The organism is Frankia sp. AgB1.9 (genome assembly GCF_016786355.1).
In the GTDB taxonomy this organism is placed as follows: Bacteria; Actinomycetota; Actinomycetes; order Frankiales; family Frankiaceae; genus Pseudofrankia.
Genome location: NZ_JADWYX010000040.1, coordinates 31,791 through 78,633 on the forward strand (window position 1 = coordinate 31,791; position 46,843 = coordinate 78,633).

Consider the following 46,843-nt stretch of genomic DNA (forward strand, 5'->3'; position numbering starts at 1 on the left):
GGGGTGGGGGGGGGGGGGGGGGGCGGGGCGGGGGCCCCCCCCGCGCCGCGGGGGGGGGGGGGGGGGGGCCCGGCGGCGTTCCACCCGGGGTCACTTCGGGATCTGCGACGCCGACTTGGGCGCCAACAGCGGCCCGATCTTGGACAGCAGCGGTCCGAGCGTGCTCGACAGCGGCGCGAGCTTGGACAGCAGCGCCGGGCCGAGCGTGTCGAGCCCCGGCCCGCCTCCGGCGGAGCCGGCCATCGAGTTCAGCATCGGCTGGAAGATCGGGCCGAGCGCGGGCTTGACGACGTCGAGCAGGCTGACCCCTACGTCCGCGCCGGGCCACTCGGCGGCTCCCGGGTCGAGCAGGCCGAGCCAGGGGTCGTTCGCCGCGTAGGTGACCAGCGGCGGCAGCACATTTGGCCACATCGCATGGATGATCAGTGCGAGCTGGGCCGCGCTCAGGCCGGTGAAGAGGCCGCGCACGGCGGTGCGTGGGGCCAGCGCGGCCGGGACGTGCGCGGTCACCTCCACGGCGCCGAACCACGGGAAGACCGCGATCCGGTACTGCGGCCTGGAGTACAGCAGGGCGGGGGTGCCCGGAGGGATGACCTCCCAGGAGCCGTCCCCGGGGACCAGGTGCCCGACGCCCGGCAGGTATGGCGCCAGCTCGTACGTCGGCCCCACATGGGCGATCTCGGCGATCGCGGTCCGGATGTTCACCTGGCCGTCGAGGGTGTGGATTCCGTACGCCTGCAGCCGTCCGACCGTGTAGAGCTCCCCCGGTCCGGCGGGCACCTGGTCGAGCGCGGCTTCGAGCGGCCCGGTGGTCAGGAAGCCGGGAACTTGGAGCGTCCCCAGCGGGATGGTCTCCCGTTCCAGCCCGATCGGCCCGAACGGCGGCAGCCGCCCCGCGTCCGACGCCACCGGCACCGGCACCGGCACCCCGGACGGCAGCGTCACCACTGGGGTTGACGCCGACGCGGGCGGGCCGACGAATCCGGCCACCCCGACGCATCCGGCGGCGACCAGCGTCACCGCGAGGGAACGGATGACCCCAAGCCGACCACGGTGACTACTCACAGTAACCATCGAAGGCAGGCTAGCGGTCCCGCGTCGGCTGGCTCCGGTACCACACCCCGGCGTGGCGCGCCCGTGGACCATCCCGGCCGGCGGACGCGCCCGCGCTCTCGTCAGATCGGGAGCGGGAATCAGCTGGCCTCACCCCGGCGCCGTCACCGCCGGCGAGGCTCCCGGCGGGGAAGGACCGGCGCGTCACGGCCGGTGCCGACCGGCCGGCCACCGGACTTCTTCTCCTCGTGGTATTCCTCCTCGACGTTGACGGTCCAGACGTCGTGACGGGTGCCGTCGAGAATGTTTTCGACGGTCAGCATCGCGGTCAGCATCGAGTGGTCGGCGTTGTTGTAACGGTGCATGCCGTTGCGGCCGACGGGGTGAACGTTGGGGACGTTCTCAGCGAGCCATTCACGCATGATCTCGACGTTGCGCCGGTAGAACTGGTCGTAGGTCGGGTACGCCTTCGGCACCCGGACGACATAACCCCGTTCCACCGCCCCCGGGCGCACGAGACTAAGCCGCTCAAGTTCGCCGGTGGCGAGCGCGATCAGGTCGTCATCCTGCTTCGACCACATGTCGTCGCCCTCGAAGACGAAGAACTCCAGCCCGAGGCAGGTCCGCCCCTCCTTCACCAGGTAGGGCGACCAGGAGCCGTAGTTCTGAATGCGGCCGACCTTCACGCCCGGGTCGTGGATGTAGATCCAGTTGTCCGGGAAGCTGAACTCGGCGGGCACGACCAGGGCGACGGTCAGGTAGTCGCGGTAGCGCAGGTCCTTCGCCGCCTCGACGACCTCGGGCGGCGCCGGTGGGTCCATGCCCAGCACCAGCGCCGACAGCGGCGTCGAGGAGATCACGTGGTCGGCCGGCACGCGAGTCGGCCCGCCGGCGCCCGAGCGGACGGTGACGGCCACGGCCCGTCCGTCCGCGTGGTGGATCGCGGTGACGGCGGTGTTCAGCGTGACCGTGCCGCCCATCTTCTCGACCTTGTCGCGGCAGGTCTCCCACATCATGCCGGGGCCGTACTTCGGATAGTGGAACTCCTCGATCAGGCTGGTGATGTCCTTCTGGTTCCGCCTCGGCAACACGGCGTTGACGATCGCGGACGACAGCGAGAGGTTCTTGACCCGCTGCGCCGCCCAGTCCGCCGGCATCTCGCTGACCGGGATTCCCCAGAGCTTCTCCGTATACGTCTTGAAGAACGTCCGATAGAGGCGCCATCCGAAGCGCGCGACCAGCCAGGACTCGTAGTTGCTCTGGTCCCGGGGCGGGCGCAGCCTGGCGCGAGCGTAGGACCCGATGGCGAGCGCCGCCTGCCCAGGCCCGAGATTGCGCAGCGCGTTCATGGCCCGCAGCGGGTAGTCGTAGAGCTTTCCCTGGTAGTAGATCCGGCTCATCCGCGGCCGGAGCAGGAAATCCTCGGCGGGCAGGATCTCGTGCCACAGCGCGTCGACGGCGGCGACCTTGGTGAAGAACCGGTGCCCGCCGATGTCGAACCGCCAGCCGTCACGCTCGACGGTCCGGCTGATGCCACCGACCACGTCGTCGGCCTCGAACACCGTCACGGCCGCGTCGCGGGCCGCCAGTTGGAAGGCGGCGGTCAGGCCGGCGGGCCCGGCGCCGATGACCACCGTGTGCGGAACCTGCGGGGAAGTCACGTCTCCCTCTCCTTGGTCGACAACCTGGGACGCCCTGGCGAGACGCATCTGTCTATAAATCTAGACGGTGATGTCCAAACTTCTGGGCGCATGAGTCCAGGAGGGTAGCCTGTGCCAGTGGCCACGGACGCGGCGGGTGCCGTCACGACGCCGGCCCGCGGCCGACAGGCGAAACGCGACGCGATCATGAGGGCCGCGTTCGAGGTCTTCGCGCGGCAGGGTTACGCCGCGACCAGCCTCGACGACATCGCGTCCGCCACCCCCGTCTCCCGCCAGACGGTCTACAACCACTTCGGCGACAAGGAGACCCTGTTCCTCGCCGTCGTGGACGAGCGGATCTCGGCGAACCTCGAGGCGCTGCGCGGCACGACGCACGCCTTCCCCGACCGGCTCGGCGGCGTGGACGATGCGGCCCGCTACCTCACCGAGGTGGCCCGGCGGATCACCGAGGTCTACGCGAGCCCGGACACCGCGTCGCTACGGCTGCTCGTCCAGACCGAGGCTCCCCGCCACCCGAAGCTGCTGGCGCTCTGGCAGAAGCGGGTGGCGACGCCCGTCTGGCCCGCGCTCATCGGCTGCCTGGCCCGCCTCGCCCACGCCGGCGCGCTGTCCATCGACGACCCGGCCCGCGCGGCCGGCCAGTTCGTCACCCTGGTCACCGGAGCCTCGTGGCAGATGACCGAGCTCGGCACCTTCGCCCTCGCCGCACCCCCACCCTTCGACTCCCCGGAGCTCGACGCGGCGATCCAAGCCAACGTGAACCTCTTCGTCCGCGCCTACACCCCCTCCGGCTGACCGAACCCGCGGCCAACGTCGAGGTGCCTGCTCTCGCCACGAGCACCTGCCACTCTCGCCCCCTTTGTCCCGCCGCGCAGAGGCACGCTACGGTAGTGACTGAGCCGATAGTGTCGGCTCAATAAGTGCCTGAGCCATCGGAGATCACCGCTCGTTCGGGAGGCACCGCATGACAGGGAGCACGCCAGTCGTTCAGCGGCGCCTCGCCAATCAGATGACGCTTCGCTGGCCTCGCTGGCAGAATGCAGTCATGGTCGTGGCACTCACCATCCGCAACGTCCCCGAGGAAATCCGCGACGAGCTCGCCGCACGCGCGGCTCGCAGCGGCCGCTCCCTGCAGGAGTATGTGCTCCGCCAGCTCATCGACTTCGCGTCCCAGCCGACGGCTGAGGACGTCATCGCCCGCGCGAGGGCACGCGTCCAGGCCACCGGCACCCGGCTCGATCCCGAACGGATCATCACTGACCGCGACGCGGACCGCCGATGACGGCGCAGCTCTCGTCCCCGGTGGTGCTGGACGCCTCCGCGGCTGTGGCGCTGCTGACCGACGACGGACCGGCGGGCGCCTGGGTGGCGAAGGTGGTCGATGGCGCGGCATTGTTCGCCCCGGAGCTGATGCCCTTCGAGGCCGCGAACATCCTGCGTCGCCACCTCCTCGCCGGAATCCTCGACCCCAGCGAAGCCACGCTCGCGCACGCGGACCTTCTCGCGATGCCCGTCAGACGACTCGCGTATGCGAGCCTCGCTGATCGCGCCTGGGACCTGCGCGCCAACCTCACCGCCTACGACGCCGCGTACGTCGCGCTCGCCGAGGCGCTGCCAGCACCGCTGGTCACGCTCGACGCCCGGCTGGGCCGTGCGCCGGGCCCGCGCTGTGAGGTGCTCGTCTGTCCTGGAGTCGCCTGACCAGGCAGCCTCACGACGGACGCCCCGCGGCGGCACGCCAGGGTGCGCCGATCTCGCCGGCGCTACGGGTGCTGGCTGCTGACGGAGACGACCTCGCCGGTCAGGTAGGTCGAGTAGTCGCTGGCCAGGAAGGCGATGACGGTCGCTACCTCCCAGGGCTCGGCTGGGCGGCCGAACGCCTCCCGGCTGGCGAGCTCGGCGAGGAAGTCCGCATCGCTGACCTTCGCCAGGAAGGGGTGCATGGCCAGGCTCGGCGCCACGGCGTTCACCCGGACCCCGTACGGCGCCGCCTCCATGGCGGCGCAGCGGGTCAGCGCCATCACGCCGGCCTTGGCGGCGGCGTAGTGGGCCTGGCCGGCCTGCGCCCGCCAGCCGACGACGGAGGCGTTGTTGACGATCACGCCTGCGCCGGCCGGCAGCATCCGGCGCAGCGCGGCCCGGGTCGCCCGCATGGTGCCGGTCAGCGTCACGTCCAGGACGGTCGCCCACTGCTCGTCGGTCATGTCGGTGAGCCGCACGTCGCCGCCGAGGCCCGCGTTGTTGACCAGGACGTCGAGCCGGCCATGGGTCGCGTAGACGGCCTCGAACAGCGCGCCGACCTGCTCCTCGCTGCGCACGTCGCACGCCACCGCGAGCGGCTCTTCGCCGGCGATCTCCTTTAGCCTGGCCACGGCCTCGCCGAGGCGGCGGACGTGATGGTCGGAGACGACGACCGTCGCCCCCTCCAGCGCCGCCCGCCGGGCGGTCGCGAACCCGATGCCGGTGCCGGCGGCGGCCGTGACCAGCACGATCTTGCCGCGCAGCAGGTCTCGCCCGGGCGGCGGCTCGGGCGCGGCCAGCACGGCCGGCGGCGGGACAGGGCTCCTGGTCAGCTTCGGGTCAGGCACGCGGCAGCCCCAGCGTTCGCTCGGCGATGATGTTGCGCTGGATCTCACTCGACCCGGCGTAGATCGTGTCGGCCCGGCTGAACAGGAAGAGCGACTGCTCGGGCCGCAGCTCGTAGGGCTCGCCCTCGACGAGCAGGCCGTCGGCGCCGAGCACGTCCATCGCCAGTTCGCCGAGCTGCTGGTGCCAGGTGGACCAGTACAGCTTGCCGATCGACGACGCCGGGCCGGGCGGGGTGTCGGCCGCGGAGTCGGCCAGGGTGCGCAACGCGGTGAACCGCATGATCTCGACCCCGATCCAGGCCCGGACCAGCCGGTCGCGCAGGTCGGGCCGGTCCCAGCCGCCGTTGCGCTTGGCCAGCGCGATGACCCGCTCCAGCTCGCGCTTGAAGCCGATCTGCTGGCCGACGGTGAAGGTGCCGCGCTCGAAGCCGAGGGTGGCCATCCCGATCTTCCAGCCGTCCCCCTCGGCCCCGACCAGGTTCGCGGCCGGGGTGCGCGCGTCGTCGAAGAAGACCTCGTTGAACTCCGAGGTCCCCGTCATCGAGACGATCGGGCGGATGTCGACGCCGGGCTGGCGCATCGGCACGAGCAGGTAGGACAGGCCCTTGTGCCGCTGGGAGCCCGGCTCGGTGCGGACCAGCGCGAAGCCCCAGTCGGACTGGTGGGCCAGCGAGGACCAGACCTTCTGGCCGTTGATCACGAAGTCGTCGCCGTCGCGGTGCGCGCGGGTCGTGAGCGCCGCGAGGTCCGAGCCGGCGCCGGGCTCGGAGTAGAGCTGGCACCACAGGGCCTCGCCGGCGCGAATCGGCGGCAGGAAGCGGCTGCGCTGGTCCTCGGTGCCGAACGCGATCAGCGTCGGGCCCACCATGCCGTCACCGATCAGCCCGACCCGGGCCGGCGCGTCGGCTCGGGCGTACTCCTCGTGGAAGACCACCTGGTCGGCCAGCGACAGCGCACGACCCCCGTAGGCCTCCGGCCAGCTCAGACAGGTCCAGCCGGCCGCGGCGAGGTGGCGTTCCCAGGCTGCCCGCAGCTTGAAGGCCTCGTGCTCACGCCCCGGTCCGCCCAGCCCACGGGCCGCCCCGAACTCGCCGGTCAGCGCGTCGGCGAGCCAGCCGCGCACCTCCGCCCGGAACCCAGCCGACTCACCGGCTTCACCCCGACCGTCGGCCTCGCCCGGGGCCGCAGCCTCATCCCGGCCGGCAGCTGTGCTGGCGGCCGCGGGCCGCGCCGTCGACACCACGAGGGTCAGGCTAGCGCCTCACCCAAGCTAGCGCTTGGTTTAGCTCCCGATCAGCCCAGGACGTCCGTGTCCGCCGCCGCGCGACCAAAGATCGCCGTTTTCGCCCTCCGGCGGTCGTGAATCGGCTCGAATCGCAACCACTTGACGGCTGAAGCAGCGATCAAGGCCCGATGGTGCGCCGGGCCGCCGGAGGCGGGCTATACCGGGCGGACGCGGATGCCGTCGAAGACCGTCGCGAGGAAGTGCTCGGCCAGCTCGTCCGGGGCCAGCCGTCCGTCGGGGCGGTACCAGTGCACCGACACCCAGATCGCGTCCCGCAGGAACCGGTGGGTCAGCTTCGGGTCGAGGTCGGCGCGCAGCTCGCCGACGGCGATGCCGGCCCGCAGCGCGTCCAGCCACAGCCGCTGGCTGGCCTCCTCCGAGGTGCGCAGGTAGCCGAACCGCGGCAGCGTCGCGAGGTAGCCACGCTCGTTCTGGAAGACGGTGACGGCGGCCCGGTGCCGCGCGATCGCCGCGAACGCCGACCGGACCAGGGCGGCAATCGTGTCGGTCGGACGCGCGGGAACGGCCGCGATCGCGGCGTACTCGGCCTGCAGCTCGGTGAGGAAGCTCGACAGCAGCTCGTCGATGATCGACTCCTTGGAGTCGAAATGGTGGTACAGGCTGCCCGAAAGCATGCCGGCGGCGTCGGCGATCTCGCGGACCGTCGTGGCCCGGTACCCGCGCTGCGCGAACAGCCCGGCCGCGATCTCGACAATGGCCGCCCGCCGTTCCGACTCCCCAGCGGCGGCCGGCCGCCCGGAACGACCGGCCCGGCCCGGCCCGCCGGCCCGCGCGCCGCCACCGGCCCGCGCCGCCGGGGCGGACCCCGTCCCAGCGGCGGCGTCTGGTGGCTGAACGGCGCCCGCGCCGTCAGCGGTTCGGCTGGCGGCGCCGCCACGGGTCGATGAGGTGTCCACCAGCAAAGTATCGCCCGTCAACCAAGCGCTTGGTCGGTCGGCTTACCGGGCCGCGAACCAGGGCCCAGCCTAGGGACGGGAGAGCGCGAAGCGTGCCCGAGCAGGTGCGCGGCGTTCGCCACACCACGGAGCGGTCAGGACTCGACGCGCCGTGACGACCCCACCCCTCGCATAGAGGTCGCCCCGGTCCGTATGGTCGTGGGCGTGGTATCCGATGCCGACGCAAACGCGGACGATGCCGGTGACGACCGACTTGGTGGGACCGGCCTGCTGGACGAGGCCCGCACCGAGGCCGGCGCCTACGGCGCTGACGACCTCGAAGACCACGCCGGCGCGATGACCGGGGTGGAGCTGGCCGTCGGGACCGGGCGCGGCCGGCGCCGGTCACCGGGGTCCCTGGAGGCGGAGATCCTCACGGTGCTGCACACAGCGCACCGCGAGCTCTCGCCCGCCCAGGTACGGGAGCGGCTCAACGGCGGCCCCGCCCTGTCCTACAGCGCTGTCGTGACGACGCTGACCCGGCTGCACGGCAAGGGCGTCGTGACCCGCCGGCGCGCGGGCCGCGCGTTCCTCTACGTGGCGAAGTCCGACGCCGCGAGCCTCGTCGCCTGGCGGATGAACCGGCTGCTCGACGAGCAGGCCGACCACCGCCCGGCGCTGACCCACTTCGTCGCCGCTCTCTCGCCCGGCGACGAGGCGCTGATCCGACAGCTGCTCGCTGAGGGCTCCGCCGCGCACGGTGGCGGCGCGGAACGCGGCTGGGACGGGTCGGCCCAGCCTCCTGACGCCCGAGACGGGCGGCGCGGGCACGGTTCTGGCTCCGGCGGCATACCGGCCGGACGCTAAATGGTCCGCGAGCTGGTCCTGTGCGCGCTCGTCGCGCCGCTGCTGGGCACGCTCGTGATGCGGCTGCTCGCCGACCGGGTCGCCGCCGGGGTCGCCGTCGTGGCGTTCACCATCTCCGCCTGCCTTCTGGCGACTGCCACGGCACTGGTGCTGTTCGCCAGCGGCATCCACACGACGACGGCGATCGTGAAGACCGGCAGGCGCGGCTGGACCACTGAGGCCTGGGCGGATGCCGGCCGGGACGCGTGGCTGTCCGGCCCGTTCGCCATCGTCGCGATCGTGGCGGCGGTCTCGGCGATCCGAGCCTTCCGCCGGCAGCGGGCGGCCGTGCGGGCCGCCGGCGACGAGGCCGCGGCGCTGCCCGGTGAGGACCTCGTCGTGATGGTGCCCGGCACGCAGCCGGACGCGTTCACGCTGCCCGGCTCGCGCGGCCGGATCGTGGTCACCGAGGCGCTGCGTGACGCGTTGAGCGCCGACGAGCTCAGCGTCGTGCTGGCCCACGAACGGGCTCACCTCGACTGCCACCATCACCGCTACGTCGACGCGACCCGGCTCGCGGCCGCCGGCCAGCCGCTGCTGCGCCCGGTCGCCCGACTGGTCGAGTACGGCGTCGAACGCTGGGCCGACGAGCGGGCCGCGCTCGAGATCGGCGACCGGGCCCTGGTCGCGCGGACCATCGGAGCCGTCGCGCTGGCCACCGCCGCCGCGGGCCCGGCCCGGTCGGCGTCCGCGGCACGGTCCTCTGGGAAGCCGGCCCGGATCCGGCGGCTGCCGGCCAGGGCGACCGCGGCCGCGCCCGGTGCCGCCAGGTGCGCGACCCACCAGTCCGGCCATCACCCGGTCGAACCGAACGCCCTGCGGATCACCTCGCCCGCCTGGCTGACCGACCGCCCAAGGCGCTCCCCCAGCAGGTGGCAGAACCCTTACGCCCGACTGCGCCCGGCCGCCCAGCCAGGCCCGGTCCCCCGCCGCGTGAGCGCGCTGCTGCGGCCGCTGCCCAGCAGCAGCCACCGGATGCTGGTCACGATCCCCGCGATCCTGTCGCTGAGCTCCTGCCTGTGGGCCGGCACCATCGTCTACGACGTCCACACCCCGTTGCGGGTCGCCCTGACCGTCGAGGACCAGTTCGGGCCTTGAACCGCACGGGTCGGCCTGAACCGGACGGCTAGTCGGCGACGGCCCGCTCGGCCAGGACGCTGGTCGGGGTGAGGCGCACCAGGAGCTCGCCGGGCACGCCGTTGCGGCGGCCGAACTCCTCGGCCCGGTCCGCGCCCATGTAGCGGCCACCGATCGCCGCCGCCCACCGGCGCACCTCGGCGAGATCCTCCGACACCGTCACGGTGCCGTTGACGATCACGAACGAGTAGGGCGGCGTCTCGTCGTCGACGCACAGGCTCGCCCGGCCGTCCCGGCGCAGGTTGCGCCCCTTGACCGTCTCGGCGCCGGTGTTGAACAGAATGTCGTCGCCATCAAGGACGAACCAGATCGGGGCGAGATGCGGCCGGCCGTCCGCCCGCACCGTCGCCAGCTTCCCGGTCCGCGTCCCGGCCCCGGCGAACGCCTGCCACTCCCCCGCGCCCATCGCCACCATGTCCCCACCTTGCCACGGCCACGTCGCCAGCCGACCACACGACGGTGCCGCCGGGACCCCTGGTCCAGGTGATGAACGGGGTCGCGCAGTCAGCCAGGGCAGTGCACACCTACTTCCGCGTCCGCGATTGGACCACTACTCTTCGCGTCCGCAGGGAGATCGAAATGCCCGCCTGTCACCACTTCGGAGCAGCATCCGCTGCGGGGGTCGCATGTCCAGTTCGGCGTCAAGGGAGAGCACGTTCGGGTCCGGCCTGTTCGCCCGGCTGCTGACCGAGACGGGCATCTCTGACACCCGGTTCGCGCGTCAGGTCAACCTGCGTGCCCGTCGCGAGCACCACATGGAACTCGGGCTGGCGCGAACCACGGTCGGGCACTGGCGGCGGGGGATGCGCCCGCGTGATCCTCTGGTCGCGGACCTGGCCGCGGCAGAGATCTCGGCCGCCGTGGGCTACCCGGTCACTCCGGCCGACTTTGGCTGGCGAGGCGCCAATGACTCGGTTCGGGATCTCGGTCTGGTCATCGCCAACTCGCCTGAAGCGACGTTCGGCACACTCACCGGACTGTCGTGGCGGGACGTGCGACGCGTCGACGCGGCACCCGACGGGTCCGTCTTCAGGACGAACGCTTTCGCCGAGCCAGCACTGGCCAGCCTCACCGGCATCATCCCCCGCGCCGCGGGCGGACGACCGTCACCCACGCGGGGCCGCGCGGTCGCGAGAGGTCACGACGCCCCGGTCGACGGGGCCAACGCGACCATGATCAGAGACACGGTGGCGGCGCTGCGCAGGCTGGATGCCCGGTTCGGAGCCCGGGACATCCGCCACCAGGCCGTGGCCCTCCTGCACGACCAGCTTCGGGTGGCGTCCGCTGGCTCGGCGGACACCGAACTGTGTAGCGCGCTCGCGGAACTCGCCCAGTTCGCGGGCTGGTTGGCGCAGGAATGCGGGAGGCAGGCGCTGGCCCAGCGCTACTACATTCAGGCGCTCGGCCTCGCCGAGCATGCCTGCGACGCCATGCTCGCGGCGCGGGTGCTCTCCGCGATGAGCGAGCAGATGATCCGGCTCGGCCATCGGCGACAGAGCCTCGCGCTGGCGGGAGCGGCGCTCGACCGTGCCGGACACGGGGCGGCACCGTTGGTGCGGGCGATGCTGCACGACCGGCAGGCGTGGGCACTGGCAGGCTCCGGCGACGAAGCCGGCTGCACGTCCGCGCTCAGGGCGTTGGAGCAGGCCGTAAGCCGCGCCGAGCCTGAGGAGGGCCCGGCCTGGGCCGGTCACTATAACGCCGGCGACGTCGCGGAATGTACGGGTCACTGTCTGCGGCTGCTCGGACGCGCCCTGCCGGCTGAACGCCAGTTGGTCGAGTCCAGGACCCTGCAGGACAGCGGTCGCGTCCGTAGCCGCAGTTTCGCGGAGGCAGATCTGGCGTTGTCCTACCTCCAACGGCCGGTCGCCGAGGTGGACGGCGCGCTGGAGGCCGCTTACGCAGCGATCAGGCTGGGGGCGGGGCTCTCCTCCCTCCGTGTCACCGAGAAGCTCCGGGAGCTTGACCGTGAGTTCGCCGAACACCCGACCGTGGCGGTCCAGAAATGGCGACGAACAGCCGCGGTTCGGCCGGACGGCGTTGGCAGAAGCGTCGTCCAGCCGAGAAGTCTGGACGACCAGAAATCCGGAAGGTGGTGACCGGACATTCGCAGGCGACCAGCGAGACGCACGGACGGCGACGCGAGCGATTTGCGGCATACCATCGCAGCGGCACGGCGCGGCGACGAGGAGGCGTTTCGGCATCTTTACCGCGCCGTCCAGCCGCGATTGATCCATTCCCTCCGGCAACTCAGCGGCGACGAAGATGACGAGACCGAGGCGGCAAAGGCAGCGGCCCGGCTGTGGCCACGGATCGCCGGTTCCCTCGATGAGTTTCGCGTGGATCTGCTCGCGGTCGCGGCCAAGGCGGAACAAGGGAAAGATCTCGCCGGTGAGGAGGCCGCGGTAGCCGCATTCCGGCGGTCATCCGTAGCGTCCGTCCATCCGTTGCCCAGGATCACGTCGACCGGTGCCGCGCTGGCCAGCACGGCACTGGCGACCAGGCGCCGGGCGACGCGGGCCCTGGCAGCCGCCGTCACCGCGGTCGCGGTCGCCGGTGCCGGCGGAGTCGCAATGGCCACCGACTCCCTTCCCGTCCCGTTCAGCGGCTCCCCATCCCACCGTGCCAGTACCCCACCGACCTCCGGGGCTGACCTCATGACCACCGCCGGTACGCGGCGTGGGCCGCAGTCGATCGGTCCGGCCACTCCGGAACCCGCGCCAGCCGCGCATGATCCTCTCTGTGCCTCCTACTCGAGCAAGAAGCCCCCGACGCCCGGCAAGCCGATGGACGGCCTCGATTCACCCCGGTTGATCACCGGCGACCTGGGGACGACGGCCACGGACTGTGGCACGCCGCCCGCCACCGCGGCGCCGACGGCTGCCCCGGCCAGACAGAACGGCAACGGCAACGGCAACGGCCAGGGTAGCCAGAGCAGCAACGCCAACAGGAACGGAAACGGGAACGGGAACGGCCAAAACGGCAATGGCAATGGCAATGGCCAGAGCAGCCAGAGCAGCCAGAGCAGCCAGAGCAGCAACGCCAACGCCAACGCCAACGCCAACGGAAACAGCCAAAACACCACTGCCACCAGCCAAAACACCAACGGCAACGGCAACAGTCAGGGCAGGCAGAGCGACAACGCCAACGCGAGCGGGAACGGAAACGGGAACGGGAACGGGAATGGGAATGGCCAAAATGGCAGGGGCAACGGCGGTACCCTAGTCACCGCCGCGCCAAGTGCAACACCAACGAACGCCATCCCGACCGGATTCTCCGAACCGGCTCGGTACCCCCAACCGGCCGGCGGGCGGCACCACCCCTCGGCTTGACCAGCCCCCGACGCGCCGAACGGCGCCGACGGCAATGATCATGGTCACCGGATGCGCGGTCCGGGTCGGTGACGCGCCCCGGCGCGGCCGCTCGACGCCGCGCCGGCCCAGCCGCGACTCGTCGTCGTCGAGCGGCTCACCGGCTGCCAAGCGGCCGGCGCACCCCGACCATCGGGGCCGTCGCCCACGTGAGTCTTCCCGCACGCGATGAGGACAGATGTTCCCGGGCCGCGGGGCCGCCCAGGCCGACGGCAGGCTCAGGTCGGCGGGTGCTCGCGGTCGAACAGGATGCGGGCGAGCCAGAAGCGCAGGAACGCGGCCAGCGAGTACCGCACGAACAGCGCGGCACCGACCACGGTCACCGAGATGCCGACCGTGCCGAGGACGATCGCGTCCCGCTGCTGCAACGGGTTCGTCGTCGAGTGCGACAGGAAGTAGGCGATGATCCCGAGCACGGGCCCGAGCACGAGCAGCAGGGCGCCGGCACGCAGCAACAGACCGTCGAGGCGGCCGCGTGGGTCCCGGATGCGCAGTGTCGCCATCTCCGCGCGGAACGCGTCGGCCCGGCTGACCGGACCGGGGCCGGCACCGCCGGTGGCGTTGGCGCCGGCGGCCTGGCCGGCCTCGCCCCCGTCGCCGGGCGCGCCGGCCACGGCGGTCGGGGTGCTGGTGGTCTCGATCGTCACGATCTCACCTCGTCGATCGTCGTGGCGTCGGGCGGGAGCTGGCCGCCCAGGTAGGCGCCGGACAGGCGGCCCGCGATCTCGTCGGGCGGCCCGGCCGCCGCGATCCGTCCCTCGACCAGCACCGCGGCGGTGTCGGCGACGGCCAGCACCGTCGCGGCGAACTGCTCGACGACGATGATCGTCACGTTCTCCTCGGCGATCGCCCGCACGGTCGCGTACAGCTCGGCGACGACGCGGGGCGCGAGGCCCATCGACAGCTCGTCGAGCATCAGCACCGCCGGCTCGGCCACGATCGCCCGGGCCAGGGCGAGCATCTGCTGCTCGCCGCCGCTCATCGTGCCGGCCGGCTGGTGCAGCCGCTGGCCGAGCCGCGGGAACCGCGCGATCGCGCGCTCCTCCACGTCGGCGACCGACATCCCGGCCCGCCGATGGGTCATCATCCGCAGGTTCTCCCGGACGGTGAGGCTCGGGAACACGCCCCGCCCCTCCGGGATCAGGCACAGCCCGCGGCGGGCCAGGTCGACCGGGTCCGCCCCGGTGACCCGCCGCCCGCCGAGCACGACCTCGCCCCCACCTGTCGGGTGCAGGCCGGCCAGCACCCGCAACAGCGTCGACTTGCCGGCCCCGTTCGGGCCGAGGACCGCCAGCACCTGCCCGGCCGCGACGGACAGGTCCACGCCGTGCAGCACCTCGACCCGGCCATAGCTGGCCCGCAGCCCACGGACCTCGACCAAGGGCGCTTCAGCGACAGCGGCCGGCGTCCGGTCGAGCGCCGTGGCGACGGACCGCCGCTGGCGCAGCCCCGCGATCATCGCTGCTCCACGATGTGCCCGGCGGGTGTCAACGCGTCGGGTGGGTCGTCCTGCTCGGGAACGGTGCCGAGGTAGGCCTCGCGCACCCGCGGGTCGGCCCGCACGCTGGCCGGGCCGCCCTCGGCCATCAGGCTGCCGAAGTCCAGGACGTACAGGTGCGCGCACACTCCCATGACCAGCGTCATGTCGTGCTCGACGAGCAGGATCGCCAGGCCCTCGGCGGCGAGCTCGCCGAGCAGGTCGCCGAAAGCGGCCGTCTCCGCCTCGTCCTGCCCGCTCGCGGGCTCGTCGAGCAGCAGCACCCTGGGCCGGACGGCCAGCGCCCGGGCGAGCTCGAGGCGCCGGCCCTGACCGGTCGGCAGCGTGTCGGCCCGCCGGTCGGCCACCGCGCCCAGACCGACCCGGTCGAGCAGGGCACGCGGGTCGAGGGAGTCGGGACCCCCTGGCCACGCGGTGCCGGCCCTGGAGTGGCGGCCCGGCGAGCGGCGGCGCAGCCGGGCGGCGAGCTGCACGTTCTCCAGCACGGTGAGCTGGCCGAACAGCTCCAGGATCTGGAAGGTCCTGGCCATGCCGCGCCGGGCCCGCCGGTAGGGAGCGAGGCGCGTGACGTCCTCGCCGTCGAGCAGCACCTGCCCGGAGCTGGGGGCGAGCAGGCCGGTCAGGACGTTGAACAGCGTGGTCTTCCCCGCGCCGTTCGGGCCGATCAGCCCGGTCACCCGGCCGGCCTCGACGCCGAGGCTGACCCCGTTCAACGCCACGTGCCCGCCGTAGCGGACCGTCACGTCGCGGATCTCAAGCAACACCAACGCGGACCTCCCGTGGCGGACCGGGGTCGACGGTGTCCAGCGCGAGCCGGGCGTCGAGCACCTCGAGGTCGGCCCGGCTGACCGGCGCGTCGAAGCCGAGCCATTCCAGTGGGCCCGACAGCCCGGCGTCCGGCCCTTCGACCGACGCCAGGGCGCCGGCGGCGGACGGTGCCGGGTTCACCGTGACGGCGGCGGAGGAGCCGACGAAGGCCCGGGCGGCCAGCGGCACCGCGACGGCGACCACCACGACGAGCACGAGGAACAGCCCGCCGCTGATGACGTTGGCCAGCTCCAGGGCCCAGCACAGGGCCACGACGCCGACGGCCCCGCCGAGCACGACGGGTGCCCGGCGCACCGGCTCGTACAGCGGCCGCAGCACCGACGGGATCAGGCCGTTCGGGTTGGCGGCGAGCGCGAGCGCGGCCAGTCCGGTGACGGTCGCGGTGACCCTCCCGGCCGAGTCTCCGGCGGCGCTGCTGACGGCGGCGCTGCCCAGCAGCACGCCGGCGGCCAGGCCGCTGCCGATGGAGCTCACCCCGCCGACCACGACGAGCAGCAGCAGCGTCAGGCCGGTGAAGAAGCTGAACGCGTCCGCGGTGGTCGAGCGCACCGCCGAGGCGTAGACGCCGCCGCCGAGCCCGGCGATCGCGGCCGAGACGGTGAACACGACCAGCGTCGTCAGCCGCACGTTCATCCCCAGGGTGGCCGACGCCGCCGGGCTCTCCTTGACCGCGATCAGCCGCTGGCCGAGCTCGCTGCGCCGCACCGCGATGACGACGAGCGCCGCGACGACGAACAGCACCGCGCCGGCGAAGAAGAACGCCTTCGAGGAGTCGGTGTGCAGCGGGCCGAGCCGCAGCCGGTCTGCGGACAGCGTGCCGCCCTCGAAGACGTCGAAGTGGTGGCCGGCGACGGTGAACGCCGGCAGCTGGAAGATCCAGTTGTCCAGCGTGACGGCGAACGCGCCGGTCAGCAGTGCCAGGTAGATCCCGGACAGCCGCAGGGCCGGCAGCGAGACGACCGCGCCGACGACGGCCGCGACGGCGGCGGCCAGCAGCAGGGCCGCCGGGTTGCCGCCGTGCCCGGCGTGCGCGACGACCGCGCCGCCGATCCCGGCGAAGCTCAGCTGGCACAGCGAGATCCGGCCCGCATAGCCGACCAGCGGCACCATCGACAGGCCGACGATCGCGAGCCCCCACATCGAGGTGGAGGCGAACAGGTCCGCCGGGCGCATCGTCGTCGCGGCGATCAGCGCGGCGAACAGGACAGCGGTGCAGAACCAGAGCCCGCCGGTCCAGGTCGGCGTCGGGGTGATCTCCCGGACGGCGAGCGACGGCCGGCCGCGCAGCCGCGACGCCCGCAGCGCCAGCAGCGCGACCAGCAGGACCAGGACCGGCACCACCGGCAGCACGCCCCGCAGGTACTGCTGGCCATAGCTGATCTTCGGCAGGTAGCCGACGGCGTAGTCGGACAGCAGCCCGACGACGAGCGCGCCGGCGAACGTCATCGGCAGGCTGCGCAGCCTGCCGATGACGGCGGCCGCGTAGGCGTTGACGATGAGCAGGGTGAGCGGGATGGCCGACATGGTCAGCTTGGGGGCGATCAGGATGCCGGCGAGAGCCGCGAGCGCGGTGCCGATCATCCAGGCCAGCCGCGCGGACGACCGCGGCCTGGCGCCGTTGAGCGTCGCGAGGGCCGGGTCGTCGACCCGGGCCCGCATCGCGATGCCGGCCCGGCTGCGGTGCAGCAGCAGCCACAGGGCGCCGGCGACGGCGGCCGCGACCAGCAGGACGATCAGGTCGTTGTAGGGCACCTGGATGCCGCCGAAATGGACGCCCTTGCCGGCGAACAGCTCCCGCGAGCTGCGGAACTCGCTCGGGTCCCAGATCCACTGGTCGACCGAGACGAGGACGACGAGCACCGCCACGGTGACGACCAGCCTGGTCGTCTCGGGGGCGCCGGCGAGCCGGCGCATCACCACCCGTTCCAGCAGCAGCCCGAACAGCGGGGCGGCGACGAACACGCACAGCACCAGTGCCACTGGTGTCGGCCAGCCCCAGCCGTAGCGCAGCTGCCAGTAGAGGAAGGCCGCGAGCATGCCGGTCGCGCCGTGGGCGATGTTGAACACGCCGGTGGTGACGTAGGTGAGGGTCAGCCCGGATGCGCTGATCGCGTAGATCCCGGCCGTCGTCAGGCCACTGATCGTGAAGACCAGGAACTCGTGCACGCGCCGACCTCCCGTCTCCCCTGTCGGCCACGCCTCGGCCCGCTCCGACGACCCCGGACGGCCCCCACGGCGATCATTGTGGCCTACACCACAGCCTCGCGTGAAGACATAGAACACGTTCTCAATCGATCATGCAACGATTTCCGGGCGACTCCGCTAGAACCTGTTCCTGTTCTGCGGTAGAAACAGAACACGTTCTCGTCGCGACTCGTCCGTCGACACGTTCATCCGTCGCTCCCCCGCCCGGCCGGCGCGTGCCCCGGGCGGACGCGATGCCAGGAGGCAGCCTTGCCCGTGTCAGCTGGGGCATCCGAGGTCGAAAGCCCTGAGACCCCCGGGGCGGCGACCGTGCCCAGGATCGTCACCAACACCGTCGAGTTCCCCTACCGCCGCAGCCTCGGCCCGGTGGTCGGCTGCTACTTCACCGCGCTCGCCGCCGGTCGGATCACCGGTGTCCGCAGCGGCGCCCGGGTGCTCTGCCCGCCGTTGGAGTACGACCCGGACACCGGCGCGGCCACCTCCGGCGAACTGATCGACGTCGGCCCGGCCGGCACGGTCCGGAGCTGGACCTGGGTGCCGGTCCCGGACGCGCGCCACCCGCTGGACCGGCCGTTCGCCTTCGCGCTGATCCAGCTCGACGGCGCCGATACCAGCCTGATGCACGTCGTCGACGCCCCCGAGAGCACGCTGCGCAGCGGGCTGCGGGTGGTCGCCCGGTTCCGGGCCGAGCCGAAGGGCCGCCCGGACGACCTCGCGTACTTCATCCCCGAGGAGACCGCCGGTTCGACCGACGCCGTCCCCGGGATCGTCGACGCCGCCACCGCCGCGGCCCGGGCCGGGGCCGAACCAGCCGAGCCGGTGGCCACGATGGAGTTCTGGTCGTCGCTGACCTATAAGGAGGCGCTCGCCCCGGCCGGCGAGCGGTACGCCCGCTCGATGATGGCCGGCAAGCTGATCGGCCAGCGCTGTCCGACCTGCGCGAAGGTCTACGCGCCGCCCCGCGACTTCTGCCCGGTCGACGGGATCCCGCTCGACGAGAGCCAGGACCTGGTGCTGCCCGACCGGGGCGTCGTCACGAACTTCACGATCGTCACCCCGGTGGCGTATCCGGGTCAGAAGGAGACCGAGCCGTTCGTGCGGGTCTCGGTGCTGCTCGACGAGGTCGAGGCGCTGCTGGGCCTGCAACCCGTCGTCGACGTCGCCAACGCGGACGTCCGGCCGGGCATGCGGGTCGAGGCGGTCTGGCTGCCCGAGGCCGAACGCAGCGCCGAGGAGTTCGGCAACCGGGGCTGGGGCGCCACCACCGGCGCGATCTCCGGCTGGCGCCCGACCGGCGAGCCGGACATGCCCGTCGACAGCTACCAGGACCGGGTCTTCTAGGCCCGGCCTCGACGCCACCGTCGTAGCGAGCCCTGTGAACGCAGAGGTGCATAGATGACAGACAACGAACGGGTGTTCGGCGAGCCGGTCGCGATCGTCGGCTACGCCCTGTCGCCGATGAGCGAGTTCGCCGAGGCGACCGAGGTGCAGCTGTGCCTGGACGTCGTCACCCGGGCCCTGGTCAGCGCGGGGCTGGAACGCAAGGAGATCGACTTCACCTGCTCCGGCAGCGCCGACTACCTGTCCGGTGGCACCTTCACCTTCGTCGCGAACCTCGACGCGGTCGGCGCCTGGCCTCCGATCCGCGAGTCGCACGTCGAGATGGACGGCGCCTGGGCGCTGCACGAGGCCTGGGTGCGGCTGCTGATCGGCGACGAGCGCACGGCGCTGGTCTTCGGCTCGGGCAAGTCCTCGACCGGCGACCTCACCCGGGTGCTGAACCTGCAGACCGATCCGTACTACCTGGCGCCGCTCGGGGTCGACCCGCTGTCGCTGGCGGCGTTGCAGGCACGGGCGCTGCTGGACACCGGGAAGGCGACCGAGCGCGACCTGGCCGCCGTCGCCGCGCGAGCCCGGCAGGCCGCCGCGGCCAACCCCCACGCGGTCCCGGCGGGCGCGGCGGCCGGCCGCGGTCTGACCGCGAGCCCGGCCGCGCCGTCGGACGCCGAGATCGACGCGCTGCTGGCCGGCGAGTACGTCCGCTCCCCGCTGCGGGAGCACGACGCGCCGCCGGTGACGGACGGGGCGTGCGCGCTCGTGCTCGCGACGGCGTCCGTGGCGAACCGGCTGGCCGCCGAGCACGGGATCAGCCCGGTGTGGATCACCGGCCTGGAGCACTTCGTCGAGCCGCACCAGCCCGGCATGCGGGACCTGACCGACTCGGTGTCGACCCGGAAGGCCGCGCAGGCCGCCGGCCTCGGCGCCGGCGGGCCGGTGGAGGTCGCGGAGCTGTCCGCCACCTACAGCCACGAAGAGATCATCCTGCGGGACGCGCTCGGCCTGCCGGCGGACTGCGTCGTCAACCCGTCGGGTGGCGCGCTGGCCGCGAACCCGGTGATGGCGACCGGGCTCGTCCGGGTCGTCGAGGCCGCCCGGGCGATCCGCGAGCAGGGCCGCGGCCGGGCGTTGGCACATGCCACCTCCGGTCCGTGCCTGCAGCAGAACCTCGTCTGTCTGCTCAGCCGCGAACCGGGTGAGCGCGAGCCGCAAGGAGAGACGCGATGAGCGGCGAGCCGTGCGCGATCATCGGGATCGGCCAGACGCATCACAAGAGCAAGCGCCTCGACGTCTCGCTCGCGGGCCTGGTCCGCGAGGCGGCGAGCCGCGCCCTGGAGGACGCGGGCCTCGACTGGCCCGACATCGACGCCGTCGTGCTCGGCAAGGCGCCGGACGCCTTCGAGGGCGTCATGATGCCCGAGCTGTACCTGGCCGATGCGCTGGGCGCGGCCGGAAAGTCGATCATGCGGGTGCACACGGCCGGCAGCGTCGGTGGCTCGACCGCCATCGTCGCGTCCCACCTGATCCACGCCCGCCGGCACCGCCGAGTCCTCGCGGTCGCGTTCGAGAAGCAGTCCGAGGGCAACGCCCAGTGGGGGCTGTCCGGTGGGAAGTCGGGCTCGATGGGCGCGGGCGGGATCTTCGCGCCCTGGATCCGCTCCTACATCCGCCGTTCCGGCGCGCCGGAGCACATCGGCTGGCAGGTCGCGGTCAAGGACCGGCGCAACGCCCTGAAGAACCCCTACGCGCACCTCAAGATCGCCGACATCTCGATGGAGAAGGTCCGCGACTCGTTCGTGCTGTGGGACCCGCTGCACTTCCTGGAGTCCTGCCCGTCCTCCGACGGCGCGTGCGCGCTGGTGCTGACCGATGAGGCCGGCGGCCGCGACGCCGCGGCCCGCGGGAACCCGCCAGCCTGGGTCGCGGCGACCGCGATGCGCAGCGAGCCGACCTCGTTCCCGAGCCGGGACCCGGTCCGCCCGCAGGCGGGGGTCGACTGCGCCCACGACCTGTACCGGGCCGCCGGGATCACCAACCCGCTCACCGACATCGACGTCGCCGAGCTTTACGTCCCGTTCAGCTGGTACGAGCCGATGTGGCTGGAGGGCCACGACATCACCGGCCCCGGTGACGGATGGAAGCTGGTCGAGGCCGGCGAGACGGAGATCGGCGGGTCGTTCCCGGTCAACCCGTCCGGTGGTGTCCTGTCGTCGAACCCGATCGGCGCGTCCGGGATGCTGCGGTTCGCCGAGGCGGCGCTGCAGGTGCGCGGCCGGGCCGGGGAGCACCAGGTCGACGGCGCCCGCACCGCGTTGGGTCACGCCTACGGCGGCGGCGCCCAGTACTTCGCGATGTGGATCGTCCGATCCTCGTTGTGACCCCGAACCGAGGAGATCGCCGGTGCCGTTGCCCGAGGAGTTCCACGCGCTCGCGAGGAAGGTCAACAACTGGGGCCGCTGGGGATCCGACGACGAGCGCGGCACGCTGAACCTGCTGACCGACGAGGCGGTCCGCCGGGGTGTGGCCGCCGCGCGGACCGGCAGGCGCTTCTCGCTCGCGCTCCCGCTTTCCCAGAACGGCCCCCAGCTCGGGTTCATCCCCGGCCGGATCAACCCGATCCGCACGATGATCTCGTTGAACGAGCCGCTGACCGGCGACGCCACGCAGGTCTGCTTCTCCGACGACATGGTCGTCATGGGGGTGCAGGCGGCGACGCACTGGGACGCGCTGGCGCACGCGTCCTACGACGGGCGGATCTACAACGGCTTCGGCGCGGCCACGGTCACCGCGGCCGGGGCCGTCCGCTGCGGCATCGACAAGGCGGGGCCGATCCTCGGGCGCGGCGTGCTGCTCGACGTCGCCCGGGCCCGAGGCGTCGAGCGGCTGGACTCGGGCTACGCGATCAGCAGTGACGACCTGTCCGCCGCCGCCGACCTCGCCGGGGTCGCCGTCGAGCCCGGCGACCTGGTGCTCGTCCGTACCGGCCAGATGCGGCTGCTGCACGCCGGGGACAAGATGGGCTACCTGGCGCCGGTGGCCGGGCTGTCGCTGCGTTCGGTCGAGTGGATGCGCGAGCACGACGTCGCCGCGGCCGCCACCGACACGGTCGTCTTCGAGGTCTTTCCCTGGGAGCGGGACGACGCGCCGCTGCCGGTGCACCTGCTGCACCTGGTCGAGATGGGCCTGACCCAGGGCCAGAACTTCGACCTGGAGGCACTCGCGGCCGACTGCGCCGACGACGGGATCTACACCTTCTTCCTGTCTGCGACCCCGGAACCGTTGGCCAACGGACTCGGCGGAATGGTGGCCCCGGTCGCGATCAAATAGGTCTGGTTCGCCGTCTTCTTGGCCCCACCATCGGGCAGGCAGGTCTGCCACGGATTGCAACGGGGTTCTACACCCAGGCATATCCGGTCGGTGGTTGCACGATCAAATAACTACGTTCGTCACACGGACGACCGCGCAGCGCGGCCAATCAAGATGCGGCGTTCGGCGCCGAACGACCCCCTCACCCGGTGTGTGCTAGCAACGAGTTAGACGTATTGCACTCTTGGGGGGAAGAAAGTGACCGTAGCTGCTCAGCTGGCGCACGAGCATGGCAGTGACGACATCGTGTTCGTGATCACTTCCGTCATCTTCGCGCTGGTCGGCTCGTTCGCCGCGCTGGTCAGCGCCGTCCGGATCCCGTCGGCGCACGGCGCGGCACGGTTCCGGTGGATTGCGGCCTCGGCGATCTCGCTGGGCGGCGGGGCCATTTGGTCCATGCACTTCATTGGAATGCTCGGCTACCACGTCGACAACCGCGAGATCGTCTACAACCTGCCCCTGACCGCGCTTTCGCTGCTCATCGCCGTCGGCGTTTCGGCGATCGGTCTCGCGATCGTCGGCGCCAATCCGCGGAACAAGGCCCGGCTGTTGTTCGCCGGCATCCTCACCGGCGCCGGCGTCGGCGCGATGCACTACACCGGCATGGCGGCCATGCGGGTCGGCAGCTCCATCAAGTACGACCCGAAGCTGGTGGCCGCGTCCCTCGCGATCGCCGTGGTGGCCGCGCTGGCCGCCCTCTGGATCGCCTTCCGGGTCAGGACCATCCAGCACATCATCGCGGCGAGCGCCGTCATGGCGGCCGCGGTCTGCGGGATGCACTACACCGGTATGGCGGCCACCACCGTCGCGGTCACGAAGACCCCGCGGCAGGATCCAGGGACGGACCCGATCTCGCTCACCTTCCTGGTCTGCGTGATCGCCTTCACCGTGCTCATCCTGGTGATCTTCGCCGCGTTCAACACGATCAACGAGAACCACGCGGATCTCGCCCCCGGCCGGGCGACCGGCCGGCACTCGACCGCGCCCGTGCCCGTACCCACGGGCCGGCCGACCGAGCAGACGGCGGAGCGCGGCACCGACCCGGGCGGCTCGGATCTGTTCGCCGGGCGGCGGTGACCCGGGCGGACTAGCCGGTCCACGCCTCGCCGGTCAGGCGGCGCCACCGCGGCCGGGCGGAGTAACACAGCTGGTCTGAGTATCACAGCTGCGCTGAAGGGCCGGAAGCGCTATCGCTTCCGGCCCTTCAGTCGTTCTCCGCATACGACAGGGGGCGGCGCGCTCGGCGCCGCCGGGTCACGGGAACCGGGATCCGATGGACTCGTCACGCGGCCTGGACGTGCGCAGACCGTAATCCGAATCCCTGGTGTCAGGCCCGACGAGCCAGGACAGAAGGCCGCCAGCCACGAGCAGACCGACGACCACGGCAGCGGTCAGGGCGGCGGTCACCGCGCGCCGCCGACGGTGCGGGCCGTCGCGGGCGGCGCGGAGGGTGCCCAAGCCCGTCGACCGAAAGCGGATGACGGGGACTTGTCGATAGCGCTATCATATCCTCTCATGAAATATAGTAGCACCGGCCGCACCGACACCGCTGGCCGTACCGACACCGGCAGTGTCGAGAAGGTCGCCGATGAGCTGCGCGCGCTGGCGGACGCCCGCGCGGTGGGGGCCCGGCTTCCCAGCACCCGTGAGCTGCAGCAGCGCCTCGGCGTCGGGCCGGTCACCGTGCAGCGCGCGCTCGCCCGGCTGGTGACCGAGGGGGTGCTGGTCACCCGGCCAGGCGCCGGCACGTTCGTCGCGGCCCGCCGCACCCCCCGCGTCGGGGACACCGACTGGCAGCAGGTGGCGCTGGGCGCGAGCCCCGTCGCCGGGTCCGGCGGGGTCGAGCTGGTGCTGGGCCGCGCGAGCGCCCACGGGTTCGAGCTGGGTTCCGGCTACCTTGACGCGTCGCTGCGGGCCGACAGCAGGCTCGCGGCCGCGGCGACGCGCGCGGTGCGCCGCCCGGATGCCTGGGCCGCTCCCCCGGCGATGGGGGTCGCCGAGCTGCGCAGCTGGTTCGGCCGGCAGATCGGCGCCGACCCCAGCGAGGTTCTGATCACCCCGGCCGCTCAGGGCGCGCTCTCGGCCGCGTTCCGCGCGCTCCTGCCGGCCGGCAGCCCGCTGCTGTTCGCGGTCCCGACCTACCACGGCGCGCTGGCCGTCGCGCGCAGCGCGGGCCTCGTCCCCGTGCCGGTGCCTACCGACGCGGACGGGGTGCGCCCGGAGCTGCTGGAGCGGGCGTTCGCGGCCACCTCGGCCCGGCTGCTGTTCCTGCAGCCCACGTACGCGAACCCGACCGGCGCCGTGCTAGCGCATGACCGCCGGCGCGCCGTCCTCGACATCTGCGAGAAGGCCGGCGCCTTCGTCGTCGAGGACGACTTCTCCCGTTGGCTCGGTCATGGCCAGCTCGCGCCGCCGCCGCTGTGGCGCGATGACGACGCGGGGCACGTCATCACCATCTGCTCACTGACGAAGATCCTCGCACCGAGCCTGCGGGTCGGCGCTCTGGTGGCACGCGGGCCGGTGATGAACCGGCTGGCCGCGATGCGCCAGGTCGACGACTTCTTCGTGCCGACGCCGTTGCAGCACACCGCCATCGAGATGGTGACCGGCCCCGGCTGGGCGGCCCAGGTGCGGGCCGTCTCGACGGCGCTGCGGGTGCGGATGGCGGCGCTCACGGCAGCGCTCGCCGCCGAGCTGCCGGACTGCTCGTTCGAGAACCCGCACGGCGGGATCAGCCTGTGGCTGCGGCTGCCGCGGGGCACCGACGACCAGGTGGTCGCGACCCGCGCCGCGCGCCTCGGGGTCTCGGTGATCCCGGGCCGGTACTTCGTGGTCGGCGAGCAGGACTCCAGCCACCTGCGGCTGTGCGTGGCCGGGATCGGCGAGCAGGACATCCCGACCGCGGTCGCCCTGCTGGCCGAGGCGGTCCACGCCAGCGCCGGCTCGATCGAGACAGGCGCGCTGGTGGGCTGACGTCACCCTCGACAACGGGCCGCCGACGGGAAATCGCGCAATTCCAGGCGGCCCGCCGTTCCAGGGGGAAATCAGCCTCCGGGAAACCGAGGAAACATCGGCGCAACTACCCTGACCCTGTGGGGCGGGCTGACGGTGTGCTCACCGTGGTATATGCACGACGGATCCTCAAAACCGGCCACAACTGGTGGCTGTATCACGATGCTTCTACTACGGTGTCGAACGCGGATCCGTCGGATCAAGCGCATTCCGCCCCCATAAAGGTGACCGTGTTCATGCGCAGCTCCTCCTCATCCCCTCCCCAGGACCGCCGTACCGGCCGAGGGCGCCGGACCAGGCAGGCAGCCCTCGTCGCGGCCCTCCTCGCCGTCCCGGCCGCCGTCGCCCTGCCGGGCCCGGCCAACGCCGCCACGGCCCGGACCTACGTCGTCGTCTACGCCGGCTCGGCCCAGTCCGCCCGCGCGGCGATCGCCACGCTCGGCGGGACCGTGGTGTCCGAGAACGCCAAGGTGGGCCTCGCGACCATCACCTCGACCGACCCCGCGTTCGAGGCGAAGGCCGACCAGAACGCGGCACTCGTCGGTGCCGCTCCCAACTCCCCGATCGGCTACGCGATCCCGGACGCCGCCGGCGCCGGCTCGGCCGATCCCGGCGACTCGTTCACCCAGCGGGAGCGCAGCACCTCCCGGGCGGGCGGCGCGCCCAGCCGCTGGGGCCCACCCGGCAAGCCCACGCCGGCCGCCGAGCCGCTCGCCGGCGCGCAGTGGGACATGCAGATGATCGGCGCCACGCCGACCGGCTCGTACAAGTCCCAGCCGGGCAACAAGGGCGTGCTGGTCGGCGTGATCGACACCGGCATCGACGGCACCCACCCGGACGTCGCGCCGAACTTCAACGCGAAGCTGTCCCGCAACTTCGTCACGGACATTCCGACCGACCCGGTCTCCGGCGAGGAGATGGACGGGCCGTGTGAGCACCCGTCCTGCATCGACCCGGTGAACGAGGACGACGACGGCCACGGAACCCACGTCGCGTCCACCATCGCCGCGCCGATCAACGGCCTGGGCATCGCGGGCGTCGCGCCGAACGTGCAGCTGGTGAACATCCGCGCCGGCCAGGACGCGGGCTTCTTCTTCCTGAAGCCCACGATCGACGCGATCACGTACGCCGGGGACATCGGCGTCGACGTGGTCAACATGTCGTTCTACACCGACCCGTGGCTGTTCAACTGCACGGCGAACCCGGCTGACACCCCGCAGCAGCAGGCCGAACAGCGCACGATCATCACGGCCACCCAGCGCGCGGTCGGCTACGCGACGGCCCACAACGTCACGCTGATCGCGGCCTCGGGCAACGAGTCGACCGACCTCGACCATCTCTCGTCGGACGACACCAGCCCGGACTACCCGTATCCGCAGAGCGCGACGGCCGCGCACTCGCGCGTCATCGACAACTCGTGCCTGTCGATGCCGTCGGAGGCCAACGGCGTCCTGTCCGTCAACGCGGTCGGCCCGTCCAAGCGGCTGTCGTACTTCAGCAACTACGGCCTGACCCACACGACGGTCGCGGCGCCCGGCGGTGACTACGACGACCAGTACGGCTCGGCGACGTTCCGCACCCCGGGGAACCTGATCCTGGCCGCCTACCCGAAGAACGTCGCCACGGCCGTCGGCGACATCGACAGCGCGGGCAACCCGACGACCCCGTTCGTGATCCGCGACGACAGCAAGGGCGTCACGTCGTACTACCAGTACCTGCAGGGAACGTCGATGGCCTCCCCGCACGCGGTCGGGGTCGCTGCGCTCATCGTCAGCCAGCTCGGGCGCCCCGACCGGGCCCACGGCGGGCTGACGCTCGATCCGAAGACCGTCACGCGGGCGCTCGAACAGACGGCGACCCCGACGGCCTGCCCGGCCGCCAACCAGTACCCCGAGCCCCAGAACGCCGGCTACGCGCCGGTCTGCCAGGGCACTGCCAAGGACAACGGCTTCTACGGGTACGGCATCATCAGCGCGGCGAACGTGGCCAAGCTGCGCTGAGCACGGCAACGGTCTGACCGCGACAGGGAACGGGCCCGGACGGCGAGAAAGCCGTCCGGGCCCGTTCTGTTCCCGCCCGGGGAAAGGGTTCAGGGCGCGTAGCGGGCCCGCAGCTCGTGCTTGAGAATCTTCAGCGTGGCATTTCGGGGCAGCGCGTCGAGGATCTCCAGGCGTTCCGGGATCTTCTGCGTCATCAGCCCGGCGGCGCGCAGGAACGCGACCAGCTCGGCCAGCGTGGGCGACGGCTCGCCGGCCGCGGGTTCGACGACCGCGCAGACCAGCTCGCCGCGCTCGGCGTCCGGCAGCCCGACGACCGCGACGGCGCCGACCTTCGGGTGCTGGTAGAGCAGGTCCTCGACCTCCCTGGCCGAGACGTTCTCACCCTTGCGAATGATCACGTCCTTGAGCCGGCCGGTCAGGGTGACGTGCCCGTCCGGGCGGATGACGCCCAGGTCTCCGGTCCGGAACCAGCCGTCCTCGTCGAAGGCGGCGGCGGTCGCCTCGGCGTCGGTGTACCCGGCGCAGACCGTCGCGCCGCGTACCCGGACCTCGCCCTCGACACCGGCGGGCGCGACCACGCCGTCGGCGCCGACGACCCGCACCTCGACCCCGGGCAGCGGGGCGCCCTCGGAGTACATCAACGCGTCGTCGCTGTCCGCCGGTGACCCCTGGGTGATCATCGGGATCTCGGTCATCCCGTAGCCGTGCGCGACCGGGATGCCGAGCTCCCGCTTCACGTCGGTGAACAGCTCCGGTGGCTTGGGCGCCCCGCCACCGGCGAGCAGGCGCAGCGTCGGGACCAGCGGCTGGCCGGGCGTCGGCGACTGGCGCTGCGCGGTCAGCAGCGCGGTGTAGAAGGCGGTCGAACCGCCGGCGAGGGTGACCCCGTAGCGGCGGAAGGCGGCGACCGCGTCGGCCGGGACGAACGCCTCCAGCAGCAGCGCCGGGAATCCGACGGACAGCATCATCGCCAGGTAGTCCGGCCCGCCGATGTGTGCCACAGGGAAGGCGATCGAGCCGACGTCGTCCGGGCGGGCGCCCAGCGCCAGCGCGAGGCCGACGCCAGCGGCGATCAGCGAGGAGTCCCGGTGCCGCACGCCCTTGGGCTGCGAGGTCGTCCCGGAGGTGTAGTAGATCCAGCGGATCTTCTCGCCGTCGGTGGGCGGTGGCGGCAGCAGCGCCGGGTCGCCCTCCGGGAGGGCCTCCCGGCCGGTGCCGACCACCAGCACCCGGGGCCGGTAGACCAGGTCCCGGCTCGCCGCGGCGGCGAGCTCGACGTAGTCCGTGCCGCGCCAGGTCCCGGGGACGCAGAACAGCCGCGCGCCGGTCTGGCGCAGCGCGACGGCGACCTCGCGCTCCCGGTAGATGTGGATGATCGGCACCTGCACGGCCCCGAGGCGGGCAAGCGCCATCGACAGCACCGCCGTCTCGACCCGGGTCGGCAGCTGCCAGCAGACCCGAGCGCCCGGCCCGACGGCGTACTCGTCGAGCAGCCCGGCCGCGACCCGCTCGGCCCGGGCGGCCAGCTCGGCGCAGGTGATCCGGACGGGCCCGTCCGCGCCGTCGGCGAGCAGGAGCGGCGCGTCCGGGGTGAGCGCCGCGCGGCGCGCGAGCAGGCCCCACAGCGTCGCGACGTCCACGCCGGTGATCATTCCTGCCGCCTCGGCCGGGCCGGTGGCCGGTGCCTGCGTCGGGGTGCTCGCCATCCGCGTGCCCTCCAGTCGTCGCTCCCGGCCAGCAATATAGAACCTGTTCTATCTACTGGCCAGGTCGAGCCCGAGCATCCGGATCGCGTTGCCGCGTACGACCTTGTGGACCGTCTCGGCGTCCAGGCCCGCCATCAGCTGCTCGGCGACCCGCTTGGTCTCGGGCCAGGTCGAGTCGGTGTGCGGGTAGTCGGTCTCGAAGGTGACGTTGTCGACACCGATCTCCGCCAGTGACGCGAGGCCGTGCCGGTCGCGGAAGAAGCAGCCGTACACCTGCCGGCGAAAGTAGGTCGACGGCGCCTGCGGTACGAGGTCACGCACCCCGCCCCAGGCCCGGTGCTCCCGCCAGACGTCGTCCGCCCGTTCCAGCGCGTAGGGCAGCCAGCCGATCTGGCCCTCCGAGTAGGCCAGCTTCAGGGTCGGGAAGCGGACCAGCAGGCCGGAGAACAGCCAGTCCGCGAGCGAGGCCATCGCGTTGTTGAACGACAGCGTCGCCGCGACCGCGACCGGCGCGTCGGCCGAGGTCGCCGGCATCGACGACGACGAGCCGATGTGCATGCAGACCACCGTCCCGGTCTCCTGGCAGGCGGCGGCGAACGGGTCCCAGTAGCCGCTGTGGATGCTCGGCAGGCCGAGCTTCGGCGGGATCTCGCTGAAGCAGACGGCCCGCACGCCACGGGCCGCGTTGCGGCGGACCTCGGCCGCCGCGAGGTCCACGTCCCACAGCGGGATCAGGCACAGCGGGATCAGGCGGCCGCCCGAGTCGCCGCACCACTCCTCGACCATCCAGTCGTTGTAGGCGGTGACGCAGGCAGCGGCGAGGTTCCGGTCGGCGGCCTCGGCGAACGTCTGGCCGCAGAACCGCGGGAACGTCGGGAACGACAGCGACGCCTCGACGTGGTTGAGGTCCATGTCGGCCAGCCGGGCGGCCGGCTCGTAACAGCCGGGGCGCATCTCGTCGTAGGTGATCGGCGTCATCGTCATCTCGTCACGGTCGAAGCCGACCGCCGCGACGTGCCGCTTGTTGATGTAGACGAGGTCCTCGTAGACCCAGCAGTCGGCCGGCGGGCCGTCCGGGTCGAAGGTCTGCCGGTAGCTGCCGCCGCCGACGTGCGCGAGCGTCCCGATGCCACGCCGCTCCACCCGCGGGCCGGCGTCGCGGAACCGGGCCGGCAGCCAGGTCCGCCACAGGTGCGCGGGCTCCACGACGTGGTCGTCCACGCTGATGATCCTCGGCAGCTCGCCGAACGAGTGCCCGCCGTCCGTCGTCATCGCCAGGTCCTTCCGTATCGCCAGGTCCTTGCGTGATCGCCAGGTCCGTCCACGCCGGCCAGCGCCGACGGACGCGCGGCGCGGCCGGTCCGCTCGACGCGCCCCGACGCTAACATCAGATCTGACGGACCGTCAGGTCGTCTCCCTCCCAGGAGGTTTCATGACCCGCATCGGCGGCATGCCGGCCTACCGGATCACCGCCTGGCAACGGTCGCCGCACCTGGTCGAAGCGCCGGTGCCGAAGCCGGGCCCTGGCGAGGTGCTGGTCGCCGTGGCGGCCAACGGGCTGTGCCACTCGGACCTGACGATGAGCCAGATTCCCGGTGAGATCGGCGACCTGATCGGCTGGCGGGTGCCGTTCACCCTCGGCCACGAGATCGCCGGCACGGTCGTGGAGCACGGCCCGGACGCGGCGGTCGCCCCGGCCGTCGGCACCGCCGTCGCGCTGGTCTCGCCGACGTCCTGCGGCCGGTGCGCCTACTGCCTGGCCGGGCGGGACAGCGCCTGCCCGAACGGCCTGGCCGGCCGCGGCTACGGCCGCGACGGCGGTCTCGCGCCCTACGTGGTCGCGCCGGTCCGGGCGCTGATCCCGCTGAACGGGCTCGACCCGGTAGCCGCCGCCCCGCTAACGGACGCCGGCGCCACGTCGTACCACGCGGTCCGCCGCGTGCTGCCGGTGCTGGAGCCGGGCAGCACCGCGGTCGTGCTGGGCGCGGGCGGGCTCGGCGGCTTCGCGATCCAGCACCTGAAGGCCTGCTCCCCGGCCCGCGTGGTCGCCGTCGACGTCTCCCCCGCCCGGCTCGCCACGGCGGCGGAGCTGGGCGCGGACGAGACCCTGCCAGGCGTCGGCGACGACCCGCGCGCGACCACCGGCGCGCTCAAGGAGCTGACCGGCGGCGACGGTGCGGCCGCCGTGCTCGACTTCGTCGGCACCGACGCGACGATCGCGGCGGGCATCGGCGCCGTCCGACCGTGCGGCGCGTTCGGGCTGGTCGGCTCAGCCGGCGGGAGGCTGCGGGCTGGCTGGTACGGCGGCCTGCCCCGCGAGGCGGAGGTCTTCACCTTCCAGGGCTCGACGATCGCCGACGCGCACGCCGTGGTCGCGCTGGCCGCCGCCGGCCGCATCCGCAGCCTGGTCGAGGTCTTCACACTCGACCAGGTCGCCGACGCCTACCGAGCCCTCGACGAGGCCACCCTGCGCGGCCGAGCGGTCATCACCCCCTGACCGCCCCGCCCGCGGACCAGGTCCAGGCCGGTTCGGTCAGGCGGGCTCGGTGGACTGGGCCGGCTCGTAGGTCAGGTTGCTCGACCAGCGTTCCTCGACGCGGCCGAAGTACCAGACCGCCAGCGCGATGGCCCACGAGACGAAGAAGAGGCCGACGATGCCGTAGCCGGCGTAGTCGAGGTTGATGTTGGCGATCCAGGCGACCGGCCCGGACCGGATCGTGAACCGGTCGGCCAGGACGCCGATGAGCTCGATGCTGCCGATGACCAGCGCGACGACGACCGAGATGGTCGTGATGGTGAGGTTGTAGAACACCTTGCGGACCGGGCGGGCGAAGGCCCAGCCGTAGGCGACGTTCATGAAGACGCCGTCGATGGTGTCCATCAGGCACATGCCGGCGGCGAACAGGATCGGGAGCACCAGAACCGAGTAGAACGGCAGGTTGAACGCCGCGGCGCCACCCGCGAGGACGAGCAGGCCGACCTCGGTCGCGGTGTCGAAACCGAGGCCGAACAGGACCCCGACGGGGTAGATGTTCAGCGGTCTCGTGACGGTCTTCGTGAGCCGGCCGAGGAAGCGGTTCATGAAGCCACGGGAGTCGAGACGCCGCTCCAGCTCCTGCTCGTCATAGGTGCCGTGGCGCATCTCGCGGAAGATCTTCAGGATTCCGACCAGGGCCGCGAGGTTGAGGAGCCCGAGAATCCAGAGGAAGACGCCGGACACCGACGGGCCGATGACCCCGGTGATGGTGTGGAGCTTGGAGCTGTCGTTCGCGACCGGGCCGACCAGGGACTTGACGCCGACGGAGAGCAGGAAGGCCAGCACGAACACGATGGTCGAGTGGCCGAGGGAGAACCAGAACCCGACCGAGAGCGGCCGGCGCCGTTCGCCCCGCCCGGCGGCCTCGGCGGCGACGTTGTCGGCGATCAGCTTGCGGGTGGCGTTGTCGACGGCCGCGATGTGGTCGGCGTCGAACGCGTGCCGCAGCCCGAACGTGTAGGCGAGCACGCCCACCCCGGCGGTGAAGACCGGGTGGTCGCCACCGAGCTGGTAGCCGTGCGGGGCCACCAGGGTCAGCAGGACGACGAAGCCGGCCACGTGCAGCACCACGATGACGGCGGCCATCCCGGCGAGCGAGCGCTTGTCCGCGCTGCCGAGGCTGTCGCGAAACTGCGCCAGCCGCGTCGCGAACGACACCTCCCTGGCGGTCGAGGTGGTCATCACGATGCCACTATCTCGTTATTGCGAGAACCTCGCAACTAGCCGCCGTCGCCGGTACCGGCTCAGACGCCGAGGAGACGCCGGGTGCGCAGGAGGGTTTCGCGCAGGTTGTCCTCGGCGACGACGTCCAGCGCGTCGGGCACGCTGAGCCAGCGAAGCGGCGTCGTCGGCTTCTCCGGCCGGGCCTCGTCGGGGGTCGCGGTCGCCAGCACGAAGCGCAGGTCCGCGTGTTGGTGCGCGGGCTCCCGGGCGTTCCCGGGCACCGAGACCACGACCACGTGCCGCAGCGCGGCCGTCGGCCAGGGCCGCAGATCGGCCAGGCCCGTCTCCTCGCGGCCTTCCCGCAGTGCGACGGCCAGCGGGTCAGCCTCGCCCGGGTCGCCATGGCCACCGATCTGCAGCCAGCTCTCCATCCGCTCGTGCCAGCGCAGCAGAACCCGACCGGTCTCCGGATGGACGACCAGCGCCGACGCGGTGAGATGCAGCGACACGTCGCGCGACCAGGGGTCGGGCGTGCTCTCGACCATGGCCAGCACCCGGGCGACATCCGCGGCCTCGTCGCCGTCCGCCGGCTGATACCTGGACAGCAGGTGCCTGGCGTCGCCGGAGGGGCATTCCATGAGATCAAATCCTAGTGCCGCGACTGGCCCGGTCAGCCCGCGTGTCCGTCCTCACGATCATTGTGCGGATCAGACGGGTCAACGCGGGCGCGCGCATGATGGGGTAATGGTGCTGCCGAGGCTGCCCGTCGACGCGGCCGAGATTCGCGCCCGGGTCGGCGGTGAGGTCTTCGCCCGGGTCTCCGGACCGGACGGTGCGCGTCGGCGTGAGCAGATCTTCGACGCCGCCGGCGAGCGGTGGTTCGCCGAGGACCGGCCGATCCGGCGGGTGCACGGCGACACCGCGATGTTCGTCGGTGGCCTGCGCGCGCTGCTGCTGCAGTCGCTGCACCCGCTGGCGATGGCCGGGGTCGCCACGCACTCGGACTTCCGCGCCGACCCGTGGGGGCGGCTGCAGCGGACCAGCTTCTTCCTCGCGGCGACGACGTTCGGCCCCGAGGACGAGGCGGAACGGGCGATCGCCCGGGTGCGGGGCGTGCACCGCAGGGTCCGCGGGACGGCGCCCGACGGCCGGCATTACGCGGCCTCCGACCCGCACCTGCTCCGCTGGGTGCATCTCGCGGAGATCGACAGTTTCCTCGCCGCCTACCAGCGCTACGGCACCGCTCCGCTGACCCCGGCCGAGCAGGACGGCTACGTGCTGGACACCGGTCTGGTGGCCGAGAAGCTCGGCATCGACGATCCGCCGCGCACCGTGGCCGCGCTGGCCGAGCAGCTCGCGGCCTACCGTCCGGAGCTGGCCGGCACGCCGCAGGCCCGCCAGGCCGCCCGGTATCTGCTGGTCAGCGCGCCGCTCCCGCTCGCGGCCCGGGCTCCGTACAGCGCGCTCGCGGCCGCGGCCGTCGGCCTGATGCCGGTGTGGACGCGGCGGCCGCTGCGGCTGCCCTACCTGCCCCTCCTCGAGGGCACCGTCGGCCGGCTGGCCGGCTGGGGCGCGGTCGCCGGGATCCGTTGGGCGACGAGCGCCGCCAAACCAACCACTGAACCAGCCGCGAAGTCGGCCGGGGAGCCGGCCGAGTCCGCCCGCTGACCGCCGGATCGGGGTGGGTCGCCGGCAGCCGGCCGCGACACGTCCGCGCGCTCATCGCTAACCTCTTCGGGGAACTGACGATGTTGTAGCTGCCGCTGACCCCTGCGTCGAGGAGGAGGACGGCCGCGCGTGAGACCACTTCGTGTCGGGGACCCCGTCGCCGTCGGCGGCTACCGCCTGCTCGGCACCCTCGGCGCCGGTGGGATGGGCCGGGTCTACCTGGCCCGCAACCAGGGCGGCAGGACCGTCGCGGTCAAGGTGATCCGCCCCGAGTACGCGGACGAGGCGGCGTTCCGGACCCGGTTTCGCCGGGAGGTCGACGCGGCCCGGCGGGTCGGCGGTCCCTGGACCGCCCCGCTGATCGACGCCGACCCCGACTCCGAGCATCCCTACCTCGTCACCGCGTACATCCCGGGGCCGTCGCTGGGGCGGGCGGTCGCGGACCACGGCCCGCTGCCGGCGGCGAGCCTGCGCGCGCTGGGCGCCGGCCTCGCCGAGGCGCTGATCGCCGTGCACAGCGCCGGGCTGGTCCACCGTGACCTCAAGCCGTCGAACGTCATCCTCAGCCCCGACGGGCCGCGCGTCATCGACTTCGGGATCTCCCGGGCGATCGACGCCTCGGTGCTGACCACCAGCGGCGCGGTGGTCGGCTCACCCGCCTTCATGGCCCCAGAACAGGTCCACGGCGCCGAGATCGGCCCGGCCAGCGACGTGTTCTCGCTGGGCTCCGTGCTGGTGTTCGCCGCGACGGGCGCCGGGCCGTTCGACGGCTCCGGCATGGCGTCCGTGCTGCACCGGGTGCTCACCCGCGAACCTGACCTCGACGGGCTTCCGGCCGACCTGCGCGAGCTGGTCCGCGCCTGCCTTCACAAGGACCCGGCGGCGCGGCCCACCCCGCGCGCGCTGGTGTCCGCGCTCGCGCCCGACGGCGCCGCCGCCCTGATGGCGGCAGGCTGGCTGCCGACGGACCTGGTCACGAACCTGAGCCGTCAGGCCGTCGCGCTGCTCGACCTGGACACACCCAGCGAGCCCGGCCCGCCCTACGCCCCCGTCCCACCGACCGGATCGATCCCCCCGGCCGGGACCGTCCCTCCAGGTGGGTCAGCCCCTCCGGCTGGAACAGTCCCTTCAGGTGCATCGGTCCCGCCGCCTGGGTACGCGCCACCGACCGGGTACGCGCCGCCGCCTGGGTACGTGACGCCGGCTGGCCACGTCCCGCCAACCGGATCCGTCCCGCCGCCTGGGTATGCGGCGCCGGCCGGGTACGTCACGCCGGCTGGACAGGCGCCGTCAGGGCTCGTGACCGTCGCAACGCCGGGGCACTACCCCGGTCCGGTACCCACTCCGCCCGGCCCACCGGGGGCGGGCGGGGCGGGCCCACCGGCCGGCGGGTCGCAACGACGCGCGCTGATCGCGGTCGCGACGGCGGGTGCCCTCGGCCTGGCCGTCGTCGTCCTGCTCGTCGTCCTCCTGGTCAGCCACTCCCACGGCTCACCGAGCAGCCACGACGGGGACATCGGCACGCAGACCACCGGTCCCGCGATCTCCCTGGACACGTCCGGCCCGGTCCCCTCCCCCGGCCGCTCCACTCCCGAGGGCTCCGCGACGCCGGCCCCGACCAGTACGTTGCGGCCCGGACCCCTGCCCGCCGGCTACGTCGGCACCTGGCAGGGCACGGTCACCACCCAGGACGGCGCGATCGTCTACCAGGCGGTGATCACCCTGCGCGCCGGCGATACCGGCCAGACCGTCGGCCACGCCGACATGAAGGTGACCAATGTCCTGGGCCTGCCGGTCGACCCGATCGACTGCACCGGAGACCTTCGGCTCGTCGGGTTCGGCGGCCCGTCCGGCAACGAGGTCGTGGTGGCCGACATAGCGGGCTCCGGGAAGGACGTGACCCTGCTCGGCCTGCCCGCCTGTACCGAGGGCGGGACCACCCGGCTGCTCCTCGGTTCCGACGGCCAGCTGACCTACACGTCCGAGGACGTGCCCGGCGGCCGGCCGGCCGGCACGCTGCGCCGCCAGCAGTGACCGGCCGAGCCCGCGGCGCGGTCCTCAGGCGGTCGTCAGCCCGAACACCAGCAGCGCGAGCCCATAGCAGGCGACGACGAGGGCCGCGCCCAGGGCATTGCGCCGCCAGGTTCTGGCCACCCCGGGCACCAGCCAGAACCCGAAAGCCCGGTTCGCCAACGGCATGAGAAGCCAGGTCAGCGCGGCGACGCTCAGGATGTTGCCGATGAAGAAGACGAGGAAATCGGGTAGTCGGGCCCCGGTCAGTGCGTCGCTGACGGTGATGCTCAGCACCATGACCGTGGGGTAGAGCGCGAGCAGGACCATCATCGCCTGTTTCCAGCTGGGCGGCGCCTGCTCGTCGCTGCCGCGAGCCTCGCCGAACCGGAACCAGCCGCTGAACGCGGAGCCCACCTTCCGGACGTCGAATCCGGTGATATGGGCCTGGCCGTCGTCGATCAGCTGGCGTCGCGCGGGCGAGCCGAGCCATTCCTCCAGGTGGCGCATCGAGTCGTACCGGAAGACCGCGACCCATCTTTCCTGTACCCCGGGAACGGGTCGGAAGAGCTCATAGCCCCGAAACCCGGCCGTGGCCTTCTGAACCTTGTGCGCCTTCTCCTGCCAGGCCAGAAAGCCCGCCTCATGGCCCGGCCGGACGTCATGCGCGACGACCGCCGTGACGGTGGCCTGGTCGGGCGGGTCACCCGCGAGGATCTCCTGGCTGCCCGGGCCGCTGAACAGGTCGCGGCCCTCGTCGAGCAGGCGCCGGCGGTCCGGCGAGTCCAGCCAGCCGCGCAGCTCGCCGACCGTCCCGAACCGGAACACCACGACCCAGGAGTGGTCGTCGTCCGAGGCCGGCGGGTAGAGCTCGACGGCCTCGAAGCCGGCGCGCAGGCGCGCCGCGTCGTCCGTTCTGCGCTGCCAGCGCAGGTAGTCGCGTTCACGCCCTTCGCGCACGTCGACCGTCACGACGGCGGTTGCGGCGCCACCACCGGAAACGCCGCCGACGCCATCGTGCCGCGAAACCTCCACCACGCGGAGAGTAGATCGGAGGAAGAACCGCAGCGCCCCGCCGTTCCCTCTTCTCCGCTTTGTCTGCCTCCGGTCGGCGCTACAGCCGGCATCAGTCTGGGTATGCCGGTCTCGGCAGGAGAGACGGCCAGCGGAAACGGGGCGAACATGGACAAGAAAGCGCTGATGAGCGAGGCCACGCGGTTGGCGGTCCAGTCGGTCGAGAACGGCTGGGGCGGACCCTTCGGCGCCGTCATCGCGAAGGACGGTGACATCGTCGCCCGCGGCCAGAACCGCGTCCTGCTGACCGGGGATCCCACCGCGCACGCCGAGGTCGAGTGCATCCGCAAGGCGATCCAGGTGCTGAATCCGGACGGGCCGACGATCAGCCCGGACGAGCAGAACCACACGACGCTGAAGCTGGTCCCCCGGCCGCCCGGCTCCCCGGACCGGGTTCCCGAGCGGGCCCGGATGCTGCTGGGCTATTCGCTTTACACGGCAGGCATCCCGTGCCCGATGTGCATGAGCGCGATCTACTGGTCCCGGATCGACGACGTCTACTACAGCAGCGACCTCGACGCGACCAGGACGATCGGATTCGACGACGCCTTTCAGTACGAGGACTTCAGCCGCCCGCTTGACGAGCGCTCGATCCACGTCGAGCAGCTCAGCCCCGAGCTGGGCGGGAAGGCGTACGCGACCTGGAGCGGCAAGCCCGACCGTCACCCGTACTGAGACCCGCCCGGCCGGAAAACCGCCGGCGGGCCCGGCCGGCGGGTGCGACCTTCTAGCATTCGGGGCGTGCCCGGCAGAAAGCTGGCGGCCGCCTGGTCGCGCGTGACCGCCGCACGGCGGCCGTTGCCGGAGTACCCGCGTCCGCACCTCGTCCGCGCGTCCTGGCTGTCACTGAACGGCCCGTGGGAGTTCTGGGGTGGGCGGGAGCCGGACGATCTCGACGAGTCCGGCGGTCCCCCGGTCGGGCGGCGGCTGCCGGGCCGGATCGTGGTCCCGTTCCCGGTCGAGTCGAGGCTGTCCGGCATCGGGACCGGATATGAGCGGATGTGGTACCGCCGCACGTTCCGGGCGCCGCCAGAATGGGCCGCCGGACGGGTTCACCTGCATTTCGGCGCGGTGGACTGGGAATGCCGCGTGTGGGTCAACGGCGTCGAGGTGGGCGCGCACCGCGGCGGCTACGACGCCTTCAGCTTCGACATCACGCCGGCCCTGACCTGGGGCGAGGAAGAGGTACTGGTCCACGTCCTGGACCCGACGGACGGTGGCGGCCAGCCGCTGGGCAAGCAGCGCCGCAACCCGGGCGGGATCTTCTACACCGCCGCCTCGGGGATCTGGCAGACCGTCTGGCTGGAGCCGACCCCGTCCCGCCACATCACCCGGCTCGCGCTCACCCCGGACCTGGCCGCCGGGGTGGTTCACGTACAGGTGCACGCGGTCGAGGCGGCCGCCGATCCTGGGACGAGCCGGCCAGGCGCCGACGTCCCCGTCCGGGTCGAGGTGCGCGCCGGCCTGGCGGCCGACGCCGAGACGGTCGCGACCGGCTCCGGCACCAGCGGGCGGCAGTTCGCCGTGGCGATACCGAACGTCCGGCCCTGGTCGCCCGACGACCCCTTCCTCTACGGCGTGACCGTCACGCTCGCCGACAGCCAGCCCGGCCAGCCCGGCGCGCCCGACCAGACCGGCCAGCCCGACCGGGTGGACGGCTACGTGGGCATGCGGTCCATCGAGGTGACGGAGGTGGCCGGCGAGCCACGGCCGCTGCTCAACGGCCGGTTCGTCTTCCAGCTCGGGCTGCTGGACCAGGGCTACTGGCCCGACGGGGTGTACACGGCCCCGACAGACGACGATCTCCGGCGCGACCTCGAGGTTGCGAAGGAGCTCGGTTTCACCTGCGTCCGCAAGCACGCCAAGGTCGAACCGGCGCGCTGGTACCACTGGGCCGACCGGCTCGGCCTGCTCGTCTGGCAGGACATGCCGTCCATGCCGCACGACCGGGAGCCGGACGAGGCCGCCCGCCGCCAGTTCGAGGCCGAGCTGCGAGCGGTCGTCGAGCAGTGCAGCCCCTTCCCGTCCGTCATCGGCTGGGTCCCGTTCAACGAGGGCTGGGGGCAGTACGACGTCGCGCGGATCGCCCGGACGGTCCGCGACCTCGACCCGACCCGCCTGGTCAGCGAGAACAGCGGCAGCGCCGACCCCGGTAACGACTGGGTCGACGGGGGTGCCGGCCACGTCGCTGACCTGCACGCCTATCCCGGCCCGGCCGCCGTCCCGGCCTCGGCCGGCCGCTGCCGGGCGCTCGGCGAGTTCGGCGGCCTCGGACTCGCCCTGACCGGCCACGACTGGGGCGGGGCGACCGGGTTCAGCTACGAGTGGGCAGCCTCGCCGGACGGGCTCACCGACCGCTATCTGGGCATGGTCGACGAGCTGCGCGCGCTGGCTCGCGATCAGGGCCTCAGCATCGCCGTCTACACCCAGGCGACGGACGTCGAGGGCGAACGCAACGGCCTGCTGACCTACGACCGGACCGTCCTGAAGGTCGACCCCGACCGGGTCCGCGCCGCCCACCAGCGGCTGTACGACGAGACCCGCGCCTTTCCGCCACCTGATGGCGGCGACCCGCGGTCCTGAAACAGGCCGGACACCTGAAGGCGCAAGCATGGCCAGCGCGCACACAAGACCACCGGAGGCGGCGTGACGGCGATGGATCACCGCGGCGAGGCACGGACGAGCGGCGCCGGGAGCGATCCCGGGCCGGACACCGAGCAGGGCGTGAACTCCGGGCAGGGCCTGGACGCCGGGACGTTCGCCGGCGGAGTCGCCTCGGATGTGCGGCACGCCGGGGTGCGGGCCGGCGTGCGCCGGCTCGGCCAGCTGCTCGGCGAGTCGCTGACCCGGCACGAGGGCGCCCAGCTGCTGGAGCTCGTAGAGCGGGTGCGCGCGCTGGCCCGCGACAGCGGCGACCGCGCCGACCTGCACCGGGTGCTCGCGGACGTCGACCACCCGACCGCGATCGTGCTGGCCCGGGCGTTCACCGCCTACTTCCAGCTCGCCAACATCACCGAGCAGCTGCACCGGGCCCGCGAGCTCGCCGACCGCCCGCGGGGCGCGATCGAGGAGACGGGCGCCCGGATCGCGGCCGCGGTGTCCGCGGGCCAGCTCGACCCGGCGCTGCCCGCCCAGGTGGTGAGCCGCCTGGAGCTTCGCCCGGTGTTCACCGCGCACCCGACGGAGGCGAGCCGCCGGTCGGTGCTCGACGTGCTGCGCGGGATCGCCGAGCTGCTCGACGCGGCCGACGACCCGCGCGCGCATCCGTCCCGCCGGGCCGTCGTGGGCCGCCGGCTCGCCGAGGCCGTCGACGTGCTGTGGCAGACCGACGAGCTGCGGGTCGAGCGCCCGAAGCCCACCGACGAGGCCCGCTCGGCCGCTTACTACCTGACCTCGATCGCCACCGACGTGTTGCCAGGCCTGCTGGAGGAGCTCGACGGCGCGCTCGCGCAGGTCGGGGCCGGGCTGCCGATCACCGCCCGGCCGCTGCGGTTCGGCACGTGGGCCGGCGGCGACCGGGACGGCAACCCGAACGTCACCCCCGCCGTGACGCTCGACGTGCTCACGCTGCAGCACGAGTTCGGCATCCGGGTGCTGCTGGGGGCCGTCGACGGCCTGATCAAGGATCTGACGGCCTCGACGCGGGTCGTCGAGGTCAGCGACGAGCTGGTGGCCAGCCTCGACGCCGACCGGGCGGCCCATCCGGAGGTCTACGACCGGTTCATCCGCCTCAACGCCGCCGAGCCGTACCGGCTGAAGGCCAGCTACCTGCGCGCAAGGCTGGCCGCCACCCGCGACCGGCTGGCCGCCGGCACCGCGCACGTGCCCGGCCGCGACTACCTGAGCCTGCGCGGCCTGCTCGCCGACCTGACCGTCATGCACCGGTCGCTGATGGACAACCGGGGCCAGCTGGTGGCCGACGGGCCGCTGCGGCGCACGATCAGGGTCGCCGCGGCGGTCGGGATGTCGCTCGCGACGCTCGACATCCGTGAGCACGCCGAGCGCCACCACGCGGCGCTCGGCGCGCTCTACGACCGGCTCGGCGAGCTGCCCCGCCCGTACGCGGACCTCGACCGGCACGAGCGGATCGCGCTGCTGTCCCGGGAGCTGGCGGGACGCCGGCCGCTGTCCGGGGCCGCGGCGCCCGTCCCGGCCGACCCGACCGCGGCCGCCGTGCTGGACCTGTTCGCCACGATCCGGGTCGCGCTCGACCGGTTCGGCGAGGACGTCATCGAGAGCTACATCGTGTCGATGACCCGCGACGTGGACGACATCCTCGCGGTCGTCGTGCTCGCCAGGGAGGCCGGCCTGGTCGAGATCGCCCCCGGCGCCGGCGCGCGGGCGCGGATCGGGTTCGTGCCGCTGTTCGAGACCGTCGCCGAGCTGCGCGCCGCCGGCCGGCTGCTCGACGGGATGCTCGCCGACCGGTCCTACCGGGCGGTGGTCGCCGCCCGGGGCGACCTTCAGGAGATCATGCTCGGCTACTCGGACTCCTCGAAGGACGCCGGCATCACCGCGTCCCAGTGGGAGATCCACCGGGCCCAGCGCGAGCTGCGTGACGTGGCCCGCCGGCACGGCGTCGTGCTGCGGCTGTTCCACGGCCGCGGCGGCTCGGTCGGCCGGGGCGGCGGCCCGACCGGCGAGGCGATCCTCGCCCAGCCGTTCGGCACCCTCGACGGCCCGATCAAGGTCACCGAGCAGGGCGAGGTGATCTCGGACAAGTACACGCTCCCCCAGCTCGCCCGGCACAACCTGGAGATCGCGCTGGCCGCCGTGCTGGAGGCGTCGATCCTGCACCGGGAGTCCCGCCAGCCGCTGGACGTGCTGGCCGAGTGGGACCAGGCGATGGAGGCGGTCGCCGACTCGGCCCGCACCGCCTACCGGGCGCTGACGACCGACCCGGCACTGGTGCCGTTCTTCCTCGCGGCGACGCCCGTCGACGAGCTGGGCCACCTCAACATCGGCTCCCGGCCGTCCCGCCGGCCGGGCGGTGTCGGCGGGCTGGAGGACCTGCGCGCGATCCCATGGGTGTTCGGCTGGACCCAGTCGAGGATCATCCTGCCCGGCTGGTTCGGCCTGGGGACCGGGCTCGCGGCCGCCCGGGCGGCCGGCGCGGGCGACACGCTGGCCGAGATGTACCGGTCGTGGCACTTCTTCCGCACGTTCCTGAGCAACGTGTCGATGACGCTGGCGAAGACCGACCTGCGGATCGCCTCCGACTACGTCACCACGCTGGTCCCCGCCGAGAAGGCCGGCCCGTTCGAGGTGATCCGCGCCGAGCACGAGCGCACCGTCGCCGAGGTGCTGGCCGTCACCGGGGCCTCGACGCTGCTGGAGCACGCCCCGGTGCTGCGCCAGACACTGGAGGTGCGCGACCTCTACCTCGCCCCGCTGCACGCGCTGCAGGTCTCACTGCTCGCCCGCTCCCGCGCCGCCGCCCAGGCCGACCCCGGGGGCGAGATCGACCCCCGCCTGCGCCGGGCCCTGCTGCTGACCATCAACGGCATCGCCGCCGGCCTGCGCAACACCGGATGACCGGCGACGGCGGGTGCTCGGACAGCCCGAGCACCCGCCGGCGGCGGCGGGTCAGCCGTGGGCGACCGACACGTTGCCGTCGGCGACCTTCACGTAGATCGTCACCGGGGCGCCCTTGGTGCCGTACGGCGGCAGGACGGTCTCGTTCGTCCCGACGCCACGGTGCCGCTCCCCCCAGCCGTGGCTGACGCTCGCGAACGAGTTGAGGCCGTCGACGGTGACGTCGCCGAAGCGCACGTTGGCCCGGACGGTCGCGTTCATCCCCGTGGGCAGGAGCACCCGGACCTGCCCCGCGCCGAGGGTGACGTGGATGTCGTGGGCCGACGTCGGCGTGAGGCGGCGCAGGTCCAGCACGCCCTGGCCGAAGGCGAGGCGGTAGTCGCCGCGCACGTCGGCGGCCGTGGCCGGCGTCCAGACCTGCTGGCCGATCCCGTCGTGCAGGCTCGCGTGGCTGCCGCCGAACGCGGCGGTGCCGAGGGCGCCGACGAGCAGCAGCGGGAGCAGCGACCACGGCAGGCGCCGCAGCACCCCGCCGACCAGCAGCGCGACCAGGGCGACTCCACCGATGACCCAGAAGTAGACCGGCAGCCAGATCCCGACCAGCGCGTCGGTCACCCCGAGGACGGTCAGCGCGGCCACCAGCGTCGTGAGCGCGGCCACCCGCAGCGGCCACGACCGCCGGTGCCGTTCCCGGGACGCCTGCCGGGCCTCACCGAGCCAGGCCCGCGCCTCGGTCGCCCAGGCCGGCGAGGCCGCGCCCTTGTCGAGGCTCACGGCCGGCGCGTCGACCGAGGTCCACAGGTCCTCCGAGGTCGCGGCCTGTCCCGAACCCGGCCGGTCCCCCGAGGCCGGCGGCTCGCCGGTGGCGCGCGGCGCGGGCCGGGTCGGTCGGCGCCAGCCGCCGTCCCGCGTCCCGACCAGCAGCAGCGGCACGAGGACGAGCACCAGCAGCGGCCACGGCGGGTGCGGCGACCACCAGCTGAAGGCGAGGCTCCACAGCAGCAGCCCGCAGACGACCGCCACCAGCCACGGCGGGATGTGGTGGCGGCGCAGACGCTCGACCCAGCCGTCGAGCGGCGTGTACCCGGTGCCCTCGACCGGGATGACCGCCCACGCGATCAGGTAGGCGAGGGCGCCGGCCCCGCCGAAGATGGCGGCGACGGCGAACAGGACCCGAAACAACACCGGGTCGACACTGGTGTACTCGCCGAGCCCGCTGGCGACACCGGCGAGGACGCGGTCGGTGGAGCTGCGACGTAGCTGGCGCCGCGGGGCAGTGGGTGGAGCGGCGGGCGGGGCTGTCGGCGGGGCAGTGGGCGGCGCCGCCGGGGGTTCTGGATCTGTGCTCATAGTGGATACAGGTTGCCGGCGTGATGGGGTCGGCGCATCCGGTGAACCCCTGATTTCGACCCTGAGGGCGTGGCTCGGGGCGACTCCCGATACCCGAGGGCCGCCGGAGCCGGAATCATGGCTGTGTGACCCCGAGCCAGCCCCCCAGCCGCGTCCTCTACCGGCGTCCGGATGTGGGGCTGGCCGGCGGGGTCATCACGGGGATCGCGCTGCACACGGGCCTGCGGCGACGCACGGTCACGCTGCTCTTCCTCGTCCTGGCAGCCAGCGGAGGCCTCGGCGTCGCCCTCTACGCGACCTACTGGATCGTGCTGCCCACGCCGGAGGGGGCCCGGCGGTCGCGGCTGCCACGGCCCGTCGAGGCCGTGCTGCTCGGGGTCGTCGTCCTCGGGGCCATCGCGCTGCTCGCCAGCCGGATCGCCGGCGGCTCGCTGTTCGTGCCGACCCTGCTGGCCTGCCTCGGCGGGGCGACGATCTGGCGCCAGGCGGCCGGCCCGGACCGCGAACGCTGGCTGCGGGCGTCACGCAGCACCTTCGGCGCGCCGACCGCCGACCGGATGGGACGGCTGCGCCTGCTCCTCGGGGCCGCCCTGGTGGTCGCCGGGGGTGTCCTCGTCCTGCACCGGGCGAACGTGAACACGCTGCGGGACGGGCTGTGGGCGATCGGAGTGACCGTGGTCGGCCTGGCCCTGCTCGGCGGGCCGTGGTGGATCCGGCTGACGTCACAGCTCGGCGCCGAACGCGCCGAACGGATCCGCGGCCAGGAACGGGCCGACCTCGCCGCCCACCTGCACGACTCCGTCCTGCAGACCCTCGCCCTCATCCAGCGCAACGCCGACTCGCCGCGCGAGGTGACCCGCCTCGCCCGCGGCCAGGAGCGCGAGCTTCGCGGCCTGCTCTACGGGACCCGCGCGGCCGGCGGCCAGCTCGACACGGAGCTGCGCACGGCCGCCGCCGAGGTCGAGGACGCCTACGCGGTCAAGATCGACGTCGTCGTGGTCGGCGACCTCGCCCTCGACGACGCGCTCGCGGCGGCCTGCGCCGCCGCCCGCGAGGCGATGGTCAACGCCGCCCGGCATTCCGGTGCCACCGACATCTCGCTCTACGCCGAGGTCGAGGCCGACGCGGTCAGCGTCTTCGTCCGGGACCGTGGGGTCGGCTTCGAGCCCGGCGCGGTCGCCGAGGACCGTCAGGGCGTGCGCGGCTCGATCATCGGCCGGGTCGAGCGCAACGGTGGCACGGTCTCGATCCGCAGCAGTCCCGGCGGCGGAACCGAGGTGGCGATCAGGATGCGGCGATAAGGATGCGGCGATGACGACGGTTTACCTGGTCGACGACCACGCGATGTTCCGGGCCGGCGTCCGCGCCGAGCTCGGCGGCCGGGTCGAGGTCGTCGGCGAGGCGGCGACGCCGGCCGAGGCCGTCGCCGGCATCGTCGCGAGCCGGCCGCAGGTGGTGCTGCTCGACGTGCACATGCCGGACGGCGGCGGCCTGGCCGTCCTGCGGCAGGTGGGCGAGCGCCTGCCCGACACCCGGTTCCTGGTGCTGTCCGTCTCGGACGCGGCCGAGGACGTCATCGCGCTGATCCGCGCGGGCGCCCGGGGCTACGTCACCAAGACGATCTCCGCGGACGAGCTGGCCGACGCCGTCGAACGGGTGGCGGGCGGGGACGTGGTGTTCAGCCCGCGCCTCGCGGGCTTCGTCCTGGACGCCTTCCGGGACGCGTCGAACGCGCCACCCGCCGCCGCGGCGGCCCCCGACGCCGATTTCGACCAGCTCACCCCGCGCGAGCGGGAGGTGCTGCGGCTGCTGGCCCGCGGCTACGCGTACAAGGAGATCGCCGCCGAGCTGTTCATCTCGGTCAAGACCGTCGAGACCCACGCGTCCAACGTCCTGCGCAAGCTGCGGCTGTCCAGCCGCCATCAGCTCACCCGCTGGGCCGCCGACCGCCGGATCACCTGACGCGATGACGCGGGGCCACGGCTGGCCGCGCCTGCGGTCCGCGCCGGCCGACCGGTGCGCGGGCACCCCTAGGGGTGTAGCAGTACCCCCTCGTCTCGGGTTAAGTGGGCGATGGCCGACGGCGCCGCCGCTGACCGGGGGGTCGCGGACCCTCACCCGGAAGGCGTTCCCGAACTCCCATGCAGAGCGTGGCCGAGCTGCCGGCACAGGTCGCGGCCGGGTCCCCCGAGACCGCCTGGCCGGTGCTGCTCGTCGAGGACGACGACGCCGACGCGTTCCTCGTCGAGGAACTGCTCCGGGAGACAACGACCCCGATCCGGCTGCTGCGCGCCGCCAGCATCGCCGAGGCTCGGGCCAAGGCCGCCGGGGCCCGGTGCATCCTGCTCGACCTCGGGCTGCCGGACAGCCACGGCCTGTCCGCGCTGGAGACCCTGCGCGCCATCGCCCCGGACGCCGCGATCGTCGTCCTGACCGGTCTGGACGACGAGCACCGCGGCGTCGTGGCCATGGCGGCCGGCGCCCAGGACTACCTGGTCAAGGGCGAGATCAGCGGCAGGACCCTGGTCCGCGCCGTGCGGTACGCGCTCGAACGACGGGCCGCCGAGCAGGCTGCCCGTGACCTGCACGAGTCGCAGCTGCGAGCCGAGGAGAACGCCCGGCTCGAACGCGGCCTGCTCCCCACCCCACTGCTACG

General features: G+C 72.9%; 39 protein-coding genes. 23 read left to right on the top strand and 16 right to left on the bottom strand.

The window, feature by feature from the left end; genetic code table 11:
- Nucleotides 1-90: 90 nt before the first annotated feature.
- Both I6A60_RS17865 and I6A60_RS17870 read right to left on the bottom strand, forming a co-directional pair.
- Nucleotides 91-1,074, bottom strand: coding sequence for a hypothetical protein (locus I6A60_RS17865; protein WP_203022363.1), 984 nt, complete (start codon nt 1,072-1,074; stop codon nt 91-93).
- A 143-nt stretch (nt 1,075-1,217) separates the two neighbouring features.
- Nucleotides 1,218-2,714, bottom strand: coding sequence for an NAD(P)/FAD-dependent oxidoreductase (locus I6A60_RS17870; protein ID WP_203022362.1), 1,497 nt, complete (start codon nt 2,712-2,714; stop codon nt 1,218-1,220).
- A gap of 117 nt (nt 2,715-2,831) precedes the next feature.
- Here I6A60_RS17870 and I6A60_RS17875 point away from each other — a divergent pair, with 117 nt between their 5' ends.
- From I6A60_RS17875 to I6A60_RS17885, 3 genes are all read left to right on the top strand, one after another.
- Nucleotides 2,832-3,509: a TetR/AcrR family transcriptional regulator gene (locus I6A60_RS17875; protein ID WP_374113389.1), complete on the top strand. Its 678-nt coding sequence runs from the start codon at nt 2,832-2,834 to the stop codon at nt 3,507-3,509.
- 250 nt (nt 3,510-3,759) lie between these two features.
- On the top strand, nt 3,760-3,996 hold the full coding sequence (locus I6A60_RS17880) for a hypothetical protein (protein ID WP_238435673.1): 237 nt from the start codon (nt 3,760-3,762) through the stop codon (nt 3,994-3,996).
- On the top strand, nt 3,993-4,415 hold the full coding sequence (locus I6A60_RS17885) for a type II toxin-antitoxin system VapC family toxin (protein ID WP_203022359.1): 423 nt from the start codon (nt 3,993-3,995) through the stop codon (nt 4,413-4,415). The genes I6A60_RS17880 and I6A60_RS17885 overlap by 4 nt, the downstream gene beginning before the upstream one ends.
- A gap of 62 nt (nt 4,416-4,477) precedes the next feature.
- On the opposite strand, the gene I6A60_RS17890 is transcribed toward I6A60_RS17885, so the two are convergent.
- From I6A60_RS17890 to I6A60_RS17900, 3 genes are all read right to left on the bottom strand, one after another.
- The gene (locus tag I6A60_RS17890; RefSeq protein ID WP_203022358.1) at nt 4,478-5,302 is read right to left on the bottom strand and encodes an SDR family oxidoreductase; all 825 of its coding nucleotides are present in this window, start codon (nt 5,300-5,302) and stop codon (nt 4,478-4,480) included.
- Entirely contained in the window at nt 5,295-6,425 is a 1,131-nt protein-coding gene (locus I6A60_RS17895; RefSeq protein WP_203022367.1) for an acyl-CoA dehydrogenase family protein, read from the bottom strand. Before I6A60_RS17895 ends, I6A60_RS17890 begins: the two co-directional genes overlap by 8 nt.
- Nucleotides 6,426-6,742: 317 nt before the next feature.
- On the bottom strand, nt 6,743-7,504 hold the full coding sequence (locus tag I6A60_RS17900; protein ID WP_203022357.1) for a TetR/AcrR family transcriptional regulator: 762 nt from the start codon (nt 7,502-7,504) through the stop codon (nt 6,743-6,745).
- 204 nt (nt 7,505-7,708) lie between these two features.
- Between I6A60_RS17900 and I6A60_RS17905 the strand changes: the two genes are divergently transcribed.
- Nucleotides 7,709-8,350 carry a BlaI/MecI/CopY family transcriptional regulator gene (locus I6A60_RS17905; protein ID WP_307873741.1) on the top strand — a complete coding sequence of 214 codons (642 nt, stop codon included), beginning with the start codon at nt 7,709-7,711 and terminating at the stop codon, nt 8,348-8,350.
- Nucleotides 8,351-9,487 (top strand): M56 family metallopeptidase, encoded by a 1,137-nt coding sequence (locus I6A60_RS17910; RefSeq protein ID WP_203022355.1) that lies wholly within the window; start codon nt 8,351-8,353, stop codon nt 9,485-9,487. It abuts the gene before it with no gap.
- A 28-nt stretch (nt 9,488-9,515) separates the two neighbouring features.
- Here I6A60_RS17910 and I6A60_RS17915 read toward each other — a convergent pair whose 3' ends face one another.
- The gene (locus tag I6A60_RS17915; RefSeq protein ID WP_203022354.1) at nt 9,516-9,941 is read right to left on the bottom strand and encodes a PPOX class F420-dependent oxidoreductase; all 426 of its coding nucleotides are present in this window, start codon (nt 9,939-9,941) and stop codon (nt 9,516-9,518) included.
- Nucleotides 9,942-10,152: 211 nt separating this feature from the next.
- On the opposite strand from I6A60_RS17915, the gene I6A60_RS17920 reads away from it, so the two are divergent.
- Entirely contained in the window at nt 10,153-11,625 is a 1,473-nt protein-coding gene (locus tag I6A60_RS17920; RefSeq protein ID WP_203022353.1) for a transcriptional regulator, read from the top strand.
- Nucleotides 11,626-11,676: 51 nt separating this feature from the next.
- The gene (locus I6A60_RS17925) at nt 11,677-12,858 is read left to right on the top strand and encodes a hypothetical protein (RefSeq protein ID WP_203022352.1); all 1,182 of its coding nucleotides are present in this window, start codon (nt 11,677-11,679) and stop codon (nt 12,856-12,858) included.
- A 257-nt stretch (nt 12,859-13,115) separates the two neighbouring features.
- Here I6A60_RS17925 and I6A60_RS17930 read toward each other — a convergent pair whose 3' ends face one another.
- Genes I6A60_RS17930 through I6A60_RS17945 form a run of 4 tightly spaced genes read right to left on the bottom strand, consistent with a single transcriptional unit; the run spans nt 13,116 to nt 17,389 of the window.
- Complete coding sequence (locus I6A60_RS17930; RefSeq protein ID WP_203022351.1) at nt 13,116-13,544, bottom strand: hypothetical protein; 429 nt, start codon at nt 13,542-13,544, stop codon at nt 13,116-13,118.
- Nucleotides 13,541-14,356: an ABC transporter ATP-binding protein gene (locus I6A60_RS17935; protein WP_238435674.1), complete on the bottom strand. Its 816-nt coding sequence runs from the start codon at nt 14,354-14,356 to the stop codon at nt 13,541-13,543. Before I6A60_RS17935 ends, I6A60_RS17930 begins: the two co-directional genes overlap by 4 nt.
- Nucleotides 14,353-15,162: an ABC transporter ATP-binding protein gene (locus I6A60_RS17940; protein WP_203022350.1), complete on the bottom strand. Its 810-nt coding sequence runs from the start codon at nt 15,160-15,162 to the stop codon at nt 14,353-14,355. Before I6A60_RS17940 ends, I6A60_RS17935 begins: the two co-directional genes overlap by 4 nt.
- Nucleotides 15,149-17,389 (bottom strand): ABC transporter permease, encoded by a 2,241-nt coding sequence (locus tag I6A60_RS17945; protein WP_203041932.1) that lies wholly within the window; start codon nt 17,387-17,389, stop codon nt 15,149-15,151. Before I6A60_RS17945 ends, I6A60_RS17940 begins: the two co-directional genes overlap by 14 nt.
- A 294-nt stretch (nt 17,390-17,683) precedes the next feature.
- Between I6A60_RS17945 and I6A60_RS17950 the strand changes: the two genes are divergently transcribed.
- From I6A60_RS17950 to I6A60_RS17980, 7 genes are all read left to right on the top strand, one after another.
- The gene (locus I6A60_RS17950; protein ID WP_203022365.1) at nt 17,684-18,769 is read left to right on the top strand and encodes a Zn-ribbon domain-containing OB-fold protein; all 1,086 of its coding nucleotides are present in this window, start codon (nt 17,684-17,686) and stop codon (nt 18,767-18,769) included.
- Between the two features lie 54 nt (nt 18,770-18,823).
- A complete protein-coding gene (locus tag I6A60_RS17955) occupies nt 18,824-19,993 on the top strand; it encodes a lipid-transfer protein (RefSeq protein ID WP_203055655.1) in 1,170 nt (389 codons plus the stop codon).
- A complete protein-coding gene (locus tag I6A60_RS17960; protein WP_203022348.1) occupies nt 19,990-21,144 on the top strand; it encodes a thiolase domain-containing protein in 1,155 nt (384 codons plus the stop codon). The genes I6A60_RS17955 and I6A60_RS17960 overlap by 4 nt, the downstream gene beginning before the upstream one ends.
- Before the next feature lie 22 nt (nt 21,145-21,166).
- Nucleotides 21,167-22,093 carry a cyclase family protein gene (locus I6A60_RS17965; RefSeq protein WP_203022347.1) on the top strand — a complete coding sequence of 309 codons (927 nt, stop codon included), beginning with the start codon at nt 21,167-21,169 and terminating at the stop codon, nt 22,091-22,093.
- A gap of 237 nt (nt 22,094-22,330) precedes the next feature.
- Nucleotides 22,331-23,209: an MHYT domain-containing protein gene (locus I6A60_RS17970; RefSeq protein ID WP_203022346.1), complete on the top strand. Its 879-nt coding sequence runs from the start codon at nt 22,331-22,333 to the stop codon at nt 23,207-23,209.
- A gap of 438 nt (nt 23,210-23,647) precedes the next feature.
- Entirely contained in the window at nt 23,648-25,105 is a 1,458-nt protein-coding gene (locus I6A60_RS17975) for a PLP-dependent aminotransferase family protein (protein ID WP_203022345.1), read from the top strand.
- A 275-nt stretch (nt 25,106-25,380) separates the two neighbouring features.
- Complete coding sequence (locus I6A60_RS17980; protein WP_203022344.1) at nt 25,381-27,144, top strand: S8 family serine peptidase; 1,764 nt, start codon at nt 25,381-25,383, stop codon at nt 27,142-27,144.
- A gap of 89 nt (nt 27,145-27,233) precedes the next feature.
- Here I6A60_RS17980 and I6A60_RS17985 read toward each other — a convergent pair whose 3' ends face one another.
- Both I6A60_RS17985 and I6A60_RS17990 read right to left on the bottom strand, forming a co-directional pair.
- Complete coding sequence (locus I6A60_RS17985; RefSeq protein ID WP_203022343.1) at nt 27,234-28,850, bottom strand: AMP-binding protein; 1,617 nt, start codon at nt 28,848-28,850, stop codon at nt 27,234-27,236.
- Between the two features lie 48 nt (nt 28,851-28,898).
- A complete protein-coding gene (locus tag I6A60_RS17990) occupies nt 28,899-30,122 on the bottom strand; it encodes an amidohydrolase family protein (protein ID WP_203022342.1) in 1,224 nt (407 codons plus the stop codon).
- A gap of 160 nt (nt 30,123-30,282) precedes the next feature.
- Between I6A60_RS17990 and I6A60_RS17995 the strand changes: the two genes are divergently transcribed.
- Nucleotides 30,283-31,347 (top strand): alcohol dehydrogenase catalytic domain-containing protein, encoded by a 1,065-nt coding sequence (locus tag I6A60_RS17995; protein ID WP_203022341.1) that lies wholly within the window; start codon nt 30,283-30,285, stop codon nt 31,345-31,347.
- Between the two features lie 36 nt (nt 31,348-31,383).
- Here the strand turns inward: I6A60_RS17995 and I6A60_RS18000 are convergent, their stop codons facing one another.
- Together I6A60_RS18000 and I6A60_RS18005 are read right to left on the bottom strand one after the other, a co-directional pair.
- Nucleotides 31,384-32,568 (bottom strand): HoxN/HupN/NixA family nickel/cobalt transporter, encoded by a 1,185-nt coding sequence (locus I6A60_RS18000; RefSeq protein WP_203022340.1) that lies wholly within the window; start codon nt 32,566-32,568, stop codon nt 31,384-31,386.
- A gap of 62 nt (nt 32,569-32,630) precedes the next feature.
- Entirely contained in the window at nt 32,631-33,188 is a 558-nt protein-coding gene (locus I6A60_RS18005) for an NUDIX hydrolase (RefSeq protein ID WP_203022339.1), read from the bottom strand.
- 106 nt (nt 33,189-33,294) lie between these two features.
- On the opposite strand from I6A60_RS18005, the gene I6A60_RS18010 reads away from it, so the two are divergent.
- Nucleotides 33,295-34,218 (top strand): oxygenase MpaB family protein, encoded by a 924-nt coding sequence (locus I6A60_RS18010; protein ID WP_203022338.1) that lies wholly within the window; start codon nt 33,295-33,297, stop codon nt 34,216-34,218.
- Between the two features lie 129 nt (nt 34,219-34,347).
- On the top strand, nt 34,348-36,252 hold the full coding sequence (locus tag I6A60_RS18015) for a serine/threonine-protein kinase (RefSeq protein ID WP_203022337.1): 1,905 nt from the start codon (nt 34,348-34,350) through the stop codon (nt 36,250-36,252).
- 24 nt (nt 36,253-36,276) lie between these two features.
- Here the strand turns inward: I6A60_RS18015 and I6A60_RS41765 are convergent, their stop codons facing one another.
- Complete coding sequence (locus I6A60_RS41765; protein ID WP_203022336.1) at nt 36,277-37,266, bottom strand: antibiotic biosynthesis monooxygenase; 990 nt, start codon at nt 37,264-37,266, stop codon at nt 36,277-36,279.
- 144 nt (nt 37,267-37,410) lie between these two features.
- Here I6A60_RS41765 and I6A60_RS18025 point away from each other — a divergent pair, with 144 nt between their 5' ends.
- The 3 genes from I6A60_RS18025 (at nt 37,411) to ppc (ending at nt 42,837) form a co-directional block, all read left to right on the top strand.
- A complete protein-coding gene (locus I6A60_RS18025; RefSeq protein ID WP_203022335.1) occupies nt 37,411-37,977 on the top strand; it encodes a nucleoside deaminase in 567 nt (188 codons plus the stop codon).
- A gap of 66 nt (nt 37,978-38,043) precedes the next feature.
- The gene (locus I6A60_RS18030) at nt 38,044-39,885 is read left to right on the top strand and encodes a sugar-binding domain-containing protein (protein ID WP_307873742.1); all 1,842 of its coding nucleotides are present in this window, start codon (nt 38,044-38,046) and stop codon (nt 39,883-39,885) included.
- Between the two features lie 72 nt (nt 39,886-39,957).
- Nucleotides 39,958-42,837: a phosphoenolpyruvate carboxylase gene (ppc, locus tag I6A60_RS18035; protein ID WP_238435698.1), complete on the top strand. Its 2,880-nt coding sequence runs from the start codon at nt 39,958-39,960 to the stop codon at nt 42,835-42,837.
- Between the two features lie 51 nt (nt 42,838-42,888).
- Here the strand turns inward: ppc and I6A60_RS18040 are convergent, their stop codons facing one another.
- Nucleotides 42,889-44,187 carry a PspC domain-containing protein gene (locus I6A60_RS18040; protein ID WP_203022333.1) on the bottom strand — a complete coding sequence of 433 codons (1,299 nt, stop codon included), beginning with the start codon at nt 44,185-44,187 and terminating at the stop codon, nt 42,889-42,891.
- A gap of 125 nt (nt 44,188-44,312) precedes the next feature.
- Here I6A60_RS18040 and I6A60_RS18045 point away from each other — a divergent pair, with 125 nt between their 5' ends.
- The 3 genes from I6A60_RS18045 to I6A60_RS18055 form a co-directional block, all read left to right on the top strand.
- Nucleotides 44,313-45,488, top strand: a complete 1,176-nt coding sequence (locus I6A60_RS18045; protein WP_203022332.1) for an ATP-binding protein — start codon at nt 44,313-44,315, stop codon at nt 45,486-45,488.
- Between the two features lie 10 nt (nt 45,489-45,498).
- A complete protein-coding gene (locus I6A60_RS18050) occupies nt 45,499-46,149 on the top strand; it encodes a response regulator transcription factor (RefSeq protein WP_203022331.1) in 651 nt (216 codons plus the stop codon).
- 179 nt (nt 46,150-46,328) lie between these two features.
- The coding region (locus tag I6A60_RS18055; protein ID WP_203022330.1) for a response regulator at nt 46,329-46,843 on the top strand (515 nt) is incomplete at its 3' end.

Bases quoted from the DNA above. Each gene is read 5' to 3' on its own strand.
- I6A60_RS17865 (WP_203022363.1), bottom strand. From the start codon at position 1,074: ATGGTTACTGTGAGTAGTCACCGTGGTCGGCTTGGGGTCATCCGTTCC.
- I6A60_RS17880 (WP_238435673.1), top strand. From the start codon at position 3,760: ATGGTCGTGGCACTCACCATCCGCAACGTCCCCGAGGAAATCCGCGAC.
- I6A60_RS17885 (WP_203022359.1), top strand. From the start codon at position 3,993: ATGACGGCGCAGCTCTCGTCCCCGGTGGTGCTGGACGCCTCCGCGGCT.
- I6A60_RS17910 (WP_203022355.1), top strand. From the start codon at position 8,351: ATGGTCCGCGAGCTGGTCCTGTGCGCGCTCGTCGCGCCGCTGCTGGGC.
- I6A60_RS17915 (WP_203022354.1), bottom strand. From the start codon at position 9,941: ATGGTGGCGATGGGCGCGGGGGAGTGGCAGGCGTTCGCCGGGGCCGGG.
- I6A60_RS17920 (WP_203022353.1), top strand. From the start codon at position 10,153: ATGTCCAGTTCGGCGTCAAGGGAGAGCACGTTCGGGTCCGGCCTGTTC.
- I6A60_RS17935 (WP_238435674.1), bottom strand. From the start codon at position 14,356: ATGATCGCGGGGCTGCGCCAGCGGCGGTCCGTCGCCACGGCGCTCGAC.
- I6A60_RS17955 (WP_203055655.1), top strand. From the start codon at position 18,824: ATGACAGACAACGAACGGGTGTTCGGCGAGCCGGTCGCGATCGTCGGC.
- I6A60_RS17960 (WP_203022348.1), top strand. From the start codon at position 19,990: ATGAGCGGCGAGCCGTGCGCGATCATCGGGATCGGCCAGACGCATCAC.
- I6A60_RS17975 (WP_203022345.1), top strand. From the start codon at position 23,648: ATGAAATATAGTAGCACCGGCCGCACCGACACCGCTGGCCGTACCGAC.
- I6A60_RS17980 (WP_203022344.1), top strand. From the start codon at position 25,381: ATGCGCAGCTCCTCCTCATCCCCTCCCCAGGACCGCCGTACCGGCCGA.
- I6A60_RS17985 (WP_203022343.1), bottom strand. From the start codon at position 28,850: ATGGCGAGCACCCCGACGCAGGCACCGGCCACCGGCCCGGCCGAGGCG.
- I6A60_RS17990 (WP_203022342.1), bottom strand. From the start codon at position 30,122: ATGACGACGGACGGCGGGCACTCGTTCGGCGAGCTGCCGAGGATCATC.
- I6A60_RS17995 (WP_203022341.1), top strand. From the start codon at position 30,283: ATGACCCGCATCGGCGGCATGCCGGCCTACCGGATCACCGCCTGGCAA.
- I6A60_RS18000 (WP_203022340.1), bottom strand. From the start codon at position 32,568: ATGACCACCTCGACCGCCAGGGAGGTGTCGTTCGCGACGCGGCTGGCG.
- I6A60_RS18005 (WP_203022339.1), bottom strand. From the start codon at position 33,188: ATGGAATGCCCCTCCGGCGACGCCAGGCACCTGCTGTCCAGGTATCAG.
- I6A60_RS18010 (WP_203022338.1), top strand. From the start codon at position 33,295: ATGGTGCTGCCGAGGCTGCCCGTCGACGCGGCCGAGATTCGCGCCCGG.
- I6A60_RS18025 (WP_203022335.1), top strand. From the start codon at position 37,411: ATGGACAAGAAAGCGCTGATGAGCGAGGCCACGCGGTTGGCGGTCCAG.
- ppc (WP_238435698.1), top strand. From the start codon at position 39,958: ATGGATCACCGCGGCGAGGCACGGACGAGCGGCGCCGGGAGCGATCCC.
- I6A60_RS18040 (WP_203022333.1), bottom strand. From the start codon at position 44,187: ATGAGCACAGATCCAGAACCCCCGGCGGCGCCGCCCACTGCCCCGCCG.
- I6A60_RS18050 (WP_203022331.1), top strand. From the start codon at position 45,499: ATGACGACGGTTTACCTGGTCGACGACCACGCGATGTTCCGGGCCGGC.